The following is a 48,039-nucleotide window of genomic DNA, read 5'->3' on the forward strand; positions in this document are numbered from 1 at the left end:
TATATGATGTCTGCTTCATTGGTTCTAGAAGCTTTGACTGCGATAGGGAGATAAGGACAATGTCCTTATCTCTTTTTTCTTCCTCCGTCATCTTCTTGGCAATCTTTTTTCCCCAGGCTATGACTTCATCCTCACTGTTATTATGTTGAGGAAGGAGTTCTTCCATAGTTCCGAGTTTCCTTACTATCTTTGAAGTTGATTTGCCGTTCTTTCTAAATGATTTCTGGATGTAAAGTGATGTAGAGTTCTTAGATTTTGAAAAGGTCAGTTTCATAGGCATCACCTCCTACAACTATTATATCATATATTCCTGCGTATTACTACATATAATTTCGCAAATTTGACAATAAAAAAACTCAAAAGCATTGATATAATCAACGTTTTGAGCGATTTGGTTAGTGAAAAAATAGAGACAACTGTCAAACTCCCGTGTTGGTGAGCTCTTAGTAGCCTATGAAATATCAAGAAAATGAGTTTTCTTATATTTTTCTAAAATTTGTGATATGTCTTTAAAGCGCTAACATTGGTACAATGTTAGCAGCAAAGGAGAATGATAACTATGGCAAATTTATCATTAGAACATATTTATAAAACATATCCTAATGGCTATGAAGCTATTAAGGATTTCAATTTAAAGATTGATGACAAGGAATTCATTATTTTCGTAGGACCTTCAGGTTGTGGTAAATCAACAGTCTTAAGAATGATTGCAGGTCTAGAAGATATTACAGGTGGTTCATTAAAGATTGATGGTGTTGAAATGAACGACGTTGAACCTAAGGATCGTGATATCGCCATGGTCTTCCAGAACTACGCCTTATATCCACATATGACTGTTTATGAAAATATGGCTTTCGCTTTAAAGATTGCCAAGGTTGATCCTAAAGTCATTGATGAAAAGGTAATGAAAGCTGCAAAGATGCTTGATATCGAGAAATATCTTGATCGTAAACCAAAAGCCTTATCAGGTGGCCAGCGCCAGCGTGTCGCAATGGGACGTGCAATGGTCCGTAATCCTAAGGTCTTCCTAATGGATGAACCTCTTTCTAACTTGGATGCCAAGTTAAGAGTACAGATGCGTTTAGTCATCTCTAAATTACATCAGAAATTAGGTACAACATTCATCTATGTCACACATGACCAGACTGAAGCCATGACATTAGGTACAAGAATCGTTGTCTTAAAAGATGGTATTGTACAGCAGATTGATACACCTCAGAACCTTTATAATAAACCTGCTAACTTATTCGTAGCCGGCTTCATTGGTTCACCACAGATGAACTTCTTAAATGCCAAGGTTGTCTTAGGCACAAAAGGTATTGAATTACAGTTAGAAAATGGTGTTCAGTTCAAAGTTGACGAAGCAAGAGAAAAAGCACTTATGAATGGTCAGTATATTGGCAAGACTGTGATTCTTGGTATTCGTCCTGAAAATATCTCAGATAAGCCTTCTTTCGTAGAAGCACATCCACAAACAACATTTACAACACATATTGATGTTTATGAAACATTAGGTGCTGAAGTTTATCTCTACTTCAACATCAATGATACAAAAGTGACAGCACGTGTTGATCCACATACTGCCTCTAGACAGGGTGATACAGTTAAGTTTGCCTTAGATCTTTCTAACTATCACCTCTTTGATAAAGATACTGAATTGGCTATCTAGTCAATTGGTATATATAATAAATTTTCCTTCATCTTCCTAACTAAACGAAAAGATCCCCTGCGGATCTTTTTCGTTTACAACAAAACAAAGTATTAAAGACAAAATACATTGCTTTCTATTTGCGTAAACGAGGAAAAAACGATTCAACAATGTATCAAAAAAGAACAGCTTGCACTGTTCTTCTATTCATGCCATTCAGTTTCGCCTGCAAACCGCCATTTTGCTTCTTCAGGTACCTCGAATGGAAGTCTTCCAGTCCTATCAATGTAGTCCTTCTCCTCCTGTGAGATAAGGCGACCGGCAGTCAATCCATCTTCTTCGAACTCTAGAAGACATCCTCCTCTTGCGCCTATAATTACCTCAAGATTTATGTAATCCACGTAGGCATTCAGAACTTCCTCAGCTTTCTCATCACTGATAGCATCTCGTTCTTCGTCACTGAGACCTTCGTACCATTCGATGATTTCTAGCGATCTGATGATATTAGATAATGGGTTCTTCATACATCCTTCTCCTTTTCATTTTCATTATCATTCTTGTTTTTATACTGAGGAACCGTCAGGTCCTCATTTTGTCTTGTAGCATTAGATTAACTCATTCATTGTTTTGATCGCTTTTTATAGAGTGAAGTAATAGATGAGAATTAAAAGGTCTTTCATTCCACTAGCATATGTTTGGCGTATCGCTATCTTGTTCTTGATGACGTTCCATATCCTCAATCATTCTTACCAACATATGATTATCTGTATCAATAAGTCCGATATGCTCGTTGAGAATATGTTGTAGTTCAGGGCTTATACCTGATCTTTTAAGAAGTCTCATATTAGCTAAAACTCCTTCAAGATCTTGGTAAACGATCTTAATGCGTCTGATGATTTCCTTTTCTTCCATGATAATTTTTCCTCTTTTCTTAGTTTTTATTAAGCAAGGATGCATACCTATGCTTATATCCATAGTATAAATTAGGGGGCAAAACGCCGGAACCGTGAGAAGCACGTTTTCGTGAGACCGTATTTTTAATAAGAAATAATAAATGAGCTAAGGTCAAATATTGAATGTATGAATATTTTTATATTCAATTGGTGAATTCAAACAAACAGCTGCTTATCATGCCTTACTCCTCCTATCAATATGCAGATATCATTTTATATTATGTCCAAATATTGAGGAACCGTCACAGCCTCGTTTTGCTTTGGCACACTATTAGCCTGGTAAAAATAAGTCCTCACCACTCCTCTAGTATATACGGCAGTTTTGAACACCGGAACCGTGAGAAGCTGTGTTTGTTTTTACTTTCAGAAATATGTTATTTACTATCTCTTGTCTTATAAAAAAAGTTCGTAGAATATTCATCTACGAACTATTTTTCTTCAGATAGTTATTGTTACAGTCAATTGCAATTTCGTACTTTTTGTTGAATAATAGCCAAGAGCAGGAACTTGTTCATTAAGTGAATGCCTTCTTGAAACATACGTGCTCTTATTTCCAATATATAGAAACTTTAAAAAAAGTGAGTTTGCATAGGCAGACTCACTTTTTTATTAAGCTCGATGATATGTTTTAAGAAGATGTTTAATATGTCTTATACGACGTTCAAATGGGGCTAGCGTACTCATTTTCCAGCACCAGTTAGGGGCACCAATAGTACTTGGGGTATTAATTCTACCCTCATTGCCTAATGCTAAGAAATCTTCCATCATGATAATGGCAAGAATGGCATCTGAGCCAAGCATCCATTTGATCTGACGATCAGCCATTGTCTTACCATGAATCTGTAAATGATTCATCACAGCTTTTGCATGCTTCTTTTCACCAACCGTTAAGTCGCTATACCAGCCATTAACGGGGGCATTGTCATGTGTGCCTGTATAGGCAATACAGAACTCAGGAAGTTTGTAGTCAACCTTGGCCATATCATCACCAAATGAGAACTGGGCAATACGCATACCCAACATATGATAATGGTCTTTAAGTTCGAGAACTTCTGGTCTTAAGTCACCTAAGTCTTCAGCAACAAGATTGAGATCAGGCATTTTGTCATAGACATAATCGAAGAAATCGTAGGCTGGGCCTAAAATCCATTCGCCATTTCTCGCTGTTGTTTCTCCTGCTGGTACTTTCCAGTATGTATCGAAGGCACGGAAGTGATCGATACGAATAATATCAAATAAATCCTTATTCCAAGATAAACGTTTCATCCAGAATGAATAATCATGTTCTTTAAGATAATCCCAATCATATAATGGGTTACCCCATAACTGACCATCTTCTGAGAAATAATCTGGGGGAACACCTGCTACTGATGTTGGATGTCCTGTTTGATCAAGTAAGAAGCATTCTTTGTTGTCATAAACATCAGCTGAATCTAAGCCAACATAGATAGGCATATCACCCATAATAATAATGCCTTTACTATTCGCATAGTCTTTTAGCTTAAGCCATTGTTTAGCGAAATAATATTGGACAAAGAATTGATATTGGTATTCTTCTTCATCATATTCTAATGTTGTCCATTCAAGCCATCCTTTATTATCATTAGCTTTCTTACGGGCAATGAATTTAGCATAGCCATCTAGCCAGAAAGCCTTATCGACAAATTCCTGATAGTCTTGATCAGGGATGAATTTCTTGAAGGCTTGATGGAGTAAATCACGCTTGTAGGCACGAACAGCGCTATAGTTAATGAATTCACTGTCTTTTTCAAAGGCAGGTGCTTCTTCAAGCAAGCCTTCTTCAACAAGTAAATCCAAGTTAATATAAACTTCATCACCAGCAAATGAGGAAGATGGCTGGTAAGGAGATTCCCCATAGCCAGCTGGATTTAAAGGCAAAATCTGCCAAATTTTAAACTGTGCGCGTGCGACTAAATCCACAAAGTCATAAGCGCTCTTTCCTAAATCACCAATGCCATGGTTGGCAGGAAGCGAGAAAACTGGCATAAGAATGCCAGCTTGTCGCACATTTGAATTAAAGTTTCCAGATGTCTTCATTGTACTGTGCTATTGTACGGTCGCTTGAGAAGAAGCCTGCTTCAGCAATATTGACAAGCATCTTTCTCGCCCATACTTCTCTTTCTTTATAATCTTTGATTGCTTGTTCTTTTGTCTTAATATAGTCTCTGACATCAAGCAATGTCATAAACCAGTCTTTTGTCGTTAATTCATGGTGTAATCTTTCTAAGCTTGTTGGATCACCAGCTTGACGCATTTCTTCCCCAACTAAGAAATCAACAACTTCCTGTAACTGCTTGTCATTCGCAAGAATATCAGCAGGATGATAATCCGCATTTTCATAATGCTTAATAACAGTATCACTATCAGCACCAAAGATATAGATATTGTCATCACCTACTAATTCATGAATTTCAACATTGGCCCCATCATCAGTACCTAATGTCACTGCACCATTAAGCATCAGCTTCATATTACCCGTACCACTTGCTTCCTTGGATGCTAGAGAAATCTGTTCTGATAAGTCAGCGGCTGGAATAAGCTTTTCAGCATATGTGACATTGTAGTTTTCTACCATAACAACCTTTAAGTATGGAGATACTTCAGGGTCGTTATTAATGATGTTGGAAAGTGTTAGGATGGCATGAATGATATCCTTGGCAATCACATAGGCAGGAGCTGCCTTGGCACCAAAGATGCATGTAATAGGATGAGCTGGGAGTTTGCCAGCTTTAATCTGTAAGTACTGGTAGATGATATAAAGGACATTCATCTGCTGACGCTTATATTCATGTAATCTCTTGATTTGGACATCAAAGATTGCATCCGTATCAAGCTTAATGCCTTCTTTATTGTAGACATATTGAGCAAGTTGTTCTTTCTTAAGCTCTTTGATTTCAAGTAATTTCTTAAGAACATCCTTGTCCTCAGTATATTTTAATAAGCCTTTTAATTCTTCAGCGTTAGCCTTATAGCCTTCACCAATTAATGAATCAATAAAGTCTGTCAATTCCTCATTACAATCCATTAACCATCTTCTAAATGTAATACCATTTGTCTTATTGTTGAACTTAGATGGATAGAGTTCATAGAAATCATGTAATTCTGTTTCTTCAAGAATCTTTGTATGAATAGCAGCAACACCATTAATAGAATAACCAAAATGAATATCCATATGGGCCATGTGTACAAGTTTCTCATTATCAATAATAGCAACCTTTGGATTATCACTACGGATAGCTGCAACAGCATCCAAGGCTTCAATGATTGGTACTAATTGTGGCACAACTTCTTCAAGATAGCTTAAAGGCCATTTCTCAAGTGCTTCAGCTAAGATAGTATGGTTTGTATAGGCACATGTAAGCTGTACTGTATGAATGGCTTCTTTCATAGTGAGGCCTTCTTTCATCAGCAAGCGAATAAGTTCAGGAATGACCATTGATGGATGTGTGTCATTGATCTGAATAGCGACATATTTATGCATTTCACGTAAGTCTTTATGACGTCTCTTGAGATCTTCAAGAATCATCTGGGCACCATTAGATACCATGAAGTACTGCTGATAGATTCTCAGCTTTCTACCGGCATCATCACTATCGTCTGGATATAAGAATAATGTCAGGTTCTTGAGAATATTATCTTTATCAAACTGAATACCATCATGAACAATACTTTCATCCACACTACCAATATCAAATAAATGAAGCTTATTCTTCTTTCCATGATAACCTACAACATCAATATCATAGAGTGTTGATTTAATCGCAAAATCCTTAAATTCAACTAAATAACTCTTTCTTGTCTTATTTAACCAGCTATGATCATCAATCCAGTAATCAGGTGTTTCAAACTGTTTTTCATTTTCAAACTTCTGTTTAAATAAACCTAAATGATAATTTAAACCAACACCATCACCTGGTAAGTTCAATGTTGCAATAGAATCTAAGAAACAAGCAGCAAGTCTTCCTAAACCACCATTACCTAGTGAAGGTTCAGCTTCAATTTCCTCAATTTCAGCTAAATCAAAACCATTCTGTGCTAAAATATCTCTTACTTCTTTACGAATACCTAAGTTAATAAGATTATTACTCATTAACTTACCAATAAGGAATTCAGCAGAGAAATAATAGAGTTTACGTTCTCCACTAATTTCTTCCTTATCTTCCAACATATCTTTAACGACCGCTAAGAGAACAGTATAAACCTGTTCTTTAGTAAGGTCTCCAAGTCTTTTTTCATAGAGTTTTAATGACGTATCTTGTAGTTGTTTTTCTAATTGCATGACAACTCCTCCTTCTACTCACTATAAACTATAGTCATCCCCACCATCAAGTGCAAGACCACCTCAAAAACTTGATATTTTTATTAAAAAAACAATAGATTATCACAGCCTAAATATCTTATTGGCATTCTCACTTGTTGCCTTTGCGACAACTTCTTCATCAAGTCCTCTTAACTCAGCAATTGTTTTTGCGATATAGATACAGTTAGCAGGTTCATTCGTTGTCCCACGAAGTGGTACAGGTGCCATATAAGGGTCATCTGTTTCTATCAACAAGGCATCCAATGGGACATTCGTTGCTACACGTTTTGGCATCTTGGCATTCTTGAATGTCACTGGACCAGCAAGAGAAATATAATAACCAAGCTTAATAAAGCGCAATGCCATTTGATCCGACCCACTATAACAATGCATAATCCCTTTTAAATGCGCTTTTTCAAGGACATTATAGGTATCTTCGTAGGCATCACGGCAATGTATAGTAATAGGAAGGTTCAAATCTTGAGCAATCTTGATTTGTTTTAGAAAGACATCCATCTGTTTCTCTTTAGGCACATCATCATAATAGTAATCCAGGCCTATTTCTCCTAAAGCCACAACCTTGTCATCCTGTGCCATCTTGGCAATTAAGGCAAGATCTTCATCAGTTGTATTGAGGCAATCGTTGGGAGAAATACCCACCGTGGCATAGATGAAGTTATATTCATGGGCAATCTGTACCGCACGCTGACTGCTTTCGACATCATAACCAACAACAGTCATATGATTAACTCCCTTTTCTAAGGCATTTTGGATATAGTGATCACGCTCTTCAAAAAGCTCTTCGCTATTTAAATGTGTATGTGTATTGAAATACATGTACGTTCCTCCTATCGAAATGATTCTATCATATTCACAATACCAACCCCAGCCACAAGCTCAACAATGATATAGGCATCACCTAATATACGCATATATTCATTAACATAGGGAATATTGGTTAAATATGAGGCATATAATGGAAATAAACCAATCACAATATGAATAATATTCACAACACGATAGAGTATTCTTTTATGAATAGCCATATTATATGTCAGATAAAGAACGACCCCCATCAACATAAAGATCATAATACGAGCCTGCTCTGAGGTAAGAGGAATATGTGTAGTGATATAGGTCGTAATTGTAGAAATATAACGTGAATAAAGCGTATAGATGACTGATGGTATCAGTACATAGAGTACAGCTCTTAGTTTTTCATTCATAGCAATCCTTTCTGCCCATCAAAAAAAGGCATATATAATGCCTTCTATTTTAATCCATACCATATTGTTTGACAACATCGGATACAGGTAAATCTTTTTCAATATTGTCAATTGTATGTGCTAATAATTCAGCAACAGATACAATGCTGAACTTGTCCATCTGTTTTTCTTTTGGAAGTGGAATAGTGTCTGTAATAACTACTTCCTTAGCGTCACAGTCCTTAAGTCTTTCAACAGCAGGTCCTGAAAGTACACCATGCGTACATGCGATATAGACATCCTTAGCACCCTTCTGTTTCAACATATTCACACCAGCAGTAATTGTACCAGCTGTATCAATCATGTCATCAATTAAGATACAGTTACGACCTTCAACATCACCAATGATACCCATTACTTCAGCAACATTTGGTTTAGGTCTACGTTTATCGATAATCGCAATTGGACAATCGAAGTATTCTGACATTTGTCTAGCACGTGTAGCTCCACCATGGTCTGGTGAAACAATCGCAATATCCTCAATACCCTTATCTTTGAAATACTTACAAATAAGTGGTAAAGCCTGCATTTCATCAACAGGAATATCAAAGAAGCCCTGAATCTGTTTAGCATGTAAGTCTACAGTGACAACACGATCAACACCAGCTGTTGTCAATAAGTCAGCAACTAACTTAGAAGTAATTGGCTGTCTTGGCTTAGCTTTACGATCCTGTCTTGCATAACCGAAATATGGAATAACTGCTGTAATCGCATGAGCAGATGCACGTTTTAATGCATCACATAATACTAAGATTTCCATTAAATTCTCAGTAACTGGATTACATGTAGACTGAATAATAAAGACATCTTTACCACGTACTGATTCACCGATTTCTACAAGAATTTCACCATCCGCAAAGTGATGAACCTTTGAAGGTGCCACATCAACACCCAAAATATCAGCAATATCTTTCGCAAGTTTCTGACTTGCACTTAATGAGAATAAAGCAATTTTATCGTTCTTCATTTTATGTCCCCTTAGAATCTTATTCTATTAAATTGTCTTATCTTTTAAACTTTGAAACTTTACTTCACTATGATCACTTACCTGTACATGATCAAGCTCTACAAATGGCCCAATATGACAGTGTTCACCAATCACACTTGCACCTTTAATAATTGTCCCTGGTTCAATAACAGTATTCGTACCAATTGTAACATCAGTACCAATATATGTCTGATCAGGATCAATAATCGTTACCCCATTCAATAACCATTCATGGTTAATTCTTCTTGCTAATGTCTTTGTCGCTGCAACAAGCGCTACACGATCATTAATACCACCAACTTCATCAAAATCATCAATCTCATAAGAAGAAATAGGTAAACCTTCCTGATTCATAATTCCAATAACATCTGTTAAATAGTATTCATTTTGTGCATTATTGTTTTTTACTTGGCTGAGGGCGTTAAATAAGGCCTGGTTATCAAAACAATATTCACCTGTGTTCATCTCTGTAATGTCTTTTTGATCTTCGGCTAGATCTTTGAATTCAACAATACCCTTAACTTGACCATCCACATTAATAATACGTCCATAAGCAACTGATGTATCACAATGTGCTGTCATCACTGTTGCTTTGGAATTTTTTGCCTTAAAAGTCTCAATAAGACCTTTTAAAGTAGACTTCTGTACAAGTGGTGCATCGCCATTTAAGACCAATGTCATTCCTTCTTTGTCACCAAGAACGTCCTTAGCACAAAGAACAGCATGACCTGTACCGAGCTGCTCACGCTGGTAAACCGTCTTCACATCTTCAGGCAATAATCCTTTTACCTGCTCTGCTTCATGACCAACAACAACCACAATCTCATCAACACCTAAATCCTTTAAGGCATCAACAACATGATTAATCATTGGTTTATAAAGCACTTCATGAACAACTTTAGGTTTATCAGACTTCATACGAGTACCTTTACCCGCTGCTAATACAACCGCATAGATTTTCATTCCATTTATATCTCCTTACGCGTACATTCTAGCAAAATTCCCATCAAAAAAAAAGCCCGTATTTAACAATGAATTCAGCAAATATTTACGATATCTTTTAAATCCATATATTTATAATTTCAAACATACAAAAAAGCTCCCTTCTATCATTTCTTAAAGAAGAAAGCTTTTCCCATGATTTACATAGTGGTGCCAACAATCATAGTGTGTACACTTTTAAATAAATCCTATAGCCTCTTTGTAAGCAAGTAAAATGGAGTGTCGAAAATATTATTACTTACAAAAACTCTCTAATTCAAACAGCCGTATAAAAGAGATTTTGATGAACTATTTGTATGTTTATTGGTTCTATTTGAACTTAAGATTGTCACTTAAGGGAGGCAAGTATAATAGTAAAGCATAGGAATCTTATTAGCACCACTATGCAAATCATGGCTATATATATTAGTCCTGATATGCGTAGTCTTTATTTAATATGGCTTTCTTATTGGCAATTGCTTTATAAGCATATTCTAAGAAACCAATATTCATTAACGCAAAGAATAATAAATAGAGTGGCATAATACCAATACCAATATATTGTTGGAGGTTACCAAAGATCATTGGCATGAATGTACTGCCCACATAGGCTGAAGCCATTTGTAGACCAATGACTGCTGCACTATGCTTCTTGCCAAAATTCTCTGGAGCCATATGCTGGATGGCAGGATAGATTGGTCCCATACCTGTTCCAATGACTACAAAGCCAATCGCTGCCACAATATAATGTTCAATAGGCAACGTCACTAAGCCAATACCCATCACTTCAACAACGATACCAATACGAATCAATAACTTATCCCCTAATTTATTAGAAACGAAACCCGAAATCAGTCTACCCAACATTAAACCAACAAAGATTAATGAGCCAAAAGAGGCAATAAGCTTAGGACTTAGTCCTTGCTTCACACCGGCAAAATAGCTTGATGTCCACAAGAAACATGTTGCTTCACCTGAACAATAGGCAAAGAAGGCAATTAATGTAGGAATAACACCAGGTATTTTCATTGCTTCTCTGATTCCTGTGCTTTCGGTGATTTCCTCTGGTGCAGCATTTGTATTCTTATTCCAGAGTGGCAAGCTGAGGATGCAGACAAGAAGAATACCAACCTGAATATAAGCTGTCCAACGATAGCCTTCATTCCATCCTGCAAGCTTTAAAGCCAAGCCCATGATCATTGGACTTATCATCGCCCCAACGCCATAGAAACAATGCAAGAAATTCATAATGGAACCTGAATAGTTATTAGCGACATAGTGATTAATAGAGGCATCAATAGCCCCAGCACCTAAACCATAAGGTATCGCAAAGATCAATAACATCCAGTATTGTGTAGAAATAGAGAAACCCATTAATCCAAGAATAGTGAGTAGGATTGATATAATGACAATCCACTTTGTTTGAAACTTCTTGATGATCTTAGGACTCAACAGTGCTGAGATAATTGTCATGAATGAGATGGTCATTGAGACATATCCCGCATAGGAAGATGGTACACCAAATGCATGATGCATCGCTGGCCATCCTGAACCTAAAAGTGAATCTGGTAAACCTAGACTGATAAAAACGATATATATGACGGCAATTAATATTCCCATACTATACTCCTTTTTATATAACGCTAAGATTATATCGTGAAATATTGCGTAAGTAATAGGAATATTTAGCCTAATATCATCATATTTATGGTATTATATCGTCAAATGATAGGAGATGATGAGTGTGGCTATAACACTTTCAACAGAAAATATTGATGATAATGGTAAAGAATTATTACACTATGGGACAAAAGAATTCCCTATTGCTTTTTTTGATGATGATCTGACTAAGGTCAAAGTGCCTTGGCATTGGCATGAGGAATTTGAGATTTGTATCTTATTGGAGGGGAAAGTGGATTTTAGGGTTGCCAATCAATCTATGAAATTGAAGGCACAGGAAGGTTATTTTATCAATAGCGGTATTCTGCATTCTGAAAAGCTGCTTTCTCCTTCAGGCCACCAACACTGCCTTATATTTAGTCCCACACTTATCTCTCCTGCACATGATTTAATCTGGCAAACCTATATTGAGCCCTTGTTCAACAACCCACAAATACCTTTTATTCACTTACAGCCAAGTGTACCATGGCAAAAAGATATTCTTGATATAGTTAAAAAGGCTTGGGAGATTGGTGCTTATGATCAAAAAGACTTTCCTTATCATGTCAGAGAAAGTCTAAGTAAGATATTTGTAGAATTTGTGAATCATCGGGATATGTTGGATCATGCATATCACTATACAATCAAGAACTATCAGGATGAACTACGTGTTAAGACAACACTACGCTTTATTGAAACGCATTATACTGAGAAAATCACCATTGCACATATCGCAAAAAGCGCAGACATCAGCATTTCTACCTGTCTACGCCTTTATAAGTCCATTCTTCATACCACACCTATTCACTACCTCATTCAATATCGACTTCAAAAGTCACTTGAATTATTGAAAGGCACAAAGATGTCTATTTCAGAAATAGCCTATGCATGTGGTTTCAATGATCCTAGTTATTATAATAAGTGGTTCAAGAAAGAATACGGGATAACTCCAAGTACCTACATTCTAAATCTTCATCAAAATAATGAATGATTTCCATGTTTCTAATCTTGATGGCTTAAGAGCTTTGTCGTACGGACAAAGTAATAGGATTCCTTAAAGTGCTTATAACCTCTATGGAGTATCTCTTCGTCATTTGTCATCCCAAAAACACAGCTTCCACTACCACTCATCAATGCCCCATCAAATCCCAGTTCCAACATTTCTTTCTTAATATTTTCAATCTCTGGGACAAAGTTAATTGAAGGTTCTTCAAGAGTATTACCTAATGTCTCAACAACCCCTTGATAGTCTTCATGAATCAACGCTGTTTTCATCTTGTTGATATCTGGATGGAGGGCTGTGGTCATATCTAAGGCATTAAAGGAACGTTTTGTCGATACACCGCGACTTGGTTTGACAAGTAGGAAGTTGGTGTTGAAAGAGGAATGAATAAATTCGAACTGCTCCCCTTTTCCTTTGACAACAGCTAAACGGTTGTAGATACAAAATGGTATATCCGAACCAATATCCTTTGTGAGTTCAACCATATCTTCATAGCTCATATGAAGTTTGAAGAGACGATTCATCGCCTTAATAACAGCAGCTCCATCAGCACTGCCACCTGCTAGTCCCGCTTGTGAAGGAATATGTTTCATACAATGCATCTTTATACCCTTTGTAATGTGGTATTGGTCAATAACAGCCTGGGCAACCTTATACATGATATTGCGTTCATCAGTAGGAATGCGTGCTGAATTGGTTGTAAGAATGATTCCTGGCTTGTCTGTGACTTCAATGGTGATGAGGTCATGTAATGTGATTGGGGCCATAATCATCTTGAGTTCATGATAGCCATCATCACGTTCACTTACAACATCAAGTGCTAAGTTGATTTTTGCGAATGCCCTTATTTTCATAGTCTCTTCCTTCTTTCTTCTGCTAGCTTCATGAAATCATCAATATTGAGTTCTTGTGCACGTTTTGTTGGGGGGATATGACACGTTTCAAGGATGTGCGCTGTTTCATTATGAAAGAGTGCTTTCATATTATTATTCATTGTCTTACGTTTTTGTTTAAAAGCAGCGTCCAATACTTCAATAAGTACAGGATCCATATTTCTCTCTTTATTGATACGTATAACCGCACTATCAACATGGGGTGCTGGAATAAAAACAGACTTACCTACAGTCATACAATATTTGATATCACCTACATAATCTATCATATTGGATATTGGACTCTTTTCTTCTCCCGTTAGTTTTAAAGCGACTTCTTTTTGAATTAAGGCAATCATGCGATTGATTCTTGTCGGTGTTGTGAGAACTTTTTTGACGATATCGGTTGTAATATAATATGGCAAGTTTGTTACAACACATACATCGTCTTCTTCAATTGTAGAAACAACAGCTTCGAGATCGACTTTCATAAAATCTTGTAGAATGACTTTGACATTATCACATTCTAACTCATGATCTAAGACATTCTTCATTCGTTCATCAATTTCAAAGGCAATGACATGTTTAGCCTGATGGGCAAGCTCTTCCGTTAACGCACCAATGCCTGGTCCTATTTCTATGACACATGTTTCTTTTGTGATATCGGCTTGCTTCGCTATTTTGTGGATGATATTGGCATCTACAAGAAAGTTCTGTCCATATTTCTTAAGAGCATTGAGGTTATATTGATCCAGGATCGCCTGGGTATTTTTTCTTATCGCTATATTCTTCATGAGTCTATTGTACTAAAAAACAACAAAAGTGTAAAAGAAAAGACGGAGAACCGTCTTAATCACTGACATCGCTATCGAGCTTCATGACTATTGTATAGCCAGGGTAAGCATCTTCGATATCTTTATAAATATGTTTGTAGAGATGATCGCGATCGATCGAGAAATCAAAGATAACATCAAGCTGAATACGTTTTTCTTCCTTGTTGACATAGAAACCGTGGACCTGAAGAACACCCTTATGAGCCATGACAAGATGGGTGATATCAGTACGCATTTTCGCTATCTCGTTATCCTTTGTATTCAAAGCATAAACACCAATACCTGTAAGAATAACCCCTGTTTCATCATAGACTTTGGCAGCAACTTTTCTTGATAATTCATCAAGTTCATCCACCTGCATACTATCCACAACTTCAATATGGACAGAGCCAATATAATGATTAGGTCCATAGCTATTGAGAACAAGATCATAACTTCCATAAATATCATCAAAACTATTGATGACTTTTTTGACTTTCTTAGACAAATCACTCGCAACACGTTCACCAAGAATATCACTTAATGAATCACGTAACATCTCAATAGCACTTTTGATGATAATAAGAGAAATTACTGCGCCAAGATAAGCTTCTAGGGAAATATGGAAGACTAAATAAATGACTGCCGCAACAAGTGTTGAAGCTGAAATAATTGAATCCAGTGTTGCATCTTCTCCACTATTGATTAGTGAAGCCGAATTCATTTTCACACCAACACCTTTAACATATTTTCCTAAAATAATCTTTGTCACAACACCAACAATAATAATCACCAATGTCAATGTCGAATAATCAGGCTTGCTTGGAGAAATAATTGCCTTAATAGATTCTCTTAAAGAAGCAATACCAGCATAGAGAACAATGAAAGAAATAAGTGTTGCACTTAAATATTCCACACGACCATATCCTAATGGATGCTTCTTGTCCGGACTTTTACCTGCTAACTTCGTCCCAACAATAGTAATAATAGAACTCATCGCATCACTTAAGTTATTAATAGCATCTAATACAACAGCAATAGAATTCGCTAATAAACCAACAACAGCCTTAAAGATTGCCAATAAGACATTTGTGGCAATACCAATAATACTTGTTTTAATAATAACAGCATTTCTATTTTCCATGAAAGAACCTTCTTCCCCTTAGATTGTGCACAACCATTATAAAGCAAAATATTCATAAGTCAACACCTAACTCCATGTCAATACAGTTGCATATACAACACTAAACTCCTATAATGAACTATGGTGATGAACATGGAAAGAAAAGAACAAGTATTAAATGATATATCCGAAGCAACAAAACCAATTTCCGCAAAATCATTAGCGACAAAATATGGTGTAAGCAGACAGATTATTGTCGGTGATGTTGCCTTACTAAGAGCTGCTGGCTACAATATAATGGCTACACCAAGGGGCTATATTCTTGATGATGAAGGTGGTTTAAGAAAGAAGATCGCTGTTAAACATAATCGTGATGCGATTGAAGAAGAATTGAATATTATTGTCGATCAGGGTGGTCGGATTGAAGATGTGATAGTCGAACATCCAGTCTATGGTGAGATTAAAGGCAATCTTCATATTAGCAGTCGTTATGATGTGAAGAAGTTTATGGAGAAGCTCAATAATTCTCATGCCGCACCACTTTCAGAACTCACTGACGGTATTCATCTTCATACTATTGTCTATGAAGATCAGGATATGATTGAACGTATTGAAAGAGAGTTAAAACGTGCTGGTTATTTATATCGCTAACAAAGTAAAAACACCAATTATGGCTTAGGCCATAAACTGGTGTTTTTTTTCTTCTTATCGTTGTTATAGCGCTTATTGGCTATGAAGTTATTGGATTTAGAACAGGATGGGAAAATATTAATAACCCCTCTCTCAATGATTTCTGTTTGATCATCTCATTGATAGATGAAATGACAGATATAGTAAGTACTGTTTACATATGAGAAGACTTCAATCTTGTCTTTTTAGGTAAATAATAGATACCATTATCATATTTAATCAATAAGCCTTTTTTACATCATGTAGTGGTAAGACCAGATATTGATTTATCTCCATGATAGGTATCTGGGAAGAATATAGGTTCTCCCTCTTTATATTTTTCAGTTAATTCTTCGTACAACATATTTCTGCCTTAACATTTTTTCTGATTTCTATTTTGTTAAGGTCGTTTTATTGGACTTTCATTCAAGTGTTAATGTAGACAAAAAATAATTTCATAGCTTTAGAAATACATCAATATGGATTTTGAACAAGTGATTAGGCATTTCATTTGTTTATGTAGGACTTAAGTTTCTCCTCAATATCACTCTTTGTGACACCAATCATGTTGAGGCGTTTAAAGAGCGCTTTATTATTACCATGACCTAAGCGATAGGTATGGTAGAGGTAGTCCCTTTTCTCATGATCACCAATAATATCCAAGCTGAGGAATTCTTGCCAGCTTAGTGTATCTTCACGGTCGCTAAATTGCACGGTATTCTCTAAAGCTTCAATAATAGCTTCATGTCTTGCTTCCGCAATACCAAGTTTCTTCTTTCCAATCGCGTCTTTCTTTTTCACAAAGGCATGCTTGGCATTTGGAACTCTTGCGATAATCTTGTTGCGTATTTGTTGACCAGGGTAATCTGGATCGGTCAAAATAATGACTCCTCTTGTTTTTGCGGCTGTTTCGATTTGTTGGAGGATATCTTCGTTGATACCACTCCCACTTGTTTCAATTGTATCGACATCAAATAATTGTTGTAATGTTGCTGTGTCTGTTTTTCCTTCCACAACAATCACTTCTTGTATTCTTTTCATATCATCACCAATCTCATCATACTCACCATTTTTCATTCTATCAAGCTTATTTCAACGCTTTGATATTAAGTCAACGATAGATTTCATCTTTAAGAGAGTCTTTGATTATAATTGTCAAATATTGGTCATATATATCTTGTAATCGTTTTCAATAAAGCAAAAGTGTGTTAGAATGAACACATACTTAGGAGAAATGAAATGAGAAAGATACGTATAGGGCTATTTGTAGAAAATATTGATTCTTATAACTCGGAAATGATTCGTGGTGCCCAGGCTGCATGTGATGAATTAGATGAAGAATTGATTATTTTCTATGGAAGTGGCTTGAATAAGAAAACACAACTTGATAATCCTTCCACCCATAATACATTTTCTTATGAATTTGCGAATAAAATAGGTATCGACCTATTGCTTTTGAGTACTAATAATGTTGCAAGAGATATGAATAATGAGGAATTCTTAGCACGTTTTCATATGCCCATTGTTTCTTTAAACTATGTCTCAGATCATGTCAGTTCAATTGTCTTTGACAATATAAGTGGTGCAAAGGCTGCCGTAAACTTCTTAATCACCAAGGAACATCGCAGACATATAGGTGTCATTGCTGGTCCTAAGACAAGAACAGGCACAAGAGAAAGACTTTCTGCCTATCGTGATATTCTTGATTTTCATCATATTGCTTACGATCCTTCTCTTATTGTCTATGCCCAGGATTATACGGCTTATCATAATACGCTTGTTGGACAGTTTATTGATATGCATCCTGAAATTGATGCGCTTTTCTGTGTTACTGATAAACTTGCGGTATGTGCCTATGCTGAACTCAAGAAACGTGGGTATCGTGTTGGTCGTGATATATCTGTTGTTGGTTTTGATGACGACCCTTATAGTGCAAGCATGGTTCCACCTCTTTCTAGTGTTCATGCCGATAGTGCAATGCTCGCCTATCGTGCAGTCATTGAAGGGCAGTCACTTTTAGAAGGTGGTATTCCATTTAGGCATGTGCTACCAACTGAATTTATTGCCCGTGATTCTGTCAACAGTGCTTCACAGGAAGAAGATGATCTCTATAATTTTGTGAATTTTGCGATTAATGAGAAACTTTCGATTCATGATTTATCTTGGGGCATGACTAATTTTCTTTTCAACAATAAAATCATGTTCCATACCAATATCAAAGATGAAACTGTAAAGTTATTTGAAGATATTATTTCCGCTTCTTTCTTCTGTGATTCGATTGAAGAATTTAAAGCTAAAGTATTTCCATCTATTATTAATGTTATTACGGAAGATAATATTCAATTTATTGATCTTGATAAACTCTTTAATTGTTTAAAAGTCCTCTTTGATATATCTATATCAAAGCATCTCATTGAACATCATCGCTTAGACTATTTCACACAATATCTCTATAGCGAACTAGGGATTGTCTATTCTAATATCACATCTCGTATTCTTACAAAATCAACTGAGCACCAGATCAACGTCAATATCACCAATCGTCTTTCCTTGTCAATAACCGATTCAAGTGATCCTGAACGTATGCTTGGGGAAACATTGCGTATTCTTAATATCAAGAATGCTGCTCTCTATGTCTTTAAGTACCCTTATCACTTTGATATTACTGAGCCGATTACTCTTCCTGAATCTTTAATTCTTAAATTGAAGATTAAAGATGGTTTAATGATTAGAACACATAATGAACTTATCAACGAACAAGACTTAATTCGTCATGTTTCTTCAACACATAATTATACCTTGAGTGCAATTGCATCCGGTAGTGAGCAATATGGTATATTAATTACTGATATTGATGGTCATGATTTATCCATGCTGGAATATATTACTGGACAGTTTGGAACAACATTCTATATACAGTCCTTGATGAATAAATTACAGTCTCAGTCTGTCACTGATGAATTAACCCATATCTATAATCGTCGTGGTCTTCTTGATGCATTAGCAAAAGGGGCAAAAAATATTGCTCCTGGACAAGTTGGTTATATTGTCTTTGTGGACCTGGATGGCTTAAAGTCCATCAATGATACCTTTGGGCATGATGCTGGTGATAAAGCAATCATTCTAGGTACTGAAATCATCAAAGCTTCCTTCCCACAGCAGATTGTTGGTCGCTGGGGTGGTGATGAGTTTGTTATATTTATTAATGGTCTCAATCATGATTATATTCATACACTAGAAGAAAAGATTAATGAGAATACAAAGATTCTTTCTGCTCGTCATAATTATCCATTTACACTATCACTCTCATTTGGGATGTCTGCTATACATCCTGGTGACACACCAGAACAAATCACCCGTATTATTGAAGATGCAGATAATCGTATGTATTGTTTTAAAAAGAAAAGAAAGCAGGCAAAGCAATAAGCTTTGTCTGCTTTTTATTAACCGCCAAAGACTTCAGCGATACGTTCATCGAGATTCTTTGTAGGTGTATCAATATGTGGTTTTTCACCAATATTTTTGAAAGCCGTAGAAAGCATGAGCTTAATACGATTAAGCTGGTTTGTTTCAGAAGCACCTGGGTCATAGTCAATAGCGACAATATTAGACTGTGGATACTTCTTGCGTAATGCCTTAATAACACCCTTACCGGTAACATGGTTTGGCAGACAGGCAAATGGCTGCATACAAACAATGTTTGGCGCACCATCATCAATCAGGTCAATCATTTCTGCTGTTAGGAACCAGCCTTCACCAGTCTGGTTACCAAGTGAAACAACTTCACTTGCCTTAGCAGCCATTTCAGTAATTGGATGAGGTGGTGTAAAGCGTTTTGAGGCCTTTAAAGCCGCAATCATGTCTTTTCTTAAGTAATCGACAAACTTGATAGCAATATTGCCAATCTCCTTACCCTTCCAAGTTCCATCATAATGTGTTTCTTTAAAGTTCGCATTATAGAATGAATACTGGAAGAAGTCGATTAAGTCTGGCATTACAGCTTCTGCACCTTCTGCTTCAATTGTTTTCACGATTTCATTGTTGGCAGTTGGATGGAACTTAACAAGAATTTCCCCAACTAAACCAACTCTTGGCTTTTTAATATCAAGTAGTGGTAATTCATCGAATTCTTTAACGATTTCATACACATTCTTTTTAAATTCTTTAAGTGAACCATTCTTAACATTTTCCTGGCACTTTTCTACCCATGATTCATAAAGTTCATTAGCTGATCCTTTAACGGCTTCATAAGGACGTACGCGGTAAAGCACACGCATGAATAAGTCACCATACATTGCCCCAATGACAACTTTCTTCGCCAGCTTATAAGTAATCTTGAAACCTGGATTGCTTTCTAAGCCAACTAAGTTAGCTGAGATCACTGGAACTTGTTCAAGATGGGCATCTTTGAGTGCCTTACGGATAAAGGCAATATAGTTTGTGGCACGACATCCACCACCTGTTTGAGAGATGATGAGAGCTGTCTTATTGACATCATATTTGCCACTCTTTAATGCTTCCATCATCTGTCCAGCAACAAGGATGGATGGATAACATGCATCATTATTGACATATTTCAAGCCTGCTTCAACAGCACCTTTATCAACAGAAGGCAATACAACAAAATTATAACCTTCTTCACGCATGGCTGTTTCGACAAACTGGAAGTGAATAGGTGACATTTGTGGACATAGAATCGTCCAGCCATCTTTCTTCATTTCTTTCGTGAAGGATGGTTTTGATGGTTCATAATGTTCACTTAAGTCAGGTGTAAAGCTTGATTTCTTAATTGTTGCTTTAAGCGAACGAATACGAATTCTAATTGGACCTAAGTTAGAAACTTCATCAATCTTAATTAAAGTATAAATCTTATTTCTAGCCTGTAATAATTCCGCTACCTGGTCACTTGTAACCGCATCAAGACCACAGCCAAATGAAGTAAGCTGAATAAGATCAAGATCTTTCTGGGTGCTGACAAACTGAGCTGCACGATAAAGTCTTGAATGATATGTCCATTGGTCTACTACACGTAGATTTGTCTCCTCGTTATTCATATTTGCGACAGAATCTTCCGTTAATACAACAAAGCCTTCACCAGTAATTAAATCTGCAATACCATGGTTGATTTCTGGATCAACATGATAAGGACGTCCCGCTAAGACAATACCATGCTTATGATTCTTGTGCATATATTCAAGAGCTAAACGACCTTGTTCACGAATATCTTCTCTTGAACGTGCCAATTCTTCATAAGCCTTATCAATGGCATAATGGAGTTCTTTATCAGTAATATGGAATTCAGCTAAAGACTCTTTGAGGACTTTAAAGAGTGTTTTTGGATTGTTAAGGGAAATAAATGGATTCTTGTAGTTAATATGCTTTTCTTCCAGGTGATCCACATTGTTTCTAATAACTTCTGGATATGATCCAACAACTGGACAGTTATAATGATTACCAGCATCACTAAATTCCTGTCTTTCATAAACAACTGAAGGATAGAAGATAAAGTTAATGCCACGTTCAATTAAGTTCTCAATATGACCATGAACAAGCTTTGCTGGATAGCAAACAGATTCAGAAGGAATTGATTCAATACCCTTTTCATAAATCTTCTTACTAGAACGTGCTGATAGCACAACACGGAATTTTAAGTCTGTAAAGAAAGTATACCAGAATGGATAGTTTTCATACATGTTGAGGACACGTGGGATACCAACATTGCCTCTTGTGGCTTCTTTTGGAAGTAATGAGCGATAACCAAAGATACGTTTATATTTATAGTTAAAGAGGTTTGGTAGCTGTTTACTTGTAAGTGGGAGGTTAGCCCCTCTTTCACAACGGTTACCAGAAATGAATTCTCGGCCATCATTGAATGATGTAATTGTCAACATACAGTTATTTGTACATTTGCCGCAGTTTCTCATTTCATTGTTGTACTCTAGCAGTTCAATTTCAGCCTTTGAAAGAAGTGTTGTTCCAGCGCCATCGTCATTCTCACAAGCAATACGAGCCATACCATAAGCTCCCATTAAGCCAGCGATATCTGGACGTGTTACTTCGATACCTGTTTCCTTTTCAAATGCGCGTAAAACAGCTTCATTATAGAAAGTACCGCCCTGTACAACAACATGTGTACCAATATCTTCCTTGCTTCTTAGCTTAATAACCTTATAGAGGGCATTCTTGATGACTGAGTAAGAAAGACCTGCTGAGATATCTTCAACACTTGCGCCTTCTTTTTGGGCCTGTTTAACTTTTGAGTTCATGAAGACTGTACATCTTGAACCAAGGTCAATAGGATGTTGTGATTTAAGGGCTAATTCTGCGAATTCTTCAATCTTGTAACCAAGTGATTTCGCAAATGTCTCTAAGAATGAACCACATCCTGCTGAACATGCTTCATTGAGGGAGATATTCTGAATGACATTATCACGAATAGTAATGGCCTTCATATCCTGACCACCAATATCAAGAATAAAGTCCACATCAGGTTCATAAGCCTTAGCAGCTGTATAATGGGCAATAGTTTCCACTTCCCCATAGTCTACTTTAAGAGCAGCCTTGATTAAAGCTTCACCATAACCTGTAACCCCAGCTTTGGCAATATATGCCCCTTCAGGTAATAAGTCATAAACATGACGCATGAGGCGCATGATGAGCTGTAATGGATTCCCTTCATTTGAATTATAATATGTATAGAGAATAGCACCATCAGGATCTGTAAGAATCATCTTAGATGTTGTTGAACCAACATCAATACCTAAATATACCTTACCCTTATATTTCTTAATATCATGCTTTGTCGTAATATGAGAAAGATGTCTTTCTCTAAAAGCACGAAGTTCTTCTTCATTATTGAAGAGGGGCTCTAAGACATTTGTGAGTTCACTTGTCTGGTTTTCTAGTGATTCTAAATGCTTGATCATATTGCTGAAACTGATTGCTTCTTTCGCATTTTCTTTGGCATAAAGACATGCCCCCATAGCAACGAAGAGCTGTGAGTTATCAGGGAAGATAACTTGATCATCTGTTAAACCAATTGTTTCAATAAAGCGTTGTCTAAGTTCTGACAAGAAGTAAAGTGGTCCCCCTAGGAATGCGACATTACCTTTAATAGGGTGTCCACTTGCCAGTCCTGAGATTGTCTGATTGACAACAGCCTGGAAAATAGAGACCGCAATATCTTCTTTTGAAACACCATCATTAATAAGAGGCTGTACATCTGTCTTCGCAAAGACACCACAGCGTGAGGCGATTGGATAAATCGTCTTGTAGTTTTTCGCAAGTTCATTTAAGCCCTTGGCATCTGTCTGTAATAATGTAGCCATCTGGTCAATAAATGCACCTGTACCACCAGCACAGCTACCATTCATTCTTTGTTCGAGCTGGCCATCAAAGTAAGTAATCTTGGCATCTTCTCCACCTAATTCAATCGCAACATCCGTTCTTGGAATATAGGTTTCAATTGTCTTCGTACAGGCAATAACTTCCTGTATAAATTCTATCCCCATACTATTAGCGAGAGAGAGCCCACCTGAGCCTGTCATCGCTACATGTACATCAAGATCACCTACTTGATCTTTCACTTCTATTACTAAATCATGAATTGTCTTTCTCACGTCAGAAAAATGTCTGACATAGTTGGAATATAGGCAATTATCATTTTCGTCTGTCAGATATAATTTGACTGTTGTTGAACCAACATCTATACCTAAATAATATTTCAAAGTCTGACCTCCTTATTCCTGTATCACTTCAAATATTAGCTTTTCACAATATTTTCTTCAAATCATATGCTTATGAATTCATGATATTTCTCATTGTTTCATAAAGTAATTTTGCTTTTTGATCAGAAAAAGAACGGCCATTATTCTTCCATCCACGATAAGTAGAATAATTCACACCAGCCTTTTCACAAATCACACGCATATTAAAAAAAACACATTTACGACTTACAATATCCTTATAATTCATTTTATCCACAGCTTGATAACTCCTTCACATTTACTACATTCTTGCGTTATGGCATATGTATATTAAACGATAAAATGTGTAAAGTCAACTACTATTTTACTACATAGATGTTGAAAAGATGTTGTTTGTCCAACATGATATGGATTTACAAGATTGTTTTCCTACGCTACAATGAGGGCATTGAGGTGAGATGTATGTATTGTAGTACTTGTGGAACGAAATTGATTATGAAGCGTGATGGGATTGATGGCTTTGTGCCTTTCTGTATGCATTGTCATACCTTCAAATATCCAACATTTAACGATGCTATTTCGTCCGTTATCTTTTCGCCTGATAAAAAAGAAATTCTCTTGATTCAGCAGTATGGTCGTAAAGATAATGTCTTAGTAGCTGGTTATGTGACGAAAGGTGAAAACCTCGAAACAACACTTAAAAGAGAGATTGAAGAAGAAGTTCATTTAGAAATAGAACGCTTCATGTACAACGATAATCAGTATTATGAACGTACAAACACATTAATCACAAACTTCATGGCTGTTGCCAAAGATAAGAATTTTAAGCTTACTGGAGAAGTTGATCAGGCCCAGTGGTTTAGTGTTGAAGATGCACTAAAATATATTAAGCCTAATAGCCTAGCTCAGCACTATCTCAAAGAAGCTATTTGTAAGATCGATCGATTATAGTATCGGTCTATTTTTATGTAAAAAGATGAAGATTATTCATCTTCATCCTTAAAGAGTGCATGGCCAATTCTTACCATCGTGCTACCTTCTTCAATAGCAACCTTGTAATCATGACTCATACCCATTGATAATTCTGTTAAATGAGCTTGTGGATATGTTTTCGCAAGTTCTTCTAAGAGTAATCTTGTTTCTTTGAAATAAGGACGGCATGCTTCTACATCAATATTTGGAGCCATCATCATCAGTCCTCTTACCTCAATATGAGGCTTTGTGAGGGCATAGGCCATAACTTCCTGCATTTCTTCTTTCTTAAAGCCATGTTTGCTTTCTTCATTCGCAATATTGACTTGAAGAAGAACGGCCATGACAAGATTATGTTTTGCAGCCTGTTTTTCTATTTCATCAATCAGTTTTCTATTTGCGACAGAATGAATCATATCCACCTGATCAATAATATATTTTACTTTATTTGTCTGTAAAGTGCCAATGAAATGCCAATGGGCTTTCCCTTTATAGACTTCTTTCTTCTTCAAGAAATCTTGTACACGATTTTCTCCAAAGATTGTTACACCATTAGCTTCTAACTTTGCCATTTCATCAGCCGTTGTGTACTTTGTAGCGGCAACTAAGGTTGCTGGTTTTACAGCTTCAACAATACGTCTTGTTGCTGCTTCATCACATTTAAGATTGTAGTTCATATTTTATCACCCAATCCATTATAGCACTACTGTGCATCTTTTAAAGCTTTGACTAAATCTGGAATTGTTGCTTCAAAGTCCACGCCATACCAAGGCTTCTTTGGATTCTCAAGTGTCTTCTTGATTGTCAGTGCCGTATAGTCAGCAGCTACTGCCAATGCATCACGAATGCTTAAGCCATTCATATAAGCCCCAACAGCGACTGAAGAGAAGATATCGCCTGTACCATGATACTTCGCTCCGACAATATCATTCTGATAGCTAAAGTATTCCTTTTTAACTGTATCATAACCCATAATACCTGTCTTACCTTCAGATAATGATACCCCCGTTAAGACAACAATCTTAGAACCAAGCTTTGCGAGTTTATCTAAAAGATCTTTGATATAAGCTTCATCATATTCTTCTTTATATTCTGTATCCGTCATAAAGCATGCTTCAGTAATATTAGGCACAATAATATCAGCTAAACCACATAATTTCGCATTAGCTTTGACATAATCCATATCAAAGTTAGGATATAGCTTACCATTATCTGCCATAACTGGATCAATAAAGATAATATTGTCTTTTGTCTTAAACATGTTGAAGATTTTTTCCATATGATGGATTTCTTCAACACTTCCTAAATAACCTGTATAAATAGCATCAAACTGTACATCCTGACTCTTCCAATGCTGGGTAATTGGATCAAGCTGGTCACTTAAGTCTTTATATGTAAAGTCTTTGAACATTGTATGTGTTGATAATACAGCAGTTGGTAGAATAACAGCTTCATTGCCTGTAGCCGATATAAGTGGTAATGCGACTGTTAAAGAACACTTACCTAAACATGAAATATCCTGAATCGTTAATACTCTTTTCACTTTTTTCACTCTCCCTTTTGCCCACCATTATAACCTATTAAAATACTAATGAATATGGAAATTATTATAAAAGTTTGTTTATATTCTTAATAGGGAAAATCTATTGACAAATGAAACCCCCTATAATTTAGTGTCTTCCATCAACAATAGCCACTAAATCCTAATCATTTCTCAATTCTTGATTTGACGCAAACTCAGCAGTAATTATGTCAAATGAATGTTGAAGATTAAGCCAATATTCCGCACTTGTTCCAAGCAGGCACGATAACTTTGATGCCATATCAATAGATAAGCTTTGTTCACCACTTATAAGAAGGCTAAGATCTTCATTTGTGATTCCAAGTCTTTTCGTAAAGTCTTCTTGGGTTAATTCGCTTTCTTCTAATAATTCCTCAAGATAATATCCAGAATGAAAAGCCATTTTGTCATTATATGTAATAGTGTTACTCATCTTGTTAGCCTCCATAATTTTGTTTTGCCTATTATATGTATTCATTTAAAGGTTAGATAATATTATTTATTGTTCTTTTCATAAATCAGCTTTCTAGTACTTTTATATTATTATAGGCTGTTAAGTGCGTCAATTTTTATTGCATTATTGGCAATATTCTTGCCTTGACATTAAGATTACATATGTTATGCTTTTAATGTCATCGGAGGGTGAATTGTTTTAAGAAACAATAGCTGGATAAGATGGTAGACAGAAATGTCTGCTTTCTTGTCCAGCTTTTATTTTTAAGGAGGAGGATATTATGACGAAACAAACATCATTTACCCAAGGTAAAATCTTACAACCTCTTATTTTCTTTGCGTTTCCTGTTTTATTAGCGTTGTTCTTACAAGCGATGTATGGAGCTGTAGACTTATTGATCGTAGGGAAGTTTGCCTCATCAGTCGATGTTTCAGCCGTTTCAACAGGTTCACAGATCATGGTCACATTGACGAATTTAGTCAGCAGTTTTGCCATGGGCTTAACGATTCTTCTTGGCCAACAGATTGGTCGTGGTGAGAAAGAAGCTGGTGATAAGAGTGTTGGTACGGGTATTATATTCTTTATCATTATTGCGGTCATTATGTCCATTGCCATGCTTTTCTTAACTCCACAGTTAAGTAGCTTAATGAATGCCCCTCAGGAAGCATTCGATAAGACGGTTGCCTATTTGAGGATTTGTGGAGGCGGTATGGTTGTGATTGTGGCTTATAATCTTATTGGCTGTATATTTAGAGGGCTTGGTGATTCTAAGACACCATTAATCACTGTTGCGATTGCTTGTGTGTTTAATATTGTTGGTGATTTGATTTTATGTGCCATCTTTGAAATGGGAACAGAAGGGGCTGCTATAGCGACTGTTTTTGCTCAGGTTATCAGTGTTCTTATTTCACTTCACTTGATTCGTCGAAAAGAACTCCCTTTTACTTTGCATCGTAAGCATCTCAAAATAGATCAGCAAATCTTATCAAAAATCATTAGTTTTGGTGCACCTATAGCCTTACAAGATCTTCTTGTCAGCATATCTTTTCTCATCATCTTAGCCATTGTCAATGCTATGGGTGTAACAGCATCCGCTGGTGTTGGTGTTGCAGAAAAGGTATGTGCCTTTATCATGTTGATTTCTTCGGCCTTCATGCAATCAATGTCTGCTTTTGTTGCACAGAATTATGGTGCAGGCTTAATGATAAGAGCACGCAAGGCTCTTCATTATGGCGTTGTTGTTTCTTTTAGTATTGGCATTGGCATGTTTGTTTTAACTTATTTCCACGGCAATATGCTTGCAAGTATTTTCTCATCAGATCATAAAGTTATTTTTGCAGCTACCGACTATCTTAAAGCCTATGCGATTGATTGTCTCTTTACATCAATCTTCTTCTGTTATACAGGATTCTATAATGGTATCGGGAAGACGAAGTTCGTTATGATACAAGGAATACTAGGTGCTTTCTTAGTTAGAGTCCCTGTCTCTTATTTCATGAGTATTCAGCCCCATCCTAGTCTTTTCCACATTGGTTTAGCTACACCTTTTTCATCCATTCTTGAACTTAGCCTTTGTCTAGGGTATATGATTTATTTGAAGAAAAGCGGTATGTTGGAAGATGTAAAAAGTAGAAGCTATAAGCATAAAGTATAGATTGATAAACAATATAAAAAAGCATCAGGTAACTATATTAATATGGTTGGCTTTTATAAATGTAACATATTTTATGTTACATTTATAAAACAAAGCATTTGTGCCTTTATTTCAACAAAAAACATCCATCTACAGAAATTGTAGATGGATATTTCTTTAGAACTGTACTTTTGGTACTTCTTTGTCTGCTTCGTCAACTTCAAAGAATGGCATAGGTTTAAAGCCACCCATATTCGCAATGATATTACTTGGGAACATTTCGCACTTATTCTTAAATGTATTCACAGCATCATTATAGAACTGACGGGCATACTGGATTTTATTTTCAGTATCACGTAAGTCATTTTGTAATGAAGTAAAGTTCTGGTTAGCCTTTAAGTCAGGATAAGCTTCAGCCACCGCAAAGAGTCTTCCTAGTGCTCTTGTGAGTTCTCCACTAGATGCCATTTGTGCTTCTGGTGTTGAGGCATTTGTGAAAGCATTACGGGCAGCCATGACCTTCTCAAGTGTTTCACTTTCATGCTTAGCATAGCCTTTGACTGTTTCTACTAAGTTAGGAATAAGATCAGCTCTACGCTTTAACACAACCGATACCTGACTCCAGGCATTCTCACATTTATTTCTTAATTTGACCAAGCTATTATATGTTGTAATAGCCCATATAACGATTAAAGCGATAATAACGCCGGCAATAATAAAGCCCATAAATAGACCTCCTTTGATTTGGTAATCCTATTATACATGAATATATCCTAAAAACATAGTCAACGTCAAAAAGAGAGAAACAATATCATTACTTCTCTCTTATGTATTAACTTGGTGACAACGTAATGTAAAACGGCTTGTCCTAGAATATGTGCATGTAAATAGACTTAAATCATAGCCACTATCCGTCATTTCATTAACTTGTGTAGGTTGTAGTACTTCTGTTTTTTCTACAAGATAGTTAATTTTAGCACCGGATGCATTGATAAAACATAAGCTATCGCCCTTCTTTAAAGTTTTCAAATAGGAAAAATGACGACGATAATTATGTCCGGTAATGACCCAGTTATGATCTAACTGAGTGCCTGCGTAAGTACATGGTGTTAAGCGTAATTGTTTAAATTGCCAGTTTTTCGCTACAGGCAATATGAGCTTTAATTCTAGTACAACAAGATAACCAAGATATTCAACACCATCAATTAGAGACCTAAAAAAACTGTTATTTCAATATTAATCAACAATATCTTTAGTAATGTAATCTTCAATCACGAAATCATTATTATTTATTTCTTCTAATTTTTGAATTATTTTCTTTATTATCTCAACCATCTCTTTGTGTGCTGCTTTATATTCATCCTCATTAAAAGTACATGCATTATCATTTTCATCAAATGAATAAAAAGAATCATATAGTTTTCTTGCTTGTTCATTTAATCGTTGAAGTTCTTCATTATTATCGATTAATGGATATTTTCTTCTTATATATCCATCTTCGTCATATATCCATATAGGCCCATGAAGATATTCGTTCATTAATTTTATCGTATACATTATAAATCATCCTTTCTTATTGGGTACGCAGTGACAATAAAGCCGTTAGAACCAATCCCTGTCATTATATAATAGTTGCCCTTATACTCATAGCATCTTTCATACCCCCACTTTCCCTTGATTATGTCTACAAGTAATAAGTGCATACTTATATTTTCCCTTTCATGAAAAAATAAAAAGACAACAGCGATTAACTGTTGTCTGGATGAATTATAATTTTGCGATATCTACTAGTGATGTAGAACCATTATGCTTTTTCTCAAGTGAATTGATTAAAGCCTGGGCTGTATCAAGAGATGTATAGATTGGAATACCTGCTTCAACCGCAAATCTTCTGATCACAAAGCCATCTTTAAGATTACTATTACGGGTTGGGATATCGATGACAAGATCGACTGTATCCGTCAACATGAGATCAAAGATTGTATTTGTTTTCTCGGTAATACGGTTAACGAAATGACATGGTACATCATGTGCTTTTAAGAATTCATATGTACCCTTAGTCGCATAAAGATCATAACCAAACATATAATACTGTTTCGCAATTGGTAGGAATTCTTCTTTGCTGGAATCCTTAACTGTACAGATAATATTCTTTTTCTTTGGAAGATCGATACCTGTACCAATGAATGCTTTATACATTGCTTCATCAGGATCCTTAGAAATACCAAGGACTTCACCTGTTGATTTCATTTCAGGACCTAAGCTGATTTCTGCGCCTGTAATCTTTTCGAATGAGAAGACTGGCATCTTTACGGCAACCGTATCTTTTTCAGGTACTAAGCCATAGGAATAACCTTGTTCAGGAATTGAATGTCCCATGATAGCTTTTGTTGCGACTTTGACAATTGGGATACCTGTAACCTTAGAGATATATGGGATAGTACGTGAAGATCTTGGGTTAACTTCAATGACATAAACTTCATCTTCATAGACAATGAACTGAATATTGATTAAGCCTACGACATGTAAAGCTTTCGCAAGTCTTTCAGTATATTCACAAATAGTATGCTGGACTTCTTTCTTAAGCTTCTGTGGTGGGTAGACAGAAATAGAGTCACCTGAGTGTACACCTGCTCTTTCAACATGTTCCATGATACCTGGAATCAGTACGCCTGTACCATCACAGATGGCATCGACTTCACATTCTTTACCACTTAAGTATTTATCAATCAGGATTGGATGTTCCTGGAACTGTTCATTAATATGACCAATGAATTTCTTGACATCACCATCATTTAAAGCAATTTCCATCCCTGCCCCACCAAGTACATAACTTGGACGAACTAAGACTGGATAGCCAATCTTATTGGCAGCAGCAATAGCTTCATCAACAGTGAAGACTGTATCACCTCTAGGTCGATCGATATGACACTTTTCAAGTATTTCATCGAAACGTTCTCTGTCTTCAGCAGCATCAACATCATCAGCTGAAGTACCAAGAATCTTGACACCCATATTCATTAAGTCCTGAGTAAGCTTAATCGCAGTCTGACCACCAAACTGGACAATGGCACCATCAGGTTTCTCTAAATCAACAATTTCTCTCACATCTTCTGCTGTTAATGGTTCAAAATATAAGCGATCCGCAATATCAAAGTCTGTTGAAACAGTTTCTGGATTATTGTTGACGATGATTGTTTCATAGCCTGCTTCCTTTAATGCCCATACGCAATGTACGCTACAGAAGTCAAATTCAATACCCTGACCAATTCTAATTGGACCTGAGCCAAGGACCATAACTTTCTTTTTGTTTTCATCTGGCGCAATTTCATGTTCACCACCAAATACAGAATAGAAATATGGTGTTTCTGCTGCGAATTCAGCTGCACATGTATCAACTGTCTTAAAGGCAGCAGTGATATTGTTTTCTAGTCTTAACTGTCTAATACGTTCAGACTTCATGCCTGAGAGTTCAGAAATAACACGGTCTGGGAATTCTCTTTCTTTGGCTTCTTTGAGAAGTTCGATTGTGAGTGGTTCACTTCTTAGTCTTTCTTCAATTTGTACTAAATGTCTGATCTTATCGATGAACCATACATCAATCATTGTAATTTCATGGATTTCCTGTACAGAAATACCTTTTCTCAGTGATTCCGCAATCACGAATAATCTCTGATCATCAACATCTTTCAGCTTTCTTCTTAAATAGATCGTATCTTTGTCTTTTAAATTATCAAGATTGAGATAGAAGACATTCTGTTCAAGTGAACGTAAAGCCTTCATGAGTGCTCCTTCAAAGTTATTGCAGATAGCCATAACTTCACCCGTAGCTTTCATCTGTGTACCGAGTTTTCTTGAAGCATCATAGAATTTATCAAATGGCCATTTAGGAATCTTACATACAATATAGTCAAGAGCTGGTTCGAATGAAGCATATGTCTTACCAGTAACGGCATTCTTGATTTCATCCAATGTATATCCTAAGGCAATCTTAGCTGCAAGTTTCGCAATAGGATAACCTGTTGCTTTTGAAGCAAGGGCTGAAGAACGGGATACACGTGGGTTAACTTCAATAACGCAATATTCGAAGCTATATGGATTTAAGGCATACTGGACATTACAGCCACCTTCAATACCTAACGCTGTAATAATATTAAGGGCTGAGCTTCTAAGCATCTGATATTCACGATCACCAAGTGTCTGAGAAGGCGCCACAACAACAGAGTCACCAGTATGAACACCAACTGGGTCAATATTTTCCATATTACATACAGTAATACAGTTACCCGCATGGTCACGCATAACTTCATATTCAATTTCTTTCCAACCGGCAATAGACTTTTCAATAAGCACCTGGCTTACTCTTGAAAGTCTTAAACCATTTGAACAGATATCATGGAGTTCTTTTTCATTATGGGCAATACCTCCACCTGTTCCACCAAGTGTATAAGCAGGTCTTACAACAACTGGATAACCAATTTCACGAGCATATTCTAATGCATCTTCTACATAGTTTACTGTCTTTGATGGAGCAATTGGTTCCTGAATACGTTCCATTAATTCTTTGAATAATTCACGGTCTTCTGCTTCTTTAATAGTGGCACAGTTAGTCCCAATTGTCTTGACATTATGTGCTTCTAAGAAACCTTCATCATCTAATGCCATCGCAATATTTAAAGCATTCTGTCCACCCAATGTTGGAAGAATAGAATCTGGTTTTTCAACTTCAATTAAGTGTTTTACTGTTGGTACAGTTAAGGGTTCAATATATACATGATCAGCAATATCTTTATCTGTCATGATTGTTGCAGGGTTTGAGTTAATAAGAACAACTTCTATTCCCTCTTCTTTTAATGCACGACATGCCTGTGTGCCGGCATAGTCGAATTCAGCTGCCTGACCAATGATGATTGGTCCTGAACCGATAACGAGTACTTTATGGATATCTTTTCTTTTAGGCATTTTTATGACCTCCCATCATTTTAATAAATTCATCAAATAAATATGCAGTATCATGAGGACCTGCTGAAGCCTCTGGATGGAACTGTACAGTACGGATATTTTCATTGATATATTCCATACCTTCAATAGTGCCATCATTGACATTAGTGAACCAAACCTTGGCTACTTCTGGATCAATAGAATCTTCTTTAATGACATAGTTGTGGTTTTGAGTAGAGATATAAACTCTACCTGTATGAGCATCACGTACTGGATGGTTCGCACCATGATGACCAAACTTCAATTTCTCTGTCTTGAAGTCATGAGCAAGGGCCATAAGCTGATGACCTAGGCAAATCGCAAAGATTGGCATACCACTTGCAGCTAATTCCTTAATTTCCTTTACAATTTCAACATTTTCAGCTGGGTCACCAGGACCATTAGAAAGCATAATACCATCATAGTTACCATTGATGATTTCACTAGCTGGTGTACTAGCTGGCACAACAGTTACTTCACATCCACGTTTCACTAACTCCTTGGCAATATTACGCTTTGCCCCAAAGTCATATAAGGCAACATGGAAATCACCTCTACCTAGCTTATAAGGTGCATCACATGTACATCTCTGTACAACACCTTCTACCTTGAAGGCTTTAATCTTATCAAGTACTTCATCAACATTATATTTCTGTGTTGTAATCATACCGTTCATACAACCATGTTGACGAATAATCTTTGTAATAGCACGTGTATCAACACCTTGAATACCAGGAATGTTATTTTCAATCATATAATCATTCAAATTCATATTCATTCTGAAGTTCGAACCTAAACGAGATAATTCATGAACTACAAATCCCTCTACAAATGGATGTGCTGCTTCCTGGTCCTTATAACTTACACCATAGTTACCAATAAGTGGGTATGTCATTACAACACTCTGTCCTGCATAACTAGGATCAGTCAGGATTTCTGTATATCCTGTCATTGATGTGTTGAAAACAAATTCACTAATAACTTCTTTTTCAGCACCAAAGCTCACACCTTCAAATACATGTCCATCTTCCAATATCAAATAAGCTTTCATCAATAGCCCTCCTTTACTTTTCTAAAAAAAAGACATATCAGTAAATGATATGTCTTAATTATGAAAATAGAAAAATGAAAATAAAGACCCCTGTAGAATATTAGCCGAAATCTTAGGTTTTTCCGTGCAAAATACGTACATGTCTTAAGTTCCTTTCTTTCATTTGTCACTAGTATATGCGAAATATCATGACATTTCAAGTTATATTTCATATCATTCCTCACTCATCATAAAAGAATGCAGATTGATATGCAAGAATCTCCCCAATTATTCTAAAAGATTTCAAGAATATAACCACCAATATTTAAAACATGTGATTTATTTATAGATTACATTCGCATTTTCATTGTCAGTTTGATAATTTTTAAGATTATAACTAATAAAATATAGACAATTGATTAGTTTTTCGGAGTATATTTCGGAACACTTGAACCTTTTACATTCTTTCAGGGCTATGACCAGTAAAATTAAGAAAAATGCTCAATTAAAGAAATATAAATCCAAAATATAATCCCAAAAGATGCTCATAACTAATTATTAAAAAAGATAGGATTATTGCAATAAAGTTGTTTGCAGATCCTATCTCTAATGAATTAATCTAGTTCAACATAAATTGTGACAAACTTACAATGTGATAAAGGTTTAATTGAAAGCGTATGATCATCTGCTTCAATATGACCTTCATATTCTTCTTTTAAATTTGTATAATAAGCTTTCTTTATTCTCTTTGAGAATACGAGCTGATCACTAATATCCTGATGGAATTTGCCATTGTAAAGTCTAATAATATAGGCATTTTTATCTTCGGCTTTCTTGATTGCACTCACAACCAGGTTGTTTTCTGTAGTAAATAGTGAATATGTATTACTCTTGTCCCCTTCTACTTCCATTTGTGAGAATATTAATCTTCCATTTAAGAATTCAGCATATTCTCTTGCGATAATAGGCGTATTATATGCTTTTGCGAGATTTGCAATATTTGCATCATTGAAATCTCCATCAAATGTCATAAAACCAAATGTGAAATCTAGAGACTTCTGTAATTCAGCATCTTTTGTTTCAATAATACGTTCACCACTAGCTCTTCCTGGACGATAAATGAGATTCTCTTTTCCCATAAATGAATATGTTCTAAAGAGTGTTAAACGAATTGAATGGTTATCGATGACTTCATATTCACGTACACCTTGTGGTATTAATGCAATACCTCTAGTTTCATCACTTAAACTTACAAAACTCTGTGTAGGTTCAATTGAGATAGGAGGTTCTTGCCAGGCAGTTTGACTTTGTTGGAAGTTAAGTGGGACTGCATTATTAACTGTTTCTTTTGCAGTCTTTGATTTTTCAAGTGCTTCATTATAAAGTGCCATTTCTTTTGTATGAACATTTTCTCTTTGAATAACACCAAATTGTTCATCCGCAAAATTAACCTTTGAAATCAATTGGGCATCAAATACAATACATAGACGATGAGACTTACCAACATTATCAACATGAACCTTAAAATCGATAACTGGTGAACCTTTACGTAAAGCAACTGTCATTGTAATTGGTAATTCTAAAGAGCGTTGGCCAAGTGCACGTTCTTCTAAATCACAAGGAATTGGCATCTTATAGACTGCTTTGAGAGATGCATATATATCCGATTTATTTGCATGACTTTCTACTAGATGATCTTTTGAATATGTAATTAAATCCTGATGTGCTGGTGAATAGTTAAACGAGTCTCCACCATCACCATTTTCTTCTAAAATAGCTTGATTTTTATAAACATGACCATTTCTCTTATCAGTAATTGTAAGGGTGCCATCATCTTCAAGATGAATTGAATAGTATTCATTTTCAATATCATTAGTATCTTCCAATACTTTGTTTGATGAACATGTAAAGTCAAGAGTATACTGTTCATAACCCATAGCTGGGAGATTATGTGCTGATATAGCAACAGTAGCTTCTATTACCTTTTCTGGAACATAGAATTGTTTGCTTGGATTAAGCTTTATTGTTTGTGATAATACATAGTCTGTCAGATCTCTAGATTCAATTATTGTATAATCCACATTATTGCCATGAGCATCTTTTAAAGCAAATGTTGTTCCTGGAAGGTACAGTTTTGCGATAACAACATCATTTCTTTTTGTTGGTAAGGTATTAAACATTGTAATCGTCATATCAGCATTATTCTTCACACTTGTTGAGATGAGTCTTGTATGTAATTCGACAAGCGCTTCAGCAATGTCTCTAATTTGTTTATAACGCATATAAACATCTTCATTGGCTGTATCTGAAATACAAGAGCCAATAGAATCATGAGCAGCATTTTCAAAGAATAATTTCCAGATTGTTTCCATAGGCCCATGTGGATACTCATTACCCAATGAATAAGACATTGTAAGAAGTGGTTCTAATACATTCGCGACATAATTCTGTAGCTTTGTATTAAGTGCTTTTAAATCTGAACGTGAAGAAAAAATAGATTTATGAACACGACTATGTTTACCAAGAATCAGTTCACCTTCAACTTCTTCTAGTTCAGGATGAGCCTTTTTCACATCCTTAATATAATCCTCAATACAACTTATTACGTATGCATTTTCAGGATCTGCTTCTTGTTGCTTTTTCACTAAATCAACAAGATTCTTTCTAATTGGTGCCTGATCGAAGCCATTAGGAAAATAGATATTATCTGTAGCACCAGTGCCAGCTTTCTTTAAGCACTCGTTCTGCCAGAACTTTTTCGCATCTTCTTCATCTTCTGGAATATTACCACCAATGTAATAACCATATGGAATCTGTGTCACGAATACTTCACTTCCATCATGACCACGCCATTTATAGTCTGTATGCTTAACCATATCATTAGTAACACCACGCCAGAATAATGTATCTTTAATACCAAATTGGTTATAGATTTGTGGCATATTACCTGACATGCCAAATGAATCTGGTACATAACCAACATTCATATAAGGACCATATTTTAAACATGTCTTCATTCCATAATACATATTTCTTACTATTGACTCTGCAGAAATAAGCATCAGATCACTTTGTGTATACCATGGCCCAATAATCAAACGATGAGCCTGGACAAGTCGTTTGATTCTATTTTCATCTTCTGGTCTCCATTTAATGTAGTCATCCAATAATGATCCCTGTGCATCAAGCATAAAGTATTTAAATTCAGGATCATTTTCCAATGTCTCTAAAACATCCCCTAAGTCTTTCATAAGATATACTTTAGAACGAGAAGTCGTAAAATACCATTCACGATCCCAATGAAAATGTGGTACAACATGTATTTTCTTTGCCATAAAATGTTCCTCCTTAGTGAAAAGCAAGAAGGTTAATCCTTCTTGCTTTTGTTTTATTCAAATGAGATATCAATATCGTCTTCAGTCATCGTTTCATCTTCAGCTTCAGGGTCAACACTAAAGTCAGCAACCATAGGAGCTACTAAAGCGATAAAGAGTGCACCTACAAGCATACCTACTAAGTAAGCCCAGCCATTACCAATTGTAATAAAGCCATAAATACCACCAACTGGAGGGATTGAAGCTTTAGCACCAAGTAAGCATGTTACTGCAGCACCAAGTGCACCACCAATCATATTTACAGGAACAAGACGAGAAGCTTTGACTAATGTGAATGGGATAGCACCTTCAGTAATACCAACAAATCCCATTACCCAGTTACCTTTACCAGCATCCTTGAATGATTCTGAATAACGTGAGCTTCTAATAACTGTTGAAATAGCATAAGCTAATGGTGGAATACAAATTGCACAGTTGATATAAACATTTGGTTGATAGATCTTTTCAGTTAATAAAACGTTACCTGCCATCCAAGCTGCTTTATTGATAGGACCACCCATATCAGAAGCAATCATAGCACCTAACACAATAGCTAAGACAAGCTGGTTCGTTCCAGACTTACTCATTGTACGAATCCAAGAAATTAATGCAGTATTAAGCATTGATAATGGTGTATTAAGAATAACCCCCATTACTAATGCAATAACAATAGTAGCAAAGAATGGTAAAATAACTAATGGCATCATTGATTTAAATGAATCAGGTAAATTAAAGTGCTTTTTGCACCATCTTACTGTATAACCAGCTAAGAAACCGGCAATAACAGCTCCCAAGAAACCTTCCTGATAATTAGAAGCAATAGCACCACCAATTAAACCAGCACCAATTGCAGGCTTTTCAGCAATTGAATACGCAATGAATCCAGCTAATACTGTATTAACTAAGCCAATACCTGTCCAACCAACTTGTTGAATCTGATATAATACATGGTAAAATCCTGTAGACTTAGCATATGGATCTAAGCTTGATACACCAGTACATAAAGCAATAATTAATGGAATAGCAACAACTAAAGAAGCACCAATAATAAGTGGTAACATGTAGCCAATACCTGTCATCAAATGACCTTTGGCTTCACTAAAAAACTTTTTCATAAATTTCCTCTCCTCAATATAATATTTTTACTATATAATGAGAGTGCGTACTCACTATACAGTATGTAGTCATAGGGCTGGGCCATAGTCCTATGATTTTTTTATTGTTTTTTTGCTTCGACAGCCTTAGCACATTTCTTTAAAACAGCTTCAGGTGCCTTAATGCAAGTTGTAATATTGACACGAATCACAGGTTTTCCTTTAAAACGATCCATGCCTTCGATATGCTGATCTGAAGCAATCAATACAAAGTCAGCAGCCTGCGCTTCTTCATTTGTAATTTTATTGACCTGTCCCATGGAACCCTGCTGTTCCATTTTGACATCAAAGCCAATCTTTTTGCCAGCTTTTTCCAATGCCTTAGCAGCCATTGGAGTGTGTGCTAAGCCAGCTGGACATGCTGATACACCAACAACTTTCATATTAATTTTCCTCCTTCATAATTTTTAATATAAAACGTGTTAATTCGTTTTTATCATTTGATGAGATAACTGTATTTTTGAAATCATCCTCTAATAAAGCTGTCGCAAGTGAAGAAATCATCTTCAAATGGACATCGCCTGCACTCTTTTCAGGTACAAGTAATGCGAAAATATATTTAACAGGTTGATCATCTAGGGTCTGCCACTCAATACTGTTTTTATTACGTAAATACATAACTGTAACTTTCTTTACATTATTAGTTCTTGCATGGGGAATTGCGAATCCATCTTGCAAGCCTGTTGAGAATTCTTTTTCTCTTTCAAGAAAGTCATGATAGAGGGCATCGGCATCATCAGTGATATCGAGTTCTTGAGCTTTCGTACTAATAAACTTAAGAATGCCGTCTTTATCTTTTTCATCAACATTTAGAAAGACTGTATTTTCATTTAATAAATCATTCATGCTTTTTGCCACCTCCCTTTGACACCATTAAGTATAAGCGTTCGTAAAATCTTTCTCAATTTATGCAATTTCCACTTGTTTCGGAAATAGAAAGCCCTTACATGTAAGCCTTTTCCACTTCAAAATGGAAATAGCTTTGATTGTTTATTTTGCTGATTGCGTTAATATTAATAATAAGGATGATTATAGAAAGGAGGATATTCATGTTTAACTATAAGCGGCTTGAAGATATTTTTAATTATATTCGTAGTAATGAGTATACAAGCATTGCTAAACTCACTAGTCTCTTTAAAGTATCCGATCGGACTATTCGCAGTGACATTAATAACCTAAATGATGTTTTACAGGGCGCAAGTATTCAATTAAAGAGAAGAACAGGCTATTACTTACAAATAGATAATGAACAAGAATTCAATGCATTCCTAAATACTATTTCAAAAAGAGAATCTGACACAAAAGATCTAGATTCAAGCCAGGATAGAATGCGTTATATCCTCACTACCTTACTCTATTCGCACGATTACATACCAACTGAAGATTTGTCTGATGCAGTATTTGTTTCTAAGAATACTTTTTCAAATTATATAAAAGCTATCAAGAAACTACTCACCCAATACAACTTAGAATATATTGTTAAACCTGGTGTTGGTGTAAAAGTTATCGGAAATGAATCGGATAAGAGAGAATGTATTATCAATGAAATCCATCCCTTAAGTGAATACTCAACAATATCAATGCTCACAAAAGAAGAGAAGGTCTACTTTAATGATGTTGAGGTTAATGCAATAATTCCCATCCTTATATCCGTCTTTAAAAAGCATCATGTAGAGACTGATGATTATAGACTAAAAAACCTTACTATCTATTTCGCATTAATGATTTCAAGAATACTCAATGATGATTATATAAGCGCAATAAATTCAACACAAATTCCAAAAGATATTAAAGAAATTGTTGATGAAATATGTGATAAGATTAGTGACTATTATGATATAACAATTACCCATGGAGAAAAGCTTTATATTTCCATACATTTAATTACGAATGTGAAATATAATGATAATTCAGTTGATGACTATGCCATCAATCAACTTATAGATACTTTTCTTGATGGTATTTATAAGGGTTATAACTTTGATTTAAGAAATGATCAAATTCTTAGAAATGATCTTTATAACCATCTTCGTACATCCATGTCCATGATGGAACTTCATCTTGAAAACAAGAATCCATTACTCAACACAATAAAAGCGAATTATCCATTACCATTCGAAATAGCGAAAACAATACTTAAACAGTCATCTAGTTCATTATCTTTTCCTGAAGATGATATTGGCTATATCGCATTACATATTGGAGCAGCAATAGAGCGCTGTTTTTCAGGATCAATTAAAAAGAAATCTATTTACTTAGTATGTGGGTCTGGCCAAGCAACATCACGTATGCTTGAAGCTCGTCTACAAAATGTATTCGGAAGAAAGCTATCAATCGTAAAGAAGCTATCTCTCATTGACTATCTCAATCTTACTGAGGATGATTTTAAAGAAATTGATTGTGTTATTTCAACAGTCCCTCTTGAACAAACATATGTTCCTACGATAACTGTAGACTTTTCATTAAACCAGCAGGATATCGAAACAGTATCTCGTCTTATTACTTCAATTGATCAGAATAAGTCAGATAAAATTAAAAAATTCTTTGATTCATCTCTCTTTATTCACAAAAAGAAAGCCACATCAAAGAAAGCTTTATTAGATGAACTCAATAGCATGCTACTTAAAGAAGGTATAGTTGATGAGCATTATATTGATTCAGTCTATAAGAGAGAAGAGCTCTCAAACACCAACATGAATGAAGTATTTGCATTACCTCATCCATTAGATGTTATTGCGAAGAAAACAAAAGTTGCAGTCGCAATACTGGATGAACCTCTTCTTTGGCACAATGAAGAAACAGTACGCATCATATTCCTACTTGCAATAAAAAGAGGAGATAGCCTTAATATGGAACATCTTTATGATGTATTCATTGAACTTGTCAACAATCCTAAGTTCCAACAAGAAATCATGCATTCAAACACATACACTTCATTCATCGCTTCACTTATACAACACGTCCAGTAAGAACAACACATAAATTTAATTCCTCATTTCTTAAACACTTATAACATTCAAAAGTACCCTAAAGTCCTTTATTTACAAGGAATTATGGGTACTTTTTCTTTTCTTAAATTGTGGTAATTCTTTTAACTTAGTGAATCTCAAACTTTATTTAACATCCCAATATCCATACCTTTTTTCCGCCAATACGTTCAATTTTCTCATACTTTTGTAATTCTTTCATTTTTCGTTGAAGCGTACGGTAAGGAATATTGAGCTTTTTTAATAATGCTTTTTGCGTGATGCTAGGTTCCTTTTTTAGTAATGCAAGTATTTCTCTTTCCAAAACGCCATCCAATGCGCCATTATCTTGGTGTATTGGCGCATTAGAATCTCCCACATTTCCAACAACACGCGTCTCTTTTAGCGTATCTAGAATAATCTCTAACATGAGTTCTACAAAAGTACTACTATCAACTTCCATATCCGATTTACCAAGAGCATCGTAGTATACTTGTTGTCTGGTACGAATCAGTTCTTCAATTGGTAGCCAATAAAACAATGCATTCCATTTTCCAAGAAGCATACTGTGCCACATTCTTCCCATGCGCCCGTTTCCATCAGCAAATGGGTGAATGAATTGTTTGTATTCTATTGGCTTTTCTTAGGTGTGGGTTCATATTACCGTGGGATAAAACATTAATCCGACCAATCTGTTCACTGATATCTGCAAGCAGATTTATGATTTTATCTGTAATATGGAATGGTGGCTTATATTCACTCATACTTCTCATTTCCCCTTCTGCATCTTTTATACTGCTACATTTTCTTAAACACTTCACTTGTTTAAAAGTGTTCGTTACTCCTTTATTTATAAGGAAATAATAGTACTTTCTCTTTTCTTAAATTGTGGTAATTTTTTTAAGACTCTAGTAAATCTAATATGAATAAAGGCAAAATGTATATGTCTATTTTGCCTTTTGTTTATTGATGTTGTAAAGATAGAATTGTTAGTCATCTTTGTCTTTAGTAATGATGACTTCATATTCTTTACCCATATCTATAAGTGGGTATTTGTCTAGCAGTGAGCCTTGGTTGACATCAAGCGACATAAAGCCTGATGAACCAGGATAGAGTATTGGCTTGCCTATTGGGACAAAGCCAAATGCTTTATTATATTCAACAATATCATGATAGACAACATGCTTTTCTCTTGTAATGACTATTTGTACATGATCCCCAAAATTAAAATCACAGTTATCAAAATCTCTATTCTTAATATTGAATTCTATACCACCAAAATGCTTATTTTCCATCATGACAAAGCCTTGTACTTTGTTTTTTTCTAGTTTTGGCTGAATATTATATTCTTCACATTCAATAATCTCACTTATATCATATTCATGACCTATTTCTTCAAACTTCTTTTGTCCACTTGCCAACAATGCTGCAACATAAGCAAACTTATCCCTGCCATCAAAGACAGAACCTGCTCCTCTTAAATCAAAAGAGTCATCAATTTCTCTGACACTGCCGACATGTTTCTTCATATGCGTAAGTGTTCCATTATCAGGAGTAATGATAATTTGACCTCCATGCATTTTCGCAATAGCTGCTTTTCTTGGTGTTCCAACACCAGGATCAACAACTGATACAGCAATTGTATTGGCTGGCCAATATGGTAATACTTGTCTTAAAAAATAACTTGCGATAAATGTATTAAACTTTGGTATATCATGACAGATATCAATAATTTCTAATTCTGGATCAACAGTTTTAATAACACCTTTCATTGATGCAACAGCACCCCATGTGAGTGAAAAGTCTGATTGTAATAATATGGCTGGTTTCAAGAAAATCACCTCTAGTACTATTGTAAGTCTTTCTATTTTAGAAGAAAAGAAAAACAAGCATTCATAAAAAAGCATTGAACGTATTAACGAACAATGCTTTGTATGTTAATTCTTTTTGATTGATTTAATGATCTGAATATCATCACTCTTGAGATATTCTATCTCATACTTATCACCAGTATGCATGAAAGCTAAAATGTCTTCATTGGTATTTGTGGCTTCAATCTTGTAGCGTAAGCCTTTGTCATCCACAATATAGGCTTTTGTCTTGCCATCTATTGTCATAAAGTTCACTGAATTAACAACGATTGTTGCTTTGGAGAGTTTACCTTTAACACTTTCACCAGATTCTCCAGCAAGATTCGCAATATACTGCTTTTTCAACAAGTCAAGATTGTTGTAGCTATCAGCTGAAACAACAGTGACGCTTTGATAGTCCTTTGCATCAACCATCGCATACATCTTCACTAAGCCACCTGAGTCTTTGAGTGAAAGTAAGTAGACTGGATGTCCTGCGACATTGACGAGAAGTGGGAATGTGGCATCATAGCCATAGTTCTTGACTTCACCTTCTGCTGAAGCCATTGCGGCTTGTTCATCTGCCCCTGAGCAGGCAAATTTTAATGTCCGATGCGTTCTTAAGTTTGTCAGTACAAATCCTAAATTAGATGTGTCTTTGTTGGCGGAAGTAATACCTGAATAGATCCAGATATCACCATCTTTTTCTAGATAGTTATAGCCATCACTTGTCACTGTTACATTCTTTTGACCAATAATAGAATTAAGGAAACCATTCTTTAATGAACCATTATCATCAACTTCATTCATAATAAGACTTTCTGGATAAATACGATCAACCCATTTAGGAAAATGACCAACATCATATTTCTTACTATCACCAGTAATTGGATCAAAGAGTACCATACCATTTACATATTGCTTTGAATTAACACCATAATATCCATATGTTGTACATATATAATAAGGATGACCCTTCTCATCTATTTCAAATGATGGTGTTCCAAAGATCTTTGTTGGATATTTGAGTTGAAGACGGCGTTGTAAGTTTTCTCCAAAATAGGCAGATGGTACATATTTCATACCATCCAGACCGAGATCTTTGAGTTTGACGAGCTGGGTTTTCCCATTCGTGCTATTGACAATGATGTAGGCAGGAATGCCTTCTGATCGATTAGTGAAATATTTGAAGAAACCGGCATATTCTAATGGTGTAACACGGTAGACGGAATTCTTGTAGGAGATTTGTGTATATTCATCAGAGACTTCGAACTGGCTGACAAGTTCAGGCATATCACCCATAACTTTGTCACCAAGCTTTTCTGTCGATTTACGATCAAGAATCGGTGTCTTTGTGAAGTCAACATCATGAATAGTCTTATTACTGAATTCTACTTGTTCAACATTGATACGTTTTGAATAGAGTTTGGCATGGAATATCTTAGATGAAAAGAGAAAGCCAAGTGCTCCACCTACAATAAGCAGGAATACAAGTGAAACGAGTACTTTTTGTATTTTTGAAATGATGACTGAATTCGCAAGTGTACGAATATAGAGGGTATAGAGAAAGAGAAGTACAAGCAATGAAACAATAAACCAAAGACCTGTAAAAGACTGGATATTGAGTGTTGGATGTACAAAGAAGTAATAAAGTAGGATGACGACCAAGAGTATAATGCCAACAATAATCTTATGGCTCTTCTTGATATGTTTTGGGAAAGGTATGTTGCTGAGATAATCAAATATACGATTCATAATATATCCTCCTGACTACAGTATACATTGAACATCAAAGAAAAGCTATGTTCTTATGCATTTAGGAATGGTTTATGTAAAATATTTTAGACTAAAAGAAAAGCTATGTCCGAAGACATAGCCTAGTTAATTCTTGTAATTTTATAACCGTCTTTCATGAAGGCATCAATGATCTGTGCAATATGCTTTTCACCATTCGTTTCACAAGTCACACGTAATTCCACTTCACCAAAGTCTTCAAAGTTTCTAAACTGGTTGTGGTCAACCGCAATAACATTCGCATTACATGAAGCAAGCACTTGGGCAACATAAACAAGTTGTCCTGGTTTATCTGGGAGCTGTACTGAGAATGAGAAGATACGTCCTCTTTCAATTAAGCCCTTGTTGATCATTGAAGAGATACTTCTTACATCAATATTACCACCTGATACAAGACAAACAACTTTCTTATTCTTAAGATTGAGCTTCTTTAATGCAGCAAGAGGAAGAATACCTGAGTTTTCTGCTACCAGTTTATGTTTTTCCACCATTACCAAGAATGCTTTCATTAATTCATAATCTGATACAGTAATAATACCATCAACATATTCCTTAATATATTCAAATGGTAACTTACCAATTGTCTTTACAGCTGTACCATCCGCAATAGTATTAGCTTCTTTTAAAGAAACAACTCTATCTTCATTAATAGCTGCCAAAGCACTTGCTGCACCTTCTGGTTCAACACCAATAATCTTAATACGAGGATTGATAGATTTGGCTGCAGCTGCAACACCGGAAATCAATCCTCCACCACCTACTGGTACAAGAATTACATCAGTGTCAGGTAATTCCTCTAGGATTTCTAAGGCAATTGTGCCCTGTCCTTCAATAACATCTTCATCATCAAATGGATGAACCAATGTATAGCCATTCTTTTTCACTAGTTCCATACATTTATTGTAGGCATCATCATAGACTTCGCCATGTAAGACAACTTCTGCGCCAAGTTTTTCTGTGTTTTCAACCTTAATAAGTGGCGTATGAGCTGGCATACAGATGACTGCCTTGGCACCTAATTCTCTAGCTGCATAGGCAACACCCTGGGCATGGTTACCTGCTGAAGCAGCAATAAGTCCCTTTGCTTTTTCTTCTTCGGATAACTTTCTAATCTTGTTGTATGCTCCACGTATCTTAAAAGCGCCAGTCTTCTGTAAGTTTTCTGGCTTAATATACACTTGATTACGACATTCTGTTGAGAATGGTTCACTATAAATGAGCGGAGTAGGTGTGATGACTTCATCAACACGTTCTTTCGCTGCTTTAAAATCTTCTAACTTAAGCATTCACAAATCCTCCATAATTATGCCTCATATTATAGCACTATCATCCCAATATTTATATTACTTTTGTAGGAAATCCACAAAGTACAATACAATTCTTTTCACTAAACCAAACTTTTTACATAATAAAAAAGAGCTTCATCTCTCTTGAAGCCCTTCTTTAAGTTTATATTACTTAAACTGGTTAAGTTCTGGATCATATGTGTAATCGATTGATAGTGCTTTTAAGATTAACTCATCATCTTTTACATCATAGTCATCACAAAGTGCATCTAATGAATCGTATTCGTCTCTTAATTTAGTGTTTAAGAAAGAAACAAGTACATGTGCATCTGTTGGCAACTTCTTCTCCATAAATATGCCTCCTATAACAATCCAACAATGATTCTCATGAGCAAACATAATATATCAACTTTGTCCCAATTAATCAATACTTTTTTCATTATTGATATTTCACAGCTTAAAGACGAAGTGATATATTACCATTCCCCTTCCGTTAATATAATATGTCATCAATACATCTTTGTAAAGTACTTGTTTACACAACAATAATAAAATAAATATAATTCTATTATTTTTTATATGATGGGGAACTTCTCTCAGTTAACCTCGGGAGTTTGACAGTTGTCTCTATTTTTTCACTAACCAAATCGCTCAAAACGTTGATTATATCAATGCTTTTGAGTTTTTTTATTGTCAAATTTGCGAAATTATATGTAGTAATACGTAGGAATATATGATATAATAGCTGCAGGAGGTGATGCCTATGAAACTGACTTTTTCAAAATCTAAGAACTCTACATCACTTTACATCCAGAAATCATTTAGAAAGAACGGCAAATCAACTTCAAAGATAGTAAGGAAACTAGGAACTATGGAAGAGCTTCTTCCTCAGCACAATAACAGCGAGGAGGAAGTCATAGCCTGGGGAAAAAAGATTGCCAAGAAGATGACGGAGGAAGAAAAAAGAGATAAGGACATTGTCCTT

Annotated in this window: 39 protein-coding genes and 2 pseudogenes; 8 read left to right on the forward strand and 33 right to left on the reverse strand. The window is 35.6% G+C overall.

What is annotated here, in order from left to right; translation table 11 throughout:
* Nucleotides 1-274, reverse strand: a pseudogene (locus FYJ79_RS08275) (IS1634 family transposase); the annotation flags it as partial.
* 285 nt (nucleotides 275-559) lie between these two features.
* On the opposite strand from FYJ79_RS08275, the gene FYJ79_RS08280 reads away from it, so the two are divergent.
* Nucleotides 560-1,669, forward strand: a complete 1,110-nt coding sequence (locus tag FYJ79_RS08280) for an ABC transporter ATP-binding protein (RefSeq protein WP_154516719.1) — start codon at nucleotides 560-562, stop codon at nucleotides 1,667-1,669.
* A 182-nt stretch (nucleotides 1,670-1,851) separates the two neighbouring features.
* On the opposite strand, the gene FYJ79_RS08285 is transcribed toward FYJ79_RS08280, so the two are convergent.
* The 9 genes from FYJ79_RS08285 to FYJ79_RS08325 all read right to left on the reverse strand — a co-directional run bounded on the left by FYJ79_RS08285 (nucleotide 1,852) and on the right by FYJ79_RS08325 (nucleotide 11,776).
* Entirely contained in the window at nucleotides 1,852-2,172 is a 321-nt protein-coding gene (locus tag FYJ79_RS08285) for a hypothetical protein (protein ID WP_154516724.1), read from the reverse strand.
* A gap of 160 nt (nucleotides 2,173-2,332) precedes the next feature.
* The gene (locus tag FYJ79_RS08290; RefSeq protein ID WP_154516727.1) at nucleotides 2,333-2,560 is read right to left on the reverse strand and encodes a hypothetical protein; all 228 of its coding nucleotides are present in this window, start codon (nucleotides 2,558-2,560) and stop codon (nucleotides 2,333-2,335) included.
* A gap of 650 nt (nucleotides 2,561-3,210) precedes the next feature.
* Complete coding sequence (gene malQ / locus FYJ79_RS08295) at nucleotides 3,211-4,659, reverse strand: 4-alpha-glucanotransferase (protein WP_154516730.1); 1,449 nt, start codon at nucleotides 4,657-4,659, stop codon at nucleotides 3,211-3,213.
* Nucleotides 4,637-6,901 (reverse strand): glycogen/starch/alpha-glucan phosphorylase, encoded by a 2,265-nt coding sequence (locus tag FYJ79_RS08300; RefSeq protein WP_154516733.1) that lies wholly within the window; start codon nucleotides 6,899-6,901, stop codon nucleotides 4,637-4,639. Before FYJ79_RS08300 ends, malQ begins: the two co-directional genes overlap by 23 nt.
* A gap of 102 nt (nucleotides 6,902-7,003) precedes the next feature.
* Nucleotides 7,004-7,759 (reverse strand): TatD family hydrolase, encoded by a 756-nt coding sequence (locus tag FYJ79_RS08305; RefSeq protein ID WP_154516736.1) that lies wholly within the window; start codon nucleotides 7,757-7,759, stop codon nucleotides 7,004-7,006.
* Nucleotides 7,760-7,770: 11 nt separating this feature from the next.
* A complete protein-coding gene (locus FYJ79_RS08310; RefSeq protein WP_154516740.1) occupies nucleotides 7,771-8,148 on the reverse strand; it encodes a hypothetical protein in 378 nt (125 codons plus the stop codon).
* A gap of 49 nt (nucleotides 8,149-8,197) precedes the next feature.
* The gene (locus tag FYJ79_RS08315) at nucleotides 8,198-9,154 is read right to left on the reverse strand and encodes a ribose-phosphate diphosphokinase (RefSeq protein WP_154516743.1); all 957 of its coding nucleotides are present in this window, start codon (nucleotides 9,152-9,154) and stop codon (nucleotides 8,198-8,200) included.
* Nucleotides 9,155-9,181: 27 nt separating this feature from the next.
* The gene (locus FYJ79_RS08320; RefSeq protein WP_154516746.1) at nucleotides 9,182-10,138 is read right to left on the reverse strand and encodes a bifunctional UDP-N-acetylglucosamine diphosphorylase/glucosamine-1-phosphate N-acetyltransferase GlmU; all 957 of its coding nucleotides are present in this window, start codon (nucleotides 10,136-10,138) and stop codon (nucleotides 9,182-9,184) included.
* A 444-nt stretch (nucleotides 10,139-10,582) separates the two neighbouring features.
* Nucleotides 10,583-11,776, reverse strand: coding sequence for an MFS transporter (locus tag FYJ79_RS08325; RefSeq protein ID WP_154516749.1), 1,194 nt, complete (start codon nucleotides 11,774-11,776; stop codon nucleotides 10,583-10,585).
* A 124-nt stretch (nucleotides 11,777-11,900) separates the two neighbouring features.
* Here FYJ79_RS08325 and FYJ79_RS08330 point away from each other — a divergent pair, with 124 nt between their 5' ends.
* Complete coding sequence (locus FYJ79_RS08330) at nucleotides 11,901-12,806, forward strand: AraC family transcriptional regulator (protein ID WP_326803624.1); 906 nt, start codon at nucleotides 11,901-11,903, stop codon at nucleotides 12,804-12,806.
* An 11-nt stretch (nucleotides 12,807-12,817) separates the two neighbouring features.
* On the opposite strand, the gene ispE is transcribed toward FYJ79_RS08330, so the two are convergent.
* Genes ispE through FYJ79_RS08345 form a run of 3 tightly spaced genes read right to left on the reverse strand, consistent with a single transcriptional unit; the run spans nucleotide 12,818 to nucleotide 15,646 of the window.
* Entirely contained in the window at nucleotides 12,818-13,672 is an 855-nt protein-coding gene (gene ispE, locus FYJ79_RS08335) for a 4-(cytidine 5'-diphospho)-2-C-methyl-D-erythritol kinase (protein WP_154516752.1), read from the reverse strand.
* Nucleotides 13,669-14,484: a 16S rRNA (adenine(1518)-N(6)/adenine(1519)-N(6))-dimethyltransferase RsmA gene (gene rsmA / locus FYJ79_RS08340; RefSeq protein WP_154516755.1), complete on the reverse strand. Its 816-nt coding sequence runs from the start codon at nucleotides 14,482-14,484 to the stop codon at nucleotides 13,669-13,671. The genes ispE and rsmA overlap by 4 nt, the downstream gene beginning before the upstream one ends.
* Nucleotides 14,485-14,539: 55 nt before the next feature.
* Nucleotides 14,540-15,646 (reverse strand): cation diffusion facilitator family transporter, encoded by a 1,107-nt coding sequence (locus tag FYJ79_RS08345; protein WP_154516759.1) that lies wholly within the window; start codon nucleotides 15,644-15,646, stop codon nucleotides 14,540-14,542.
* Nucleotides 15,647-15,778: 132 nt separating this feature from the next.
* On the opposite strand from FYJ79_RS08345, the gene FYJ79_RS08350 reads away from it, so the two are divergent.
* Nucleotides 15,779-16,276 (forward strand): transcription repressor NadR, encoded by a 498-nt coding sequence (locus tag FYJ79_RS08350; protein WP_229771410.1) that lies wholly within the window; start codon nucleotides 15,779-15,781, stop codon nucleotides 16,274-16,276.
* 525 nt (nucleotides 16,277-16,801) lie between these two features.
* Here the strand turns inward: FYJ79_RS08350 and rnmV are convergent.
* On the reverse strand, nucleotides 16,802-17,371 hold the full coding sequence (gene rnmV / locus FYJ79_RS08355; RefSeq protein WP_229771413.1) for a ribonuclease M5: 570 nt from the start codon (nucleotides 17,369-17,371) through the stop codon (nucleotides 16,802-16,804).
* 162 nt (nucleotides 17,372-17,533) lie between these two features.
* On the opposite strand from rnmV, the gene FYJ79_RS08360 reads away from it, so the two are divergent.
* Complete coding sequence (locus FYJ79_RS08360) at nucleotides 17,534-19,720, forward strand: GGDEF domain-containing protein (protein ID WP_154516765.1); 2,187 nt, start codon at nucleotides 17,534-17,536, stop codon at nucleotides 19,718-19,720.
* Nucleotides 19,721-19,737: 17 nt separating this feature from the next.
* Here FYJ79_RS08360 and FYJ79_RS08365 read toward each other — a convergent pair whose 3' ends face one another.
* Nucleotides 19,738-24,021: a 2-hydroxyacyl-CoA dehydratase gene (locus tag FYJ79_RS08365; RefSeq protein WP_154516768.1), complete on the reverse strand. Its 4,284-nt coding sequence runs from the start codon at nucleotides 24,019-24,021 to the stop codon at nucleotides 19,738-19,740.
* Between the two features lie 70 nt (nucleotides 24,022-24,091).
* The gene (locus FYJ79_RS08370; RefSeq protein ID WP_154516771.1) at nucleotides 24,092-24,277 is read right to left on the reverse strand and encodes a hypothetical protein; all 186 of its coding nucleotides are present in this window, start codon (nucleotides 24,275-24,277) and stop codon (nucleotides 24,092-24,094) included.
* A gap of 185 nt (nucleotides 24,278-24,462) precedes the next feature.
* Between FYJ79_RS08370 and FYJ79_RS08375 the strand changes: the two genes are divergently transcribed.
* Entirely contained in the window at nucleotides 24,463-24,951 is a 489-nt protein-coding gene (locus FYJ79_RS08375; protein ID WP_154516774.1) for an NUDIX domain-containing protein, read from the forward strand.
* A 32-nt stretch (nucleotides 24,952-24,983) separates the two neighbouring features.
* On the opposite strand, the gene FYJ79_RS08380 is transcribed toward FYJ79_RS08375, so the two are convergent.
* From FYJ79_RS08380 to FYJ79_RS08390, 3 genes are all read right to left on the reverse strand, one after another.
* Nucleotides 24,984-25,649: a YggS family pyridoxal phosphate-dependent enzyme gene (locus tag FYJ79_RS08380; protein ID WP_154516777.1), complete on the reverse strand. Its 666-nt coding sequence runs from the start codon at nucleotides 25,647-25,649 to the stop codon at nucleotides 24,984-24,986.
* Nucleotides 25,650-25,675: 26 nt separating this feature from the next.
* Complete coding sequence (locus FYJ79_RS08385) at nucleotides 25,676-26,515, reverse strand: pyridoxamine kinase (RefSeq protein WP_326803628.1); 840 nt, start codon at nucleotides 26,513-26,515, stop codon at nucleotides 25,676-25,678.
* 160 nt (nucleotides 26,516-26,675) lie between these two features.
* Nucleotides 26,676-26,966 (reverse strand): HigA family addiction module antitoxin, encoded by a 291-nt coding sequence (locus FYJ79_RS08390; protein ID WP_154516780.1) that lies wholly within the window; start codon nucleotides 26,964-26,966, stop codon nucleotides 26,676-26,678.
* Between the two features lie 301 nt (nucleotides 26,967-27,267).
* Between FYJ79_RS08390 and FYJ79_RS08395 the strand changes: the two genes are divergently transcribed.
* Nucleotides 27,268-28,641, forward strand: a complete 1,374-nt coding sequence (locus FYJ79_RS08395; RefSeq protein WP_154516784.1) for an MATE family efflux transporter — start codon at nucleotides 27,268-27,270, stop codon at nucleotides 28,639-28,641.
* Nucleotides 28,642-28,797: 156 nt separating this feature from the next.
* On the opposite strand, the gene FYJ79_RS08400 is transcribed toward FYJ79_RS08395, so the two are convergent.
* From FYJ79_RS08400 to FYJ79_RS08440, 9 genes are all read right to left on the reverse strand, one after another.
* Nucleotides 28,798-29,346 carry a LemA family protein gene (locus FYJ79_RS08400; protein ID WP_154516788.1) on the reverse strand — a complete coding sequence of 183 codons (549 nt, stop codon included), beginning with the start codon at nucleotides 29,344-29,346 and terminating at the stop codon, nucleotides 28,798-28,800.
* A 99-nt stretch (nucleotides 29,347-29,445) separates the two neighbouring features.
* The gene (locus FYJ79_RS08405; RefSeq protein ID WP_154516791.1) at nucleotides 29,446-29,772 is read right to left on the reverse strand and encodes a sortase; all 327 of its coding nucleotides are present in this window, start codon (nucleotides 29,770-29,772) and stop codon (nucleotides 29,446-29,448) included.
* An 84-nt stretch (nucleotides 29,773-29,856) separates the two neighbouring features.
* Nucleotides 29,857-30,177, reverse strand: a complete 321-nt coding sequence (locus FYJ79_RS08410; protein WP_154516794.1) for a hypothetical protein — start codon at nucleotides 30,175-30,177, stop codon at nucleotides 29,857-29,859.
* A 210-nt stretch (nucleotides 30,178-30,387) separates the two neighbouring features.
* On the reverse strand, nucleotides 30,388-33,582 hold the full coding sequence (gene carB / locus FYJ79_RS08415) for a carbamoyl-phosphate synthase large subunit (RefSeq protein ID WP_154516797.1): 3,195 nt from the start codon (nucleotides 33,580-33,582) through the stop codon (nucleotides 30,388-30,390).
* Nucleotides 33,575-34,651, reverse strand: coding sequence for a carbamoyl phosphate synthase small subunit (locus FYJ79_RS08420; RefSeq protein ID WP_154516800.1), 1,077 nt, complete (start codon nucleotides 34,649-34,651; stop codon nucleotides 33,575-33,577). Before FYJ79_RS08420 ends, carB begins: the two co-directional genes overlap by 8 nt.
* Nucleotides 34,652-35,244: 593 nt before the next feature.
* Nucleotides 35,245-37,965: a mannosylglycerate hydrolase gene (gene mngB / locus FYJ79_RS08425; RefSeq protein WP_154516805.1), complete on the reverse strand. Its 2,721-nt coding sequence runs from the start codon at nucleotides 37,963-37,965 to the stop codon at nucleotides 35,245-35,247.
* A 53-nt stretch (nucleotides 37,966-38,018) separates the two neighbouring features.
* Nucleotides 38,019-39,119, reverse strand: a complete 1,101-nt coding sequence (locus tag FYJ79_RS08430; RefSeq protein ID WP_154516808.1) for a PTS fructose transporter subunit IIC — start codon at nucleotides 39,117-39,119, stop codon at nucleotides 38,019-38,021.
* A gap of 101 nt (nucleotides 39,120-39,220) precedes the next feature.
* On the reverse strand, nucleotides 39,221-39,541 hold the full coding sequence (locus tag FYJ79_RS08435; RefSeq protein ID WP_154516811.1) for a PTS fructose transporter subunit IIB: 321 nt from the start codon (nucleotides 39,539-39,541) through the stop codon (nucleotides 39,221-39,223).
* Between the two features lies 1 nt (nucleotide 39,542).
* The gene (locus tag FYJ79_RS08440; RefSeq protein ID WP_154516816.1) at nucleotides 39,543-40,004 is read right to left on the reverse strand and encodes a PTS sugar transporter subunit IIA; all 462 of its coding nucleotides are present in this window, start codon (nucleotides 40,002-40,004) and stop codon (nucleotides 39,543-39,545) included.
* A gap of 203 nt (nucleotides 40,005-40,207) precedes the next feature.
* Here FYJ79_RS08440 and FYJ79_RS08445 point away from each other — a divergent pair, with 203 nt between their 5' ends.
* Entirely contained in the window at nucleotides 40,208-42,127 is a 1,920-nt protein-coding gene (locus FYJ79_RS08445; RefSeq protein WP_195837051.1) for a BglG family transcription antiterminator, read from the forward strand.
* Between the two features lie 148 nt (nucleotides 42,128-42,275).
* Here FYJ79_RS08445 and FYJ79_RS12760 read toward each other — a convergent pair whose 3' ends face one another.
* The 5 genes from FYJ79_RS12760 to FYJ79_RS08470 form a co-directional block, all read right to left on the reverse strand.
* Nucleotides 42,276-42,758 carry a Fic family protein gene (locus tag FYJ79_RS12760; RefSeq protein ID WP_326803636.1) on the reverse strand — a complete coding sequence of 161 codons (483 nt, stop codon included), beginning with the start codon at nucleotides 42,756-42,758 and terminating at the stop codon, nucleotides 42,276-42,278.
* A 355-nt stretch (nucleotides 42,759-43,113) separates the two neighbouring features.
* Complete coding sequence (locus tag FYJ79_RS08455; protein ID WP_195837052.1) at nucleotides 43,114-43,956, reverse strand: SAM hydrolase/SAM-dependent halogenase family protein; 843 nt, start codon at nucleotides 43,954-43,956, stop codon at nucleotides 43,114-43,116.
* Nucleotides 43,957-44,061: 105 nt separating this feature from the next.
* On the reverse strand, nucleotides 44,062-45,729 hold the full coding sequence (locus FYJ79_RS08460; protein WP_229771421.1) for a hypothetical protein: 1,668 nt from the start codon (nucleotides 45,727-45,729) through the stop codon (nucleotides 44,062-44,064).
* Between the two features lie 122 nt (nucleotides 45,730-45,851).
* Nucleotides 45,852-47,054 carry a threonine ammonia-lyase gene (gene ilvA, locus FYJ79_RS08465; RefSeq protein ID WP_033163306.1) on the reverse strand — a complete coding sequence of 401 codons (1,203 nt, stop codon included), beginning with the start codon at nucleotides 47,052-47,054 and terminating at the stop codon, nucleotides 45,852-45,854.
* A gap of 168 nt (nucleotides 47,055-47,222) precedes the next feature.
* Complete coding sequence (locus FYJ79_RS08470) at nucleotides 47,223-47,405, reverse strand: DUF4250 domain-containing protein (RefSeq protein ID WP_033163305.1); 183 nt, start codon at nucleotides 47,403-47,405, stop codon at nucleotides 47,223-47,225.
* A gap of 412 nt (nucleotides 47,406-47,817) precedes the next feature.
* Between FYJ79_RS08470 and FYJ79_RS08475 the strand changes: the two are divergent.
* Nucleotides 47,818-48,039: pseudogene (locus FYJ79_RS08475) on the forward strand (IS1634 family transposase); the annotation flags it as partial.

Origin of the sequence: Sharpea porci (assembly GCF_009695655.1) — a bacterium.
Classification (GTDB): domain Bacteria; phylum Bacillota_I; class Bacilli_A; order Erysipelotrichales; family Coprobacillaceae; genus Sharpea; species Sharpea porci.

Excerpts from the sequence above, each read along its gene's own strand:
- rsmA (WP_154516755.1), bottom strand. The coding sequence starts at position 14,484 with ATGAAGAATATAGCGATAAGAAAAAATACCCAGGCGATCCTGGATCAA.
- FYJ79_RS08315 (WP_154516743.1), bottom strand. The coding sequence starts at position 9,154 with ATGAAGAACGATAAAATTGCTTTATTCTCATTAAGTGCAAGTCAGAAA.
- FYJ79_RS08380 (WP_154516777.1), bottom strand. The coding sequence starts at position 25,649 with ATGAACTACAATCTTAAATGTGATGAAGCAGCAACAAGACGTATTGTT.
- FYJ79_RS08345 (WP_154516759.1), bottom strand. The coding sequence starts at position 15,646 with ATGGAAAATAGAAATGCTGTTATTATTAAAACAAGTATTATTGGTATT.
- FYJ79_RS08300 (WP_154516733.1), bottom strand. The coding sequence starts at position 6,901 with ATGCAATTAGAAAAACAACTACAAGATACGTCATTAAAACTCTATGAA.
- FYJ79_RS08375 (WP_154516774.1), top strand. The coding sequence starts at position 24,463 with ATGTATTGTAGTACTTGTGGAACGAAATTGATTATGAAGCGTGATGGG.
- FYJ79_RS08305 (WP_154516736.1), bottom strand. The coding sequence starts at position 7,759 with ATGTATTTCAATACACATACACATTTAAATAGCGAAGAGCTTTTTGAA.
- FYJ79_RS08440 (WP_154516816.1), bottom strand. The coding sequence starts at position 40,004 with ATGAATGATTTATTAAATGAAAATACAGTCTTTCTAAATGTTGATGAA.
- FYJ79_RS08290 (WP_154516727.1), bottom strand. The coding sequence starts at position 2,560 with ATGGAAGAAAAGGAAATCATCAGACGCATTAAGATCGTTTACCAAGAT.
- ilvA (WP_033163306.1), bottom strand. The coding sequence starts at position 47,054 with ATGCTTAAGTTAGAAGATTTTAAAGCAGCGAAAGAACGTGTTGATGAA.
- FYJ79_RS08435 (WP_154516811.1), bottom strand. The coding sequence starts at position 39,541 with ATGAAAGTTGTTGGTGTATCAGCATGTCCAGCTGGCTTAGCACACACT.
- FYJ79_RS08400 (WP_154516788.1), bottom strand. The coding sequence starts at position 29,346 with ATGGGCTTTATTATTGCCGGCGTTATTATCGCTTTAATCGTTATATGG.
- malQ (WP_154516730.1), bottom strand. The coding sequence starts at position 4,659 with ATGAAGACATCTGGAAACTTTAATTCAAATGTGCGACAAGCTGGCATT.
- FYJ79_RS08310 (WP_154516740.1), bottom strand. The coding sequence starts at position 8,148 with ATGAATGAAAAACTAAGAGCTGTACTCTATGTACTGATACCATCAGTC.
- ispE (WP_154516752.1), bottom strand. The coding sequence starts at position 13,672 with ATGAAAATAAGGGCATTCGCAAAAATCAACTTAGCACTTGATGTTGTA.
- FYJ79_RS08430 (WP_154516808.1), bottom strand. The coding sequence starts at position 39,119 with ATGAAAAAGTTTTTTAGTGAAGCCAAAGGTCATTTGATGACAGGTATT.
- carB (WP_154516797.1), bottom strand. The coding sequence starts at position 33,582 with ATGCCTAAAAGAAAAGATATCCATAAAGTACTCGTTATCGGTTCAGGA.
- FYJ79_RS08410 (WP_154516794.1), bottom strand. The coding sequence starts at position 30,177 with ATGTATACGATAAAATTAATGAACGAATATCTTCATGGGCCTATATGG.
- rnmV (WP_229771413.1), bottom strand. The coding sequence starts at position 17,371 with ATGAAAAATGGTGAGTATGATGAGATTGGTGATGATATGAAAAGAATA.
- FYJ79_RS08395 (WP_154516784.1), top strand. The coding sequence starts at position 27,268 with ATGACGAAACAAACATCATTTACCCAAGGTAAAATCTTACAACCTCTT.
- FYJ79_RS08320 (WP_154516746.1), bottom strand. The coding sequence starts at position 10,138 with ATGAAAATCTATGCGGTTGTATTAGCAGCGGGTAAAGGTACTCGTATG.
- FYJ79_RS08285 (WP_154516724.1), bottom strand. The coding sequence starts at position 2,172 with ATGAAGAACCCATTATCTAATATCATCAGATCGCTAGAAATCATCGAA.
- FYJ79_RS08360 (WP_154516765.1), top strand. The coding sequence starts at position 17,534 with ATGAGAAAGATACGTATAGGGCTATTTGTAGAAAATATTGATTCTTAT.
- FYJ79_RS08280 (WP_154516719.1), top strand. The coding sequence starts at position 560 with ATGGCAAATTTATCATTAGAACATATTTATAAAACATATCCTAATGGC.
- FYJ79_RS08390 (WP_154516780.1), bottom strand. The coding sequence starts at position 26,966 with ATGAGTAACACTATTACATATAATGACAAAATGGCTTTTCATTCTGGA.
- FYJ79_RS08325 (WP_154516749.1), bottom strand. The coding sequence starts at position 11,776 with ATGGGAATATTAATTGCCGTCATATATATCGTTTTTATCAGTCTAGGT.
- FYJ79_RS08445 (WP_195837051.1), top strand. The coding sequence starts at position 40,208 with ATGTTTAACTATAAGCGGCTTGAAGATATTTTTAATTATATTCGTAGT.
- FYJ79_RS08460 (WP_229771421.1), bottom strand. The coding sequence starts at position 45,729 with ATGAATCGTATATTTGATTATCTCAGCAACATACCTTTCCCAAAACAT.
- FYJ79_RS08350 (WP_229771410.1), top strand. The coding sequence starts at position 15,779 with ATGGAAAGAAAAGAACAAGTATTAAATGATATATCCGAAGCAACAAAA.
- FYJ79_RS08420 (WP_154516800.1), bottom strand. The coding sequence starts at position 34,651 with ATGAAAGCTTATTTGATATTGGAAGATGGACATGTATTTGAAGGTGTG.
- mngB (WP_154516805.1), bottom strand. The coding sequence starts at position 37,965 with ATGGCAAAGAAAATACATGTTGTACCACATTTTCATTGGGATCGTGAA.
- FYJ79_RS08470 (WP_033163305.1), bottom strand. The coding sequence starts at position 47,405 with ATGGAGAAGAAGTTGCCAACAGATGCACATGTACTTGTTTCTTTCTTA.